General features: G+C 64.2%; 62 protein-coding genes (1 of these 62 running past the window's edge). 30 read left to right on the top strand and 32 right to left on the bottom strand.

The window, feature by feature from the left end; genetic code table 11:
- Positions 1–31 precede the first annotated feature (31 nt).
- Positions 32–1,030: a P1 family peptidase gene (locus YUU_RS0127805; protein ID WP_027525338.1), complete on the top strand. Its 999-nt coding sequence runs from the start codon at positions 32–34 to the stop codon at positions 1,028–1,030.
- A gap of 222 nt (positions 1,031–1,252) precedes the next feature.
- Here YUU_RS0127805 and YUU_RS0127810 read toward each other — a convergent pair whose 3' ends face one another.
- The gene (locus tag YUU_RS0127810) at positions 1,253–2,095 is read right to left on the bottom strand and encodes an EF-hand domain-containing protein (protein WP_027525339.1); all 843 of its coding nucleotides are present in this window, start codon (positions 2,093–2,095) and stop codon (positions 1,253–1,255) included.
- 257 nt (positions 2,096–2,352) lie between these two features.
- On the opposite strand from YUU_RS0127810, the gene rpe reads away from it, so the two are divergent.
- From rpe to YUU_RS0127830, 4 genes are all read left to right on the top strand, one after another.
- The gene (gene rpe, locus YUU_RS0127815) at positions 2,353–3,054 is read left to right on the top strand and encodes a ribulose-phosphate 3-epimerase (RefSeq protein ID WP_027525340.1); all 702 of its coding nucleotides are present in this window, start codon (positions 2,353–2,355) and stop codon (positions 3,052–3,054) included.
- A gap of 149 nt (positions 3,055–3,203) precedes the next feature.
- Positions 3,204–3,350 (top strand): hypothetical protein, encoded by a 147-nt coding sequence (locus YUU_RS60370; RefSeq protein ID WP_198031833.1) that lies wholly within the window; start codon positions 3,204–3,206, stop codon positions 3,348–3,350.
- Positions 3,351–3,356: 6 nt separating this feature from the next.
- Positions 3,357–3,533 carry a hypothetical protein gene (locus YUU_RS60375; RefSeq protein ID WP_198031834.1) on the top strand — a complete coding sequence of 59 codons (177 nt, stop codon included), beginning with the start codon at positions 3,357–3,359 and terminating at the stop codon, positions 3,531–3,533.
- Between the two features lie 22 nt (positions 3,534–3,555).
- Entirely contained in the window at positions 3,556–3,747 is a 192-nt protein-coding gene (locus tag YUU_RS0127830) for a hypothetical protein (RefSeq protein ID WP_027525341.1), read from the top strand.
- A gap of 8 nt (positions 3,748–3,755) precedes the next feature.
- Here the strand turns inward: YUU_RS0127830 and YUU_RS0127835 are convergent, their stop codons facing one another.
- The 5 genes from YUU_RS0127835 to YUU_RS0127855 form a co-directional block, all read right to left on the bottom strand.
- A complete protein-coding gene (locus tag YUU_RS0127835) occupies positions 3,756–5,195 on the bottom strand; it encodes a bifunctional serine/threonine-protein kinase/universal stress protein (RefSeq protein ID WP_027525342.1) in 1,440 nt (479 codons plus the stop codon).
- 3 nt (positions 5,196–5,198) lie between these two features.
- Positions 5,199–5,939, bottom strand: coding sequence for a metallophosphoesterase (locus tag YUU_RS0127840; protein WP_027525343.1), 741 nt, complete (start codon positions 5,937–5,939; stop codon positions 5,199–5,201).
- A 117-nt stretch (positions 5,940–6,056) separates the two neighbouring features.
- The gene (locus YUU_RS0127845) at positions 6,057–6,662 is read right to left on the bottom strand and encodes a hypothetical protein (protein WP_027525344.1); all 606 of its coding nucleotides are present in this window, start codon (positions 6,660–6,662) and stop codon (positions 6,057–6,059) included.
- On the bottom strand, positions 6,655–7,326 hold the full coding sequence (locus YUU_RS0127850) for a hypothetical protein (protein WP_027525345.1): 672 nt from the start codon (positions 7,324–7,326) through the stop codon (positions 6,655–6,657). The genes YUU_RS0127845 and YUU_RS0127850 overlap by 8 nt, the downstream gene beginning before the upstream one ends.
- Positions 7,323–8,093, bottom strand: a complete 771-nt coding sequence (locus tag YUU_RS0127855) for a MotA/TolQ/ExbB proton channel family protein (RefSeq protein WP_027525346.1) — start codon at positions 8,091–8,093, stop codon at positions 7,323–7,325. Before YUU_RS0127855 ends, YUU_RS0127850 begins: the two co-directional genes overlap by 4 nt.
- A 189-nt stretch (positions 8,094–8,282) precedes the next feature.
- Here YUU_RS0127855 and YUU_RS0127860 point away from each other — a divergent pair, with 189 nt between their 5' ends.
- From YUU_RS0127860 to YUU_RS0127875, 5 genes are all read left to right on the top strand, one after another.
- Positions 8,283–9,653 carry a sensor histidine kinase gene (locus tag YUU_RS0127860; RefSeq protein WP_027525347.1) on the top strand — a complete coding sequence of 457 codons (1,371 nt, stop codon included), beginning with the start codon at positions 8,283–8,285 and terminating at the stop codon, positions 9,651–9,653.
- 7 nt (positions 9,654–9,660) lie between these two features.
- Positions 9,661–10,314, top strand: a complete 654-nt coding sequence (locus YUU_RS0127865; protein WP_027525348.1) for a response regulator transcription factor — start codon at positions 9,661–9,663, stop codon at positions 10,312–10,314.
- Positions 10,315–10,655: 341 nt separating this feature from the next.
- On the top strand, positions 10,656–11,282 hold the full coding sequence (locus tag YUU_RS61385; protein ID WP_245288106.1) for an MBL fold metallo-hydrolase: 627 nt from the start codon (positions 10,656–10,658) through the stop codon (positions 11,280–11,282).
- Positions 11,255–11,695 carry a hypothetical protein gene (locus tag YUU_RS61390; RefSeq protein WP_245288107.1) on the top strand — a complete coding sequence of 147 codons (441 nt, stop codon included), beginning with the start codon at positions 11,255–11,257 and terminating at the stop codon, positions 11,693–11,695. Before YUU_RS61385 ends, YUU_RS61390 begins: the two co-directional genes overlap by 28 nt.
- Positions 11,696–11,862: 167 nt before the next feature.
- Positions 11,863–12,165, top strand: a complete 303-nt coding sequence (locus YUU_RS0127875) for a hypothetical protein (protein WP_027525349.1) — start codon at positions 11,863–11,865, stop codon at positions 12,163–12,165.
- 58 nt (positions 12,166–12,223) lie between these two features.
- On the opposite strand, the gene YUU_RS0127880 is transcribed toward YUU_RS0127875, so the two are convergent.
- Positions 12,224–12,808: a TetR family transcriptional regulator gene (locus YUU_RS0127880; RefSeq protein ID WP_027525350.1), complete on the bottom strand. Its 585-nt coding sequence runs from the start codon at positions 12,806–12,808 to the stop codon at positions 12,224–12,226.
- A 516-nt stretch (positions 12,809–13,324) separates the two neighbouring features.
- On the opposite strand from YUU_RS0127880, the gene purB reads away from it, so the two are divergent.
- On the top strand, positions 13,325–14,632 hold the full coding sequence (gene purB, locus YUU_RS0127890; RefSeq protein WP_027525351.1) for an adenylosuccinate lyase: 1,308 nt from the start codon (positions 13,325–13,327) through the stop codon (positions 14,630–14,632).
- A gap of 139 nt (positions 14,633–14,771) precedes the next feature.
- Complete coding sequence (locus YUU_RS0127895; RefSeq protein WP_027525352.1) at positions 14,772–15,944, top strand: M20 aminoacylase family protein; 1,173 nt, start codon at positions 14,772–14,774, stop codon at positions 15,942–15,944.
- A gap of 13 nt (positions 15,945–15,957) precedes the next feature.
- Here YUU_RS0127895 and YUU_RS0127900 read toward each other — a convergent pair whose 3' ends face one another.
- Together YUU_RS0127900 and YUU_RS0127905 are read right to left on the bottom strand one after the other, a co-directional pair.
- A complete protein-coding gene (locus tag YUU_RS0127900; RefSeq protein WP_027525353.1) occupies positions 15,958–16,458 on the bottom strand; it encodes a YcxB family protein in 501 nt (166 codons plus the stop codon).
- 176 nt (positions 16,459–16,634) lie between these two features.
- Positions 16,635–18,542 (bottom strand): acyl-CoA synthetase, encoded by a 1,908-nt coding sequence (locus tag YUU_RS0127905; RefSeq protein ID WP_027525354.1) that lies wholly within the window; start codon positions 18,540–18,542, stop codon positions 16,635–16,637.
- Positions 18,543–18,979: 437 nt separating this feature from the next.
- Between YUU_RS0127905 and YUU_RS0127910 the strand changes: the two genes are divergently transcribed.
- On the top strand, positions 18,980–20,098 hold the full coding sequence (locus tag YUU_RS0127910) for a preprotein translocase subunit SecD (RefSeq protein WP_051389914.1): 1,119 nt from the start codon (positions 18,980–18,982) through the stop codon (positions 20,096–20,098).
- Between the two features lie 16 nt (positions 20,099–20,114).
- Here YUU_RS0127910 and YUU_RS0127915 read toward each other — a convergent pair whose 3' ends face one another.
- The 6 genes from YUU_RS0127915 to YUU_RS51880 all read right to left on the bottom strand — a co-directional run bounded on the left by YUU_RS0127915 (position 20,115) and on the right by YUU_RS51880 (position 23,022).
- Entirely contained in the window at positions 20,115–20,414 is a 300-nt protein-coding gene (locus YUU_RS0127915; RefSeq protein WP_027525356.1) for a hypothetical protein, read from the bottom strand.
- A gap of 17 nt (positions 20,415–20,431) precedes the next feature.
- Positions 20,432–20,881 (bottom strand): minor curlin subunit, encoded by a 450-nt coding sequence (locus YUU_RS0127920; RefSeq protein WP_027525357.1) that lies wholly within the window; start codon positions 20,879–20,881, stop codon positions 20,432–20,434.
- A 40-nt stretch (positions 20,882–20,921) separates the two neighbouring features.
- On the bottom strand, positions 20,922–21,266 hold the full coding sequence (locus YUU_RS0127925) for a curlin repeat-containing protein (protein WP_027525358.1): 345 nt from the start codon (positions 21,264–21,266) through the stop codon (positions 20,922–20,924).
- A 44-nt stretch (positions 21,267–21,310) separates the two neighbouring features.
- Positions 21,311–21,703: a curlin gene (locus tag YUU_RS0127930; RefSeq protein WP_027525359.1), complete on the bottom strand. Its 393-nt coding sequence runs from the start codon at positions 21,701–21,703 to the stop codon at positions 21,311–21,313.
- 125 nt (positions 21,704–21,828) lie between these two features.
- On the bottom strand, positions 21,829–22,215 hold the full coding sequence (locus YUU_RS0127935) for a hypothetical protein (RefSeq protein WP_027525360.1): 387 nt from the start codon (positions 22,213–22,215) through the stop codon (positions 21,829–21,831).
- Positions 22,216–22,344: 129 nt separating this feature from the next.
- Positions 22,345–23,022: a response regulator transcription factor gene (locus tag YUU_RS51880; RefSeq protein WP_051389915.1), complete on the bottom strand. Its 678-nt coding sequence runs from the start codon at positions 23,020–23,022 to the stop codon at positions 22,345–22,347.
- A 687-nt stretch (positions 23,023–23,709) separates the two neighbouring features.
- Here YUU_RS51880 and YUU_RS0127950 point away from each other — a divergent pair.
- From YUU_RS0127950 to YUU_RS51885, 4 genes are read left to right on the top strand one after another with little or no spacing between them, the layout of a single operon-like run.
- Positions 23,710–25,140 carry an efflux RND transporter periplasmic adaptor subunit gene (locus YUU_RS0127950; RefSeq protein ID WP_027525361.1) on the top strand — a complete coding sequence of 477 codons (1,431 nt, stop codon included), beginning with the start codon at positions 23,710–23,712 and terminating at the stop codon, positions 25,138–25,140.
- The gene (locus YUU_RS0127955) at positions 25,137–25,859 is read left to right on the top strand and encodes an ABC transporter ATP-binding protein (protein WP_027525362.1); all 723 of its coding nucleotides are present in this window, start codon (positions 25,137–25,139) and stop codon (positions 25,857–25,859) included. Before YUU_RS0127950 ends, YUU_RS0127955 begins: the two co-directional genes overlap by 4 nt.
- Positions 25,856–27,079, top strand: a complete 1,224-nt coding sequence (locus YUU_RS0127960; RefSeq protein ID WP_027525363.1) for an ABC transporter permease — start codon at positions 25,856–25,858, stop codon at positions 27,077–27,079. Before YUU_RS0127955 ends, YUU_RS0127960 begins: the two co-directional genes overlap by 4 nt.
- Positions 27,080–27,130: 51 nt before the next feature.
- On the top strand, positions 27,131–27,436 hold the full coding sequence (locus YUU_RS51885) for a response regulator transcription factor (RefSeq protein WP_051389916.1): 306 nt from the start codon (positions 27,131–27,133) through the stop codon (positions 27,434–27,436).
- A 68-nt stretch (positions 27,437–27,504) separates the two neighbouring features.
- Here YUU_RS51885 and YUU_RS0127970 read toward each other — a convergent pair whose 3' ends face one another.
- Together YUU_RS0127970 and YUU_RS0127975 are read right to left on the bottom strand one after the other, a co-directional pair.
- On the bottom strand, positions 27,505–28,626 hold the full coding sequence (locus YUU_RS0127970; RefSeq protein ID WP_027525364.1) for a ring-opening amidohydrolase: 1,122 nt from the start codon (positions 28,624–28,626) through the stop codon (positions 27,505–27,507).
- A gap of 355 nt (positions 28,627–28,981) precedes the next feature.
- The gene (locus YUU_RS0127975) at positions 28,982–29,197 is read right to left on the bottom strand and encodes a hypothetical protein (RefSeq protein ID WP_027525365.1); all 216 of its coding nucleotides are present in this window, start codon (positions 29,195–29,197) and stop codon (positions 28,982–28,984) included.
- A 224-nt stretch (positions 29,198–29,421) separates the two neighbouring features.
- Here YUU_RS0127975 and YUU_RS0127980 point away from each other — a divergent pair, with 224 nt between their 5' ends.
- Entirely contained in the window at positions 29,422–30,228 is an 807-nt protein-coding gene (locus tag YUU_RS0127980; RefSeq protein ID WP_027525366.1) for a cyclic nucleotide-binding domain-containing protein, read from the top strand.
- Positions 30,229–30,398: 170 nt separating this feature from the next.
- Positions 30,399–32,225: a peptidoglycan-binding protein gene (locus YUU_RS51890; protein ID WP_198031835.1), complete on the top strand. Its 1,827-nt coding sequence runs from the start codon at positions 30,399–30,401 to the stop codon at positions 32,223–32,225.
- 212 nt (positions 32,226–32,437) lie between these two features.
- On the opposite strand, the gene YUU_RS0127995 is transcribed toward YUU_RS51890, so the two are convergent.
- Positions 32,438–32,995 carry a cytochrome b gene (locus YUU_RS0127995; RefSeq protein WP_027525367.1) on the bottom strand — a complete coding sequence of 186 codons (558 nt, stop codon included), beginning with the start codon at positions 32,993–32,995 and terminating at the stop codon, positions 32,438–32,440.
- A 185-nt stretch (positions 32,996–33,180) separates the two neighbouring features.
- Between YUU_RS0127995 and murI the strand changes: the two genes are divergently transcribed.
- The 5 genes from murI (at position 33,181) to YUU_RS0128020 (ending at position 37,784) form a co-directional block, all read left to right on the top strand.
- On the top strand, positions 33,181–33,978 hold the full coding sequence (gene murI, locus YUU_RS0128000; RefSeq protein ID WP_027525368.1) for a glutamate racemase: 798 nt from the start codon (positions 33,181–33,183) through the stop codon (positions 33,976–33,978).
- 60 nt (positions 33,979–34,038) lie between these two features.
- Complete coding sequence (locus YUU_RS0128005) at positions 34,039–34,812, top strand: HpcH/HpaI aldolase/citrate lyase family protein (RefSeq protein ID WP_027525369.1); 774 nt, start codon at positions 34,039–34,041, stop codon at positions 34,810–34,812.
- A gap of 229 nt (positions 34,813–35,041) precedes the next feature.
- Entirely contained in the window at positions 35,042–35,821 is a 780-nt protein-coding gene (locus YUU_RS0128010; protein ID WP_027525370.1) for a hypothetical protein, read from the top strand.
- Between the two features lie 191 nt (positions 35,822–36,012).
- Positions 36,013–36,630: a 30S ribosomal protein S4 gene (gene rpsD, locus YUU_RS0128015; RefSeq protein ID WP_018647416.1), complete on the top strand. Its 618-nt coding sequence runs from the start codon at positions 36,013–36,015 to the stop codon at positions 36,628–36,630.
- A gap of 86 nt (positions 36,631–36,716) precedes the next feature.
- Complete coding sequence (locus YUU_RS0128020; RefSeq protein ID WP_027525371.1) at positions 36,717–37,784, top strand: low specificity L-threonine aldolase; 1,068 nt, start codon at positions 36,717–36,719, stop codon at positions 37,782–37,784.
- On the opposite strand, the gene YUU_RS0128025 is transcribed toward YUU_RS0128020, so the two are convergent.
- From YUU_RS0128025 to grxD, 3 genes are read right to left on the bottom strand one after another with little or no spacing between them, the layout of a single operon-like run.
- Entirely contained in the window at positions 37,785–39,065 is a 1,281-nt protein-coding gene (locus tag YUU_RS0128025) for a serine hydrolase (RefSeq protein WP_027525372.1), read from the bottom strand. It lies immediately after the preceding gene.
- 2 nt (positions 39,066–39,067) lie between these two features.
- On the bottom strand, positions 39,068–39,616 hold the full coding sequence (locus YUU_RS0128030) for an O-acetyl-ADP-ribose deacetylase (RefSeq protein ID WP_027525373.1): 549 nt from the start codon (positions 39,614–39,616) through the stop codon (positions 39,068–39,070).
- 3 nt (positions 39,617–39,619) lie between these two features.
- The gene (gene grxD / locus YUU_RS0128035) at positions 39,620–39,952 is read right to left on the bottom strand and encodes a Grx4 family monothiol glutaredoxin (protein WP_027525374.1); all 333 of its coding nucleotides are present in this window, start codon (positions 39,950–39,952) and stop codon (positions 39,620–39,622) included.
- Between the two features lie 296 nt (positions 39,953–40,248).
- Between grxD and egtB the strand changes: the two genes are divergently transcribed.
- Both egtB and egtD read left to right on the top strand, forming a co-directional pair.
- Entirely contained in the window at positions 40,249–41,490 is a 1,242-nt protein-coding gene (egtB, locus tag YUU_RS0128040) for an ergothioneine biosynthesis protein EgtB (RefSeq protein WP_027525375.1), read from the top strand.
- Between the two features lie 51 nt (positions 41,491–41,541).
- On the top strand, positions 41,542–42,513 hold the full coding sequence (gene egtD / locus YUU_RS0128045) for an L-histidine N(alpha)-methyltransferase (RefSeq protein ID WP_027525376.1): 972 nt from the start codon (positions 41,542–41,544) through the stop codon (positions 42,511–42,513).
- An 11-nt stretch (positions 42,514–42,524) separates the two neighbouring features.
- Here egtD and YUU_RS0128050 read toward each other — a convergent pair whose 3' ends face one another.
- Genes YUU_RS0128050 through YUU_RS0128070 form a run of 5 tightly spaced genes read right to left on the bottom strand, consistent with a single transcriptional unit; the run spans position 42,525 to position 45,853 of the window.
- The gene (locus YUU_RS0128050) at positions 42,525–43,193 is read right to left on the bottom strand and encodes a hypothetical protein (RefSeq protein ID WP_027525377.1); all 669 of its coding nucleotides are present in this window, start codon (positions 43,191–43,193) and stop codon (positions 42,525–42,527) included.
- Between the two features lie 19 nt (positions 43,194–43,212).
- A complete protein-coding gene (locus YUU_RS0128055) occupies positions 43,213–43,779 on the bottom strand; it encodes a CbrC family protein (protein ID WP_027525378.1) in 567 nt (188 codons plus the stop codon).
- Positions 43,780–43,813: 34 nt separating this feature from the next.
- Positions 43,814–44,335: a hypothetical protein gene (locus tag YUU_RS0128060; protein WP_027525379.1), complete on the bottom strand. Its 522-nt coding sequence runs from the start codon at positions 44,333–44,335 to the stop codon at positions 43,814–43,816.
- Positions 44,336–44,394: 59 nt separating this feature from the next.
- Positions 44,395–45,582 carry a low temperature requirement protein A gene (locus tag YUU_RS0128065; protein WP_027525380.1) on the bottom strand — a complete coding sequence of 396 codons (1,188 nt, stop codon included), beginning with the start codon at positions 45,580–45,582 and terminating at the stop codon, positions 44,395–44,397.
- Between the two features lie 34 nt (positions 45,583–45,616).
- On the bottom strand, positions 45,617–45,853 hold the full coding sequence (locus YUU_RS0128070) for a BolA family protein (RefSeq protein WP_027525381.1): 237 nt from the start codon (positions 45,851–45,853) through the stop codon (positions 45,617–45,619).
- Positions 45,854–46,043: 190 nt separating this feature from the next.
- On the opposite strand from YUU_RS0128070, the gene YUU_RS0128075 reads away from it, so the two are divergent.
- Positions 46,044–46,403 carry a DUF427 domain-containing protein gene (locus YUU_RS0128075; RefSeq protein WP_027525382.1) on the top strand — a complete coding sequence of 120 codons (360 nt, stop codon included), beginning with the start codon at positions 46,044–46,046 and terminating at the stop codon, positions 46,401–46,403.
- Between the two features lie 70 nt (positions 46,404–46,473).
- On the opposite strand, the gene YUU_RS56705 is transcribed toward YUU_RS0128075, so the two are convergent.
- Positions 46,474–46,647 (bottom strand): DUF1328 domain-containing protein, encoded by a 174-nt coding sequence (locus YUU_RS56705; protein ID WP_027525383.1) that lies wholly within the window; start codon positions 46,645–46,647, stop codon positions 46,474–46,476.
- Positions 46,648–46,845: 198 nt separating this feature from the next.
- Between YUU_RS56705 and YUU_RS0128085 the strand changes: the two genes are divergently transcribed.
- The gene (locus tag YUU_RS0128085) at positions 46,846–48,033 is read left to right on the top strand and encodes an acyltransferase (RefSeq protein WP_027525384.1); all 1,188 of its coding nucleotides are present in this window, start codon (positions 46,846–46,848) and stop codon (positions 48,031–48,033) included.
- A 114-nt stretch (positions 48,034–48,147) separates the two neighbouring features.
- Here the strand turns inward: YUU_RS0128085 and purL are convergent, their stop codons facing one another.
- The gene (gene purL / locus YUU_RS0128090; protein ID WP_027525385.1) at positions 48,148–50,361 is read right to left on the bottom strand and encodes a phosphoribosylformylglycinamidine synthase subunit PurL; all 2,214 of its coding nucleotides are present in this window, start codon (positions 50,359–50,361) and stop codon (positions 48,148–48,150) included.
- Positions 50,362–50,544: 183 nt separating this feature from the next.
- Between purL and YUU_RS0128095 the strand changes: the two genes are divergently transcribed.
- Positions 50,545–51,024: a PaaI family thioesterase gene (locus YUU_RS0128095; protein WP_027525386.1), complete on the top strand. Its 480-nt coding sequence runs from the start codon at positions 50,545–50,547 to the stop codon at positions 51,022–51,024.
- Here YUU_RS0128095 and YUU_RS0128100 read toward each other — a convergent pair.
- Together YUU_RS0128100 and purQ are read right to left on the bottom strand one after the other, a co-directional pair.
- Complete coding sequence (locus tag YUU_RS0128100; protein WP_027525387.1) at positions 51,021–51,758, bottom strand: tetratricopeptide repeat protein; 738 nt, start codon at positions 51,756–51,758, stop codon at positions 51,021–51,023. The genes YUU_RS0128095 and YUU_RS0128100 overlap by 4 nt on opposite strands.
- 144 nt (positions 51,759–51,902) lie before the next feature.
- On the bottom strand, positions 51,903–52,604 hold the full coding sequence (gene purQ, locus YUU_RS0128105; protein WP_027525388.1) for a phosphoribosylformylglycinamidine synthase subunit PurQ: 702 nt from the start codon (positions 52,602–52,604) through the stop codon (positions 51,903–51,905).
- A 167-nt stretch (positions 52,605–52,771) separates the two neighbouring features.
- On the opposite strand from purQ, the gene YUU_RS0128110 reads away from it, so the two are divergent.
- Positions 52,772–53,788 carry a magnesium and cobalt transport protein CorA gene (locus YUU_RS0128110; RefSeq protein ID WP_027525389.1) on the top strand — a complete coding sequence of 339 codons (1,017 nt, stop codon included), beginning with the start codon at positions 52,772–52,774 and terminating at the stop codon, positions 53,786–53,788.
- A gap of 173 nt (positions 53,789–53,961) precedes the next feature.
- Here the strand turns inward: YUU_RS0128110 and purS are convergent, their stop codons facing one another.
- A complete protein-coding gene (gene purS, locus YUU_RS0128115; protein WP_027525390.1) occupies positions 53,962–54,201 on the bottom strand; it encodes a phosphoribosylformylglycinamidine synthase subunit PurS in 240 nt (79 codons plus the stop codon).
- A gap of 14 nt (positions 54,202–54,215) precedes the next feature.
- Positions 54,216–54,233: the final stretch of a phosphoribosylaminoimidazolesuccinocarboxamide synthase gene (gene purC / locus YUU_RS0128120; protein ID WP_008974302.1), read on the bottom strand. 750 nt of this gene lie beyond the right edge of the window; only the last 18 of its 768 coding nucleotides appear in the window; its start codon lies off the right edge, out of view — the gene reads right to left on this strand; the stop codon is at positions 54,216–54,218.

Here is a 54,233-nt window from a genome sequence, read left to right on the forward strand (position 1 = left end):
CACGACCGCTTGCAGCGCCGGGAGTGCCGCCGTGAAAAACCTCCTCACCGACATCGCCGGTGTCCGCGTCGGGCACGCCCACGACGAAAAGCTCGCCTCGGGTGCGACGGCGATCGTCTTCGACCAGCCGGCCGTGGCGGCGATCGACGTGCGCGGCGGCGGGCCCGGGACGCGCGAGGACGCGCTGCTCGATCTTGCCAACACGGTCGAGCGCGTCGATGCGATCGCGCTGTCGGGCGGCTCCGCCTTCGGGCTCGAAACCGGCGGCGGCGTGCAGGCCTGGCTCGCCGAGCAAGGGCGTGGATTCCGGGTCCGCGAGGCGCTGATCCCGATCGTGCCGGGCGCGATCCTGTTCGATCTCCTCAATGGCGGCGACAAGGCCTGGGGCCGCTTCCCGCCCTATCGCGACCTCGGCTATGCCGCGGCAGCATCAGCCGGCGTGGACTTCGCGCTCGGCAGCGTCGGCGCTGGCCTCGGCGCCACGACGGCGAATTTCAAGGGCGGGCTCGGCTCGGCTTCCGCCGTGACCAGCAACGGCATCAAGGTCGCGGCGATCGCCGCCGTCAACGCGGTCGGCAGCGTCACCGTGGGCGACGGCCCCTGGTTCTGGGCCGCGCCGTTCGAGGTGGGCGGCGAGTTCGGCGGACGCGGACTGCCGGACATCTTCACGGATGACATGCTCAAGATGCGGATCAAGGGCGGGCCGGCCGCGAGTTCGCGCGAGAACACGACGATCGGCCTCGTCGTCACCGACGCGACGCTGACCAAGGCGCAAGCCAAGCGCCTCGCCATGATCGGGCAGACCGGCTTTGCCCGCGCGATCTATCCCGTGCATGCGCCGACCGACGGCGACGTGCTGTTTGCCGCTGCGACCTGCGAGAAGGCGATCGATCCGATCGTCGACCTCACCGAGGTCGGCATGGTCGCAGCCAATGTCGTGGCGCGCGCGATTGCGCGCGGCGTGTACGGCGCCACGGCGTTGCCGTTCGCCGGCGCGCTTGCATCGTGGAAGCATCGGTTCGGCTCTTAGTTGGACCGCCGCTCCCTCCACCCGGTCACCGCCCGGCTTGCCGCCTTCGCTGAAGCTCCGGCGAGCCGAGTTCGCAAGCCTCGTCGAAGCCTTGGCGGAGACGGGACCGGGCGGTCCAGTATTCCAGAGACGGTGACGAATACGGAGATGCCGCGGCGTACTGGATGCCCCGGTCAAGCCGGGGCATGACACCGGAGATTGGGCGAGAGCAGCGCGCCCCGCTTACACGCTCACCGACAGCGATGAGGCCGCAGTGGCCGACAATTGCTGCGCCTCGCGCTGGATCATCCGTTCGATCCAGTTGTAGGACGATGTCGCCGAGTTCGAGCCGCTGGAGTTGGAGCCCGAGCTCGATGAGCTCGACGCAGCCGGCGTCGTCATCGAAACCTTCGAGCCGTCGGCATAGGTGACGGTGGTCGTGGTCGAGCCGTCGCTGTTGGTCACGGACGTCGAGGTCGCCCCGGTCAACGGATCGGAGCTGCCGTCCGAGCCGCTGCCGCTGGCGTCCCCGGAACCGCTGGAGCTGGCGGCGCTTTCCGCGTGATGGTGACCGTGATGCCCACCCTGCAGCGCCTTCGACATCTCGTCGAGGCTGACGCTGCCGTCGCCATTGGTGTCGAGCTTGGAGAAGACGTCGTCGGCCTGCGCCACATTGGTGCCGCCCGCGCCCAGCGCGTTTTCGAATTCCGATTTGGTGATCTTGCCGTCGCCATCGGCATCGATCTGCGAGAACAGATCCTTCAGGGCATCCTGCGGGCTCATCGACGTCGACGATGAGCTCGTTGAGGAGCTCGACGAGGTCGCGCTGGAAGAGCTGCTCGTGCTTGCCGACGACTGGCTTTGCGCCGCAATCAGCGCGCTCATCGTCTCAGGCGATATCTGCGGACAGTTGCCGGAGTTGACCGACGAGCTCGCGCCGCTTGTCGTGCTGCTGCCGCTGTCGATCGAGAACGGGTTCGTCGCCCCTTGCGTGAAACCTGTCTGCTGCGTCGAGGACGTCTTGGAGGACGTCAGCGACTGCAACGCGTCGAGCGCACCCGATATGGCACCAAGGGCGAACAACATTCGACAACTCCAGACGATGCGGCAAGCCGCGGCCAATGCTCCAATCCGGTCAGCAAGCGTCGTGCCAGCGCAAAAACCTCAATCAAATCCGACTTTCCCGCGCCTTGCGCCGTCGGGGAACACCGGCAATTCGTGCCGGTTGCGGCAGAATTTTCCGCCCACAGGAAGCGCCTGCCCCTGCATTGCTCCCCCGCACCGCCCATGTTAGGCGAGGCCCATCGTCACACGGCCAACGGCTTTTTCGGGAAACTGTGCCAATGACCCAAGCCCTCGCACTCCGCCCCCTGGTGATCGCGCCGTCGATCCTGGCGTCGGATTTTTCCAGGCTCGGCGAAGAGGTGCGCGCCGTCGACGCCGCGGGCGCCGACTGGATGCATCTCGACGTCATGGACGGGCATTTTGTTCCGAACATCTCCTACGGCCCCGACGTCATCAAGGCGATGCGTCCGCACACCAAGAAGATCTTCGACGCGCATCTGATGATCTCGCCTTGCGATCCCTATCTGGAGGCGTTCGCCAAGGCCGGCTGCGACCACATCACCGTGCATGCGGAGGCAGGTCCCCACCTGCACCGCTCGCTCCAGGCGATCCGCGCGCTCGGCAAGAAGGCCGGCGTCTCGCTCAACCCCGGCACGCCGATCAGCGCGATCGAATACGTCGTCGACCTGATCGATCTCGTGCTGGTGATGTCGGTCAATCCCGGCTTCGGCGGACAGACCTTCATTCCCTCTGCGCTCGGCAAGATCCGCGACATCCGCGCGATGACCGCAGGCAGGCCGATCGACATCGAGGTCGATGGCGGCGTCGGGCCCGATGTCGCCGGCGCGCTTGCAGCAGCCGGCGCGAACGCCTTCGTCGCCGGCACTGCGGTATTCCGCGGCGGCACGCAAGAGGCCTACAAGACCAACATCGATGCGATCCGCAACGCAGCCGCCAACGCGCGCGGCGAAGCGATCTGAGCCGGCGCGCACGAAATATATTGCGGGTTTCTACGGGTGTTGCAGCGCGACAAACTTAAAGATTGTGTCGCACCCCGTAATCATCCCAGCTTTCCCGGTTCGCACAAATCGATGCACAAGAGCGCTCCCCTTTTTGACGGGAGCACATCATGACGACGACCCTGGTCTGGACTGGCGTGGCGTTGTGGCTTGGCTTGAATGCAGCGCTTGCGGCGCGCTGCATCTATGTCGCACGACCGGTGAAGGTCGCATCTCGTTCCGCCCGCATCATCCATCTTGATCGCCACCGGGGCTGAACGCCCGTGCAGGTCGCGATCGTGAAACGTCAGCCGAAGCGCAGGTGCCGCATCCCGCGGCGCCCGCATCCGGACCTCGATTATTTCTTCGATCGTTTTGAGCGTATCGCGTGCGAGACCAGCGACGACACCGGGCCCGAGATTGTGGACCTGGACAAGTTCCAGTCACCGCGTCCGCACTGAAATCCTTTTTTGGAATAGCCTGATGAAACCGCTTTGCCCCAACTGCCTGAATGAGATGTCGAGGGCAGCCACCTCCGGCAATCTGTTCCATTGTGAGCCCTGCCCTGAGATCATCCAGTTCTTCGGCGTCGGTCCTGACCGGAGCGACGCCGAGCCCGATTTCTGGTTGCCCGTCCGCCGCAAGCGCGACGGTCACGGCCTCCACGCAGCCTGATCCGCACGCTAGCCTGCGGCTTCGTCTGCCCTCACCTCCTCCGAATCCGCAGCCATCCTTGGCGGCCGCACCACGGTGACGGTGCAGGTTGCTTCCGACGCAACCTTCGATGAAACGCTGCCCAGCAGCGTGCGCCTGAACGAGCTCTGCCGTGCGCCGATGATGACGTGGTCGACCTGGTTCATCTCGGCAAATTCCAGGATCGCGGCGGCCGGATCAATCGCCTCCAGCACATGAACCGTGAGCCGGCTCTCGTCGAGCTTGAGCGGCGTCGCCCAATGCCTGAGCGCCACCATCCGGTCGATATGCTTGTTGGATCCATCTTCGTCGAGCGTCCGGTCGATCACGAGACGGTTCAGTTTCAGTACGTTGACGCAGGCGAGCCGCGCCGAAGGCAGCGTAGCCAGGATCCGCTCGGTGGTGACGCGTAGCGCCTCGTTCAATTCAGCCGCACCCTCGGCGGTGTCGAGCGCGACCGCAAGGATCGGGCTCGAAGCGATCTGCGCGGCAACATCCGATTTCGGTCGCGGCTGCGTCGCCTCGTGATTGAAGCGCCGCCGCCACGCGATCGAGAGCGGATCGCGCTTGAGCCGCTCCGAGCGCGCGGTGAGCCTGACCTTGTCGGGATGGGTGAGATCGAAGGCAAGCTGCGAGGCGGTCGGATAGCGCCGGACCGGCTCGATCTCCAGGCACCGAAGCACGATCTCCTGAAGCCAGGGCGGATAGTCGGGACGCAATTTGCACGGCGGATGCGGATCGCGCCACAGCCGGCGTCGCATCGCGCGCAGTGTCTCGCCCTCGCCGAACGGACGCTCGCCCGTGGTGAAGAAATAGAGCAGTACGCCCAGCGAAAACAGGTCGCTGCGTGGATCGTCGCGCACGCCCAACAGCCGCTCCGGCGCCATATAGGGCGCAGTGCCGTAGGGCAGCCGGAACTCCTCCTGCAACAAATCCGGCAGATGGTCGTGGTGCGACAGCCCAAAGTCGATCAGCACCGCCTCGCCGCTTGCCCGGAACATGATGCTGCTCGGCTTGATATCGTGGTGGATCACGTTCTGCCGGTGCAGATCGGCAAGGGCTGTCGCGATCTTCGCGACCAGCACGCGCGCCTCCTCGTAAGGAAGCGGCAGGTCTGGCAGCCGCGGATAGAGCGTGGTGCCGGGAAGCTGCTCGATCACGACATAGGCCTGGCGCGCGAAATCGCCGGTGCCGAAGCAGTGCGGCACGTGCGGGCCGGCGAGCCGCGGCAAGATCATCTGCTCCATCTCGAAGGAGACGATGGCGGCGGGGTCCTCGCCCTCGGACACCCGCGGGACCTTCATCAGAAGCGGCGCGTCGATGCCGGGATGAGTGACCGTCCACAGCGTCGCCATGCCGCCGGCATGGACGCATTCACCGACGATGAAGCCGTCGATCTCAGCTCCGACCTGGACCAGGGATTTCGGCATCGCTCAGCGCCCCTGCGACAGCCGGTCGGCCAGCCAATGCGGCAGGCCGTTCTCCCGGATCCGGCTCGCCGCCGCCTCGATGTCATAGGGTACACGGCAATAGATGATCTGACAGCTCTCGGTCTCGAACAGAGTAAAGCAGGCGGAGGGATCGCCGTCGCGCGGCTGGCCGACCGAGCCCATCACAGCGAGCCATTGCCGGCCGCGCAGGAGCTGCACGGGAACGTCGGTCTTGGGTACGAAGCTCGTCATCTTCGCGGTCACTGACATCGAATAAAGCGCCGGACGATGGATGTGGCCGCAGAATGTGACGTGGCACGGCGTCGCGATCAGGCTTTTTGCGGCGTCCGTCGTCGAGCGGACATAAGTCCAGCGCGTCGGGTGCGAAGCTTCCGAATGCACGTAGAGGCGGCCGTCATCCTCGATGGACATCGGCAGCTCCGCGAGGAAGCGCCGCTGCGCTGCATCGAGCCGGCCGCGGGTCCATTCGATCGCGATCTGTGCCTCGGCGTTCATGGTCTCGGCCGACGATTGGACCGCCTGGTCGTGATTGCCGCGTACAGCGACGGCGCCGTGAGCCACCAGTTCCATTGCGGTATCGACCACCCATTCCGGATCGGCGCCATAGCCGACGAAATCGCCGAGCAGGATGAAGCGCTCGGCGCCGCGCTCGCGCGCCGCCTTCAGGCACGCGTCAAAGGCCTGCCGGTTGCCATGGATATCCGAAAAGACGGCCAGTCGCACGCGTCCTCCACCCTAAAATCCTATTCGTACGCCGATAAAGCCAATTTGAGCGACGTCAACAAGATGCGACAGCGCACGGCTGTTGACCAGCCGGCGCCGCTCAGGTGGTGGCAGGATCTATTGCTCGTCCTTGGGGGGCATTCTGGGCGGCGGCAGCGGCGTGAACACGGCGCCTTGCGCGCCGGCCGGTGGGGCATTGAACTCACCGGTCGATGAATCGCCGCCGGCCGTCTCGATCACGGCCTTGGGCGTCACATATTCACGGACCATGTCGATGATGGTGCCGTCACCGCCGCCAAAATCTGCGGCGCGCCCGCCCTGCGGGTGTCCCGCCGCGATCTCGTTCTCCGCAGCATGGGTCTTTTCCGCCAGCGCGTCATTATAGGGAACGCGGAACGCCCTCGGGATGCCGCTCGGCCGGTGGTCATCGTCGAGCTCCTCGACCCACAGATAGATCGAGCCGGGGTCACCCTCCAGCGAATGCGGCTCGACGATGCGCGCCGCCAACAGCTTGAATGACACGGGCAGCCGGTCGTTGCTGGCCCAGCCGAGCAGCCCGCGCATCGCGCCGAAGCTGACGAGATAGAAGACGCTGGTCACAATGACCGCCATGGCCTTCAGCGACCAGTGCAGGCGGCCATAGACCAGGACGACCAGGAGCAGCGCGCCGATCACGGCGTAAGCGACCGAAATCGTGACTATGACCAGTTGCAGGCTACTCACGGCGCATCCTCACGCCGGTCTTCGGATCGATATCCGCGCCGTTGCGCCAACTGCTGCGGAACGTCTCCAGCAGCGATTTCGGCCGCTGGTCGACGTTGACAACCTTGCCCTCTGCATCGAGCCGAAATCGAACTGCAGTCTTCTCGTCGCCGGTATGGTTGAGCGTCAGCTTGTTGTCGAAGATCACCTGCGCGATCGGATTGAGCTTCTGCACCTTGATGTTTGCCGAGACGGGCTCGCCGGTGGTGGCCTGGAAATGCGAGACGTTGACCGTGTATTCGCCGGCGACGATGCCGCGCACGGTGACGATCTCCTCGCGGATCGGGGATGCGATCTTCTTGCCGTTGACCACGATGAAGTCGTTGGCCCCGCCGCGGTCGTCGCGGTCGAGGGTGAGGAAACCGGCCTCGCGGTGTCGGTACCAGGCGATGTTGCCGGCGGGATCCTGCACGAAGAGGTCGAGATCATCAGGATGATTGTCCGGCCAGTCCAGCGTGATCATGAACTCGGCCTTGGAGTCGATCTTGCCGTCCTTGGAATCCGGGGAGACCGCGAGAAGCGCGAGGAAGAACAGGAAGGCCACCACCTGGAGCGCCTTGAACAGCATCACGCCGAGCGGATCGAACGCCTCCTCGCGCGGATAGAGCCCGAATTCATCCATCATGGCGGCGTTCCCGGCCGCTTGCGTTCCAGAGCCGGCGTGACGTAGGTCTCGGTCAGCACGACGGCGTCGGAGAACACCCGCTGGGTCGCGGCATCGAGCATGTAATACTGGATGCGGACCAGGATCGAGCCGACCAGGCCCGCAAGCGTCGTGTACATCGCGACCGCCATGCCGTCGCTCATCAACCCCATCGAAGACCGCATCGCGACCTTGTCGGCCGCGTCCAGTCCCGCGATCGGCGCCAGCATGATGATGAAGCCGATGATGGTGCCGAGCAGGCCGAGCTTCATCAGCGTATCGGAGACGAAGGCGCCGAAGCCGTTGGAGCCGCGCAGGCGGTCGGCGAGATTTCGCAGCAGGAGCGTCTGGTCGACGGGCCTATAGTCCTGCGCCGCGGCTTTCGTCACCAGGCTCTCGATGTGATTCCTGACGAGGCCATGCGGCAGCGATGTGCCGGCAGCATCGAGCGCCTTGCTGCCGTCCTTGGCCGACAGCACCGCACGGCAGCGGCGCGCCGCCGTCCCTTCCCGCGCGATCGCGCGGGTCCGCCAGAAGCAATGGCCGCAGGTGACGACATAGAGCACTGCGATCAGGCTGGAAATGTAGGTGCGGTCGGAGACCACCATCAGATGGATCAGGCCGAAGCGCCACAGCAGCACGACGGCGAAGACCGACAGACCCGTGAAGATCATCCAGAGCAGGAGCGCGCTCCGCTCCGACGGGTCGGCCGCAGGCGGCGCGCTCTTGCCGATGGTGATCGAACTCATGCTGCCTCGCTCCCCGGTCCAAAAACGACCCGTCGCCGATTAGATCAAAGCCGTCGCGCGCAGTCCAAAGAGCCATGCCCAAATCGGCTTGGGAAATTTTCCCGAGCAGCATGGCCCATCAGTCTGCCGCGATTGGCAAGATGCGGCGGCGTTGTTATCGTGACCTTACCAAACGTTGGGGGTGATCGCATGCGCCTCGTGCTTCAACTCGTCGCCCGTTTGCTCGTGATCGTCGCGCTGTGCCTGACCGCCGCGACGGTCTGGGCGACTTTTGATGCCTATCGCAGCGTCGATCGCGCCACTGCCGCCTCCGCCCAGCGCGTCGCGCATGCGCTGGAGGCGCTGTACTGGCGCGAGCTCTTGCTGCGCAGCAACAGGATGCGCGAGCACCTCGTACCTGTTCCGGACTGGCGCACGACCGATACGATGAAGCTGATTGCGCCGGGAGTCTGCGTGCAGTTCCAGCCGGCGGCCGCATTCGAGAAGCCGCTATGCGGCCAGAGCCAGGGGATCGGCCAGACCCCGCCGCGCTGGTTTGCGTCCCTGATCCCGGCCTTTCTCGGCAGCCATGCCGAGGTGGTGCGGCCGGTGAGCCCGCGCGCGGCCGCGGCCGGCACGGTCGTGGCGACGCCCGATCAGGCTGCGGCGATCTCGCTCGCCTGGGAGTACATTCTCAACGTGATCGACGTCGCGCTCTTGATGTCGGCAGCGATTGCGCTGCTGGCCTCGCTCGCGATCGCGCATACGCTCGCGCCTGCCCGCTCGATCGTGACCGCCCTGCAGCGGATGGCGCGCGGGCAATACCGCACGCCGCTGCCGCGCTTCCGCTCCATGGAGCTTGCGATGATCGGCAAGGCCGTCGGCGATCTCAGCGGGCGGCTCGAGGAAGCGACCGAGCAGCGCGCGGCGCTGACGAGGCGCCTGCTCGAGATCCGCGACGACGAGCGGCGCGCGCTCGCCCGCGAGCTGCATGACGAGTTCGGGCAGAATCTGTCCGCCATCCTTGCCTTCGCCAGCACCATCGAAACGGCGGGCGCGAAGCAGGCGAATGCAAGCGGGATCGCACAGGATGCACGTATGATCTCGCAGGCTACGCATCGCATCATGGCGTCGCTCCGCGACACGCTGAAGCGGCTGCGCAATCCCTTGCCGGAGGAGCTGGGGCTCGAGGCGAGCCTCGTCAATCTCGTCGACAGCTGGCGCTCGCAGAGCGCGACCCAGCCGACGATCCAGCTCGACCTCAAGGGCAACCTCGCGGACATCGGCGGCCAGGCTGCCACCACCGCCTACCGCGTCGCCCAGGAATGCCTGACCAATGCGCTGCGCCACAGCGCGGCACGCGAGATCAACTTGCGGATCGAGCGGCGCGCCGGCGAGGACGATGCCCTCCTGATCCGCGTCGAGGACGACGGCGGCGGCGATGCAGAGCGGGTGTCACAGTCGGCCGGCTTCGGGCTCACCGGCATCCGCGAGCGCGTCGCGGCCGCCGGCGGATCGCTGTCGATCGCGCGCGCCAATCGTGGGCTGAGCGTGGCGGCAACCATTCCGCTGGCCGCATGAGGCTGACATGACGGAAGTGGCGGCAAAGGGCATCACGGTGCTGCTGGTCGACGATCATCCGATCGTCCGGCAAGGCTACCGGCGCGTCCTGGAAAGCCAGGGCGATCTGCATGTCGTCGCCGAAGCCGACAATGCCGCGGACGCCTACGGCGCCTTCAAGACGCACGATCCTGATGTCATCGTGCTCGACATCTCGATGCCCGGCGCGAGCGGCCTCGAAGCCATCCGCAACATCCGCGCCCGCGATCCCCGTGCGCGCATTCTCGTCTTCACCATGCACAACGAGGCCGTGCTGGTGAAAGCTGCCTTTGGCGCCGGCGCCAGCGGTTTCGTCACCAAGAGCAGCGAGCCCTCGGCGGTGGTCGCAGCCGTCCGCGCGGTTGCGCGCGGCGAGCGTGCCATGAGCGACGACATCGCCCATGCTTTGGCCGAGGAGAGCCTGTCACCGGCAGGCTCGGTGCTCGATCGGCTGGGCGAGCGCGAGATCGAAATTTTGCGGCAGTTCGTCAGCGGCGCCACCACCGAGCAGATCGCCTCGCATCTCAATCTCAGTGTGAAGACCGTGCAGAACTACCACTATCTGATCAAGACGAAGACCGGCGCGCGCACGGACGCGCAGCTCGTGCGGCTTGCGGCGAGCTGCGGACTGACGAAGCTTTAGAGCTCGGCGGCTTGTCCATCTTGGATAATGTCCCCAAAGCACCTCATCATTTCTCGACCCGGCCATATGCTACCGTTCTTTTAGGGCACCGAGGTCTGAGAACCGCCAGAACGGTTCAAGCCATCCCGCCGAACTACCTGGCTTGCTGACCGGCCAGGCCAACGAAGGCCATCCAGCCTCTCTCAGATCGTGCTAAGTTGGTTCGCAGGCACGACATCTGGCGGAAGGCCAGCGACCGTCTGTCAGGCTCCAATTTTACAACGCGAACCACTTTTGAACGGCTCTTCAGAAGCCGCCCTCGTTCGCGTCGCAAGTCTTGCACGACAACAGGAGACGCTTTCATGAACATCAGGGAAAGTCTTTTTGCAGCACTGATCGCCTCGGGCATTTTCACGATGGTCGCAACAGCCGAAAGTGCAGCGACCGAGGCAAAAAATCAGATCACCATCCTTTATGACGCCTTCGGCACAGACGCGACGATGACGAAAGACTGGGGCTTTTCAGCTCTCGTCGAAATCGCGGGAAAGCGCATCTTGTTCGATACGGGTGACAACCCCGATATCTTCGCGGCGAACGTGAAGGCCAAGGGTGTCAATCTCTCCGACCTCGACTTTGTCGTTCTTTCGCACCGCCACTCGGATCACATGGCGGGTCTGTCCTACGTCCTAAGCGTCAACCCGACAGTCAAGATCTATGCACCGAAGGAGGGATTTGGCATCTACGGCTCGTCGCTGCCTTCCAGCTTCTATCGGAAGGACGAGGCCTTGCCACCGGAGATGCGGTACTACGGAGGCAGGCCCCCCGAGGTGATGAAGTTCGGCTCGGCATGGGCCAGCGCAAATTTCGAACTGATCGATCAGACGACCGAGATTGCCCCTGGTATCACACTTATCTCGCTGATCTCCGATGCCCCCGGGACAAAGAACTCAAGGAGCTATCTTTGGCCGTCAACACCGCAGACGGAATAGTCCTTCTGGTCGGTTGTTCGCATCCCGGGATCGAGCGCATCGTCGAGGCGGCGAGCGCTATCAATCCCAGGATTCACCTCGTCGCAGGCGGATTTCATCTTGTCGTCGCTCCTGACGAGGCAATCGCGAAGGTCGTCACCGCGCTGAAGGACAGGTTCAAGATCGACAGCATTGCACCGGGACATTGCACCGGTGAGCCGACCTTTGCCGCGCTCAAGAAGGCATTCGGCGACAATTATCTCTATGCCGGCCTCGGCACGTCGATCCCGGTCGGAACGACTGCAGGCGCGAATGTCAGACGCGGGGAAGGTCCGACGCTCGACGACCTTGCCACCTATCGCAGACTGGCCGCGCACGAGGACCCGTTTGGCATATTGCGGTTGCGCAGCATTCGGTTGGGATCGGCTCTTTAACGCACGCACCGGCGCGCAGCTCGCCCTCCAGTGGGCCACCCAGGGGAGGATGGTCACAGAGACCGTCACTCCAAAGCGGGGTGCCTTTGAGTACTCTTGTTCCACCCTATCGCCGTGGAACTGAGACCGTCGAACTCTGGTTAGTCCCAGAGTGGAGGAGTAACGCCATGAGTAAGGCTAATCATAAGACAGCCCATCCCCCGATCATCACCGTAGGTGAACTCATCGATGAACTCTGCCGCCTGCCGGATACGGCTGCCGTCGGCTTCCGCTGCCCCATGCTCGAACAGGAGCTAACCTTCTACCGCCTTCGAAGGCGGTCAAGGGACGTCGTCGAAATCGAGATCAATCCATATCCGGAAAGCCCGCCGGTCGTGCCGTCGGCCGACGCCACCATCCACGCGCGGAGAAAACCCCCTCGTCCGCTTTCGCTTCGCGACGGTCCCCTCGCCCACAAGGCCAGAGGGTGAGAGGCCACCGGCAGATCTGATCTCCGGGGCGGCAGAACGAGATGATGGAGCCTCGGCCTTACGCCTTCAATCCGCGCAGCAGCAGCGCGAGCGTCGCATCGACGCGGGCGGGCAGATCGGCGTCCTTCCACTCGTCGGCGTGGGCCGGATGGTGGTAGCGGCTGGTCGCATCGAAGATTGCGCGCGCGGTAGCCTTGGTGTCGGCGACGTCGAACACGCGCTGCTTCACGCCGTCGGACAGGATCGCCGACATCTGCTCGACGAGGCCGTCCTTGTGGCATTTCACCGCCGCGCAGGCTTCGCGCGCGAGCGTCAGATAGGTCTGAAACATCTCGGGATCGTCGCAAACGCGCTCGCGCTTGGCGGCGAACAGCGTCCGCAGCCAGGCCTCGAGCCGCGCCGGTGCGGGCCCCGTATCCTGGGCGATCTTGCGCAGCGGCGCATCCATGCGCTCGAGCCAGCGCTTGGCCACGGCCTCGCGCAGCGAGGCCTTGCTCGGAAAATGGCGATAGACGCTGCCATGGCTCACATCGAGCGCACGGGCAACGTCGACCACGGTGGCCTTGGCAAGTCCATAACGCCTGAGCACGTCCTCCGTGACTTCGAGGATGCGCTCCGGCGTCAAGACAACGGTTTCGTTCATGCCAGCACCATGTTCCCGTGAGAGGGGTCATTCACCCGGCGATCAGACCGCGTTCCGAAGCGGCCGTGCCGGTCGTTCGGAAAGCTCTTGCCTTAATGCGGCAGTTTTGCAGCCTGCGCCGCGATCTGGCGCGCCACCAGCACATTGAGCCAGTGCCCAATCTGCCCGGCGATGTTGATGATTTCGGTCGTCATTGTCGTAAGTCTCCACTTCGTCCACGACCCACCCTGACCCGGGGGTCCCTTTTGTTTCGGACCTGAGGCCTCCGGGATGGAGCCGCGGGACGCCCAATCGGAGCGTCGGAAGATGGATATACACGTAGCGATAACAGATTTCAATATCTGTCAGTCAGCTTTTCGTGATTGACAGTCCACCTCGAAAACCCCCTCACTATCCCCCGTTTGCCGGACCGAGCCGTTTGTTTCGCCCTCCCCGCTCTGCTAAATCGCGGCGTAAAAAGCATTTTGGCCGGTGTCCGCGCCCTCAGGCGCGCCCGCCCCACTTGGAGCGTCCGCGATGATCCCCCGTTATACCCGCCCGGAAATGGCCTCGATCTGGGAGCCGCAGACGCGGTTCAAGATCTGGTTCGAGATCGAGGCGCATGCGGCGGACGCCCTCGCCGAGCTCGGGACGATCCCGAAACAGGCCGCCAAGACGGTCTGGGACAAGGCGAAGAACGCCACCTTCGACGTCGCCCGCATCGACGAGATCGAGCGGGAGACCAAGCACGACGTCATCGCCTTCCTGACCCACCTCGCCGAGATCGTCGGCCCCGAAGCGCGCTTCGTGCACCAGGGCATGACCTCCTCCGACGTGCTCGACACCTGCCTCAACGTCCAGCTTACCCGCGCCGCTGACCTTCTGCTCGCCGATCTCGACAAGGTGCTGGCAGCGCTGAAGAAGCGCGCCTTCGAGCACAAGACGACGCCGACCATCGGCCGGTCCCACGGCATCCACGCCGAGCCGGTGACGTTCGGCCTCAAGCTCGCCTTTGCCTATGCCGAATTCTCGCGCGCCAAGGAGCGCCTGATCGCGGCGCGGAAGGAAGTCGCGACCTGCGCCATCTCGGGTGCCGTCGGCACCTTCGCGCAGATCGATCCGCGCGTCGAAGAGCATGTTGCGAAAGCGATGGGGCTGACGCCGGAGCCGATCTCCACGCAAGTGATTCCGCGCGACCGCCACGCGATGTATTTTGCAACCCTCGGCGTGATCGCCTCCTCCGTGGAGCGCCTCGCTGTGGAAATCCGCCACCTCCAGCGCACCGAAGTGCTGGAAGCCGAAGAGTTCTTCTCCGAGGGACAGAAGGGCTCCTCCGCGATGCCGCACAAGCGCAACCCGGTGCTGTCGGAAAACCTCACCGGCCTGTCGCGCATGGTGCGTGCCTATGTGACGCCGGCGCTGGAAAACGTCGTGCTCTGGCACGAGCGCGACATCTCGCACTCCTCGGCCGAGCGCATGATGGGCCCTGATGCGACGGTCACGCTCGACTTCGCGCTGGTGCGCCTGGCCGGCCTGATCGACAAGCTGCTTGTCTATCCCGCCAACATGCAGAAGAACCTCGACCGCCTCGGCGGCCTCGTGCATTCGCAGCGCGTGCTGCTGGCGCTGACGCAGAAGGGCGCGAGCCGCGAGGACGCCTACAAGCTCGTGCAGCGCAACGCCATGCCGGTCTGGCGCGGTGAAGGCGACTTCCTGCAGCTCCTGAAGAAGGACGCCGAGGTGAAGAAGTATCTGTCGGACGCCGAGATCGAGGAGCAGTTCGACCTCGGCTATCACCTCAAGCATGTCGACACGATCTTCAAGCGCGTGTTCGGGGAGAGCTGATTTCCCCGTCATTCCCGGGCACGCGCATCGCGCGTGAACCGGAATCTCGCGCCGCAACTTCTAGATTCCGAGTTCGATGCTTCGCATCGCCTCGGAATGACGCTATTCTCGGCAATCCAACAAGAAACGGAAATCCCCCATGCCCGTCATCAATCGCGTTGCCGCCCTGTCCGATGAAATGGCCGCCTGGCGCCATGACTTCCACGAGAACCCCGAGTTGCTCTACGAAGTGCACCGCACCGCCGGCATCGTCGCCGACAAGCTGCGCGCGTTCGGCTGCGACGAGGTGGTGACGGGCATCGGCCGCACCGGCGTGGTCGGCGTGATCCGCGGCCGCAAGGCTACGTCCGGCCGGACGATCGGCCTGCGCGCCGACATGGACGCGCTGCCGATCATGGAGACGTCAGGCGTGCCCTATGCCTCGAAAGTCCCCGGCAAGATGCACGCCTGCGGCCATGACGGCCACACCGCGATGCTGTTGGGCGCCGCAAAGTATCTCGCCGAGACGCGCAATTTCGACGGCACAGCCGTCTTGATCTTCCAGCCCGCGGAAGAAGGCGGCGGCGGCGGCAAGGCGATGGTCGACGACGGCCTGATGACCCGCTGGGGCATTCAGGAGGTCTACGGCATGCACAACATGCCGGGCCTGCCCGAAGGCCATTTCGCAACGACGCCCGGCGCGATGCTCGCCTCATCAGACAACGTGAAGATCACCGTCACCGGCAAGGGCGGACACGCCGGCGCGGGCCCGCACAAGGCAGTCGACAGCGTGTTGATCGGCGCGCAGATCGTCAACGCGCTGCAGTCGATCGTCGCGCGCAACGTCGATCCGCTGAAATCGGCCGTCGTCTCGATCACCATGTTCAATGCCGGCACGGCCTTCAACATCATCCCCGAGACCGCCGAGCTCTGCGGCACCGTGCGCACGCTCGACCCCGAAGTGCGCGATCTCGTCGAGCGCCGCATCGGCGAGGTCGCCGACAGCGTGGCGCGCGCCTATGGCGGATCGGCCGAGACGAAATACAGCCGCATGTATCCCGTGACGATGAACCACGCGCGCGAGGCCGGCGTTGCCGCCGAGGTCGCCCGCGATATTGCCGGCGCCGATCGCGTCAACGAAAAATTCATTCCGATGATGGGCGCCGAGGACTTCTCCTTCATGCTGGAAGCGCGTCCCGGCGCGATGATCCTGGTCGGCATGGGCGACGGCAACGAGTGCCACCACCCCGCTTACGTCTTCAACGACAACATCCTCGGTCACGGCGCCTCCTATTGGGTGCGCCTGATCGAGAAGACGATGCCGGCGGGCTAGGCAATTCTACCCGTTACGCGGCGGCACCGGCGCGCTTGCCGGCAAACTCGACGAAGCTGCGCTCGTCGTCGTCGGAGTGGAAGGCGATACGGGGGATGAAGACCCCCGCGGCGCGGTCCATCCAGAGAACGATGATGTTCCTGGCCACGCTCACCCCTTCGATGGCAGGCCAGTCGACGCTGAGCACGGTGCCGTTGCCGGCGTCGACGAAGCCCTGCTCCGTCACTGTGATCTCGCGACTGCCGAGAACCCAGCCGGCGTCCTTGACGTGGCGGCGAAGTCCCAACCGCGACAGCACGCCGATGACCACGAGCGTGCTCAGGATGCCGAACAGCACGGAGGTCGTGTCGACCGATCCCGGCCACAACCCCGAGGCGATGATGCCGAGCAGCATCGGCAAGGCACCGGCCGCCAGGAGCGCGAGCCGCATCCAATTTCCATAAACGCGCGCCTGCGCAAGGCGCACGAACTCGGTCCAGTGCGTCAGATCGCGGTGGTATTTCAGCGGCGACATCCGTTCATCCTCGAGGCCAAACCGCTGCGCGCAGGCAGAAGGTGCCGGGCCACTATCGCCCGACAGGGTTTCGTCGCTCGATCTCTCCCTGAGGTTCGGATAATCGCGTCGATTCCGGAGCTCGCAAGCCCCCGGAATCTCAGCTCATCCTTGCAGTTGTCTTGCCGCGAAGAAGACTACGCGTACACCACCTCATGCCGCATCACGAACGGATCGAGCAGCTTGTGCACCTCGCTTGCCGCCGCCTCCCGCTTGCCTTCCGGCACATTCGCGATCGTCACAGTCGCGATCGAGCCGTGGCTGCCATGGGCGCCGACCTTTACCCTGCAGTCGAGGCCCTTCTCGGTGAGCGGGGTGAGCACCTTGGCAAATACGCGCTGGGCTGCGTCCCAGCGCAGTTGCGGCTTGAATACCTTGCCGACGCCGGTGACGGGCATCGGATCGATCGGAATGATCTGCACGGGCACGGCGGCGCGTTCGGGCGTGCGCTCGCGCACCCAGCTCTCCAGCTCGCCCGGCTCGACCTTCGCGCCCGGCTTGAGCTGCACGTAACCGACGGGGAGCTCGCCGGCATAGGCGTCGGGCTGGCCGACCACGGCGGCAAAGCCGACGGCCGGATGCTGGAACATGATCTCCTCGATCGGTGCCGGATCGATGTTGTGACCGCCGCGGATCACGAGGTCCTTGGCGCGGCCGGTGATCCAGAGATGGCCGTCCGCATCGAGCCGGCCGAGATCGCCGGAATTGACCCAGACCTCGTCGACGAACGCGCCCGTGTTGTGGGCATCGTTGAGATAGCCGCCGAACACGCCGGGCCCGGCCATGATCACGACGCCGATCTCGTCCACGGCGCAGTCGCGCTCGAGTCGTCCCCCGGCGTCGAGCCTGACGATGCGCACGCGCGAGTAAGGCATCGGCAGGCCCACCGAGCCGAGGCGGATGGGGCGGTCCGGATAGGCCATGGTGTGCACGCTCGAGGTCTCGGTCATGCCGTAGACCTCGACCACCGGGAGCTTCAGCTTGTCCTGGATCGCGGAGCCGACCGCGACCGGAATCGCCGAGCCGCCACCCGCGGCAAATTTCAGGCTCGAAATGTCGGCGCCAGCCGGCGGTACGGCAAGCGTTGCCGCAAGCACGGTCGGCACGCTCGACAGCGCCTCCGGCTTGAAGCGTTCGACGAGCTGCCAGATGTTCTTCACCGCATTGGGATTGCGCCAGCCAGGCGGTGACAGCACCACGAGGCACCCGCTACCCGCGAGCGTCGTCAGCACCTGCGTCAGCGAGCCTCCGACGTGAAACAGCGGCATGCCGAACAGCAGGTTGCCGCCCGGCTTCGACTTCAGCAGCAGGTTGAGCCCCCACGCCTGATAGACTTGGTTGGCATGGGTGTGGCGTACGAGCTTTGGCGTGCCGGTGGTGCCGCCGGTGTGGAAATAGGCCGCGATGTCGCCGCCCAGAATCTTGCGGCCACCGACGAGCTGGTCCGCCGGCTGCTGCTTGATGAGATCGTTGAAGGCGAAGATGCCGTTCGCGGGATCGCCGCCGCCACCCACCTGCACGATCGCCTTGAGGCGCTTCAAGGACGGGCGGATCTGCTCGACCTTCTGCCAGATGTCGGTACCGGGCACGGGGCCGAGCGCCACCAGGATCGTGGTGTTGGCAGCCTCCAGGATCTCCGCGATCTGATGTGGCTCCAGCAGCGGATTGACGGGATTGGCGATGCCGGTGGCCTCCGCCGCGAACAGCGTCACGAAAGCGTCCGGCAGCAGCGGCAGCATGAAGCTGATGACGTCGTCTTTGCCCGCACCCAGCGCGTGAAACATGTTGGCGGCCTGCGTGACGCGCTCGACGAAATCCCCGTGCGAGATGATCAGCGGCGCATCGGCGGGATCGGCATTGGGCAGGAACTGGATCGCCGGCGCATCGGGATTCCGGGCCGCCCCGAGCCTGATCGCATCATAGGTGCTTTCGGCCGCGATGCGCTCCGCGTAAGGCACCCGCTCCAGGGCACGGACCTGCTCGTCCGTGGCCAATTCCGGATAGTCCTCGCCGATGATCCGATCGAGCGCGTGAATGCCCGCCATTCCGTCCGTCCTCCCTCATGTCCAGTGCCCGCCTGGCTTGTTTGAGTTTGCTTTCAGGCGGGGCCCGATCCGCCCGCGCGGATCAGGAGCTGACAGAATGATCGATGATTTGGCCGCCGTCCATGCCCCGATCGCTCGCTGGCGACGAGACAGAGGCTCTCAGCCACCGGAAGTCGCTCCGCTGTGGTAGTCCGGACGCGTGCGACGGCCAGTCGCAGTTCGCCTTGGGAAAGAAATCGCCGCGGCCTTCCGGCGTCATGTCCACCAGCGACAGCCGGGTTCCGGACGTGCCTGTACCCACTCGTCGAAACGTGGCGGCCTTCACCGGGCGAGGGGTGATTTGGCGATTGAACCTCCTTTGCCGGCAGGGGGACCAAGGGACTGAGGTTACGACTGAAGTTTCGTGGCAGACGCCGTCTGCCGGAAGAGAGAACGCCATGACCATCGACGTGAGTGCTTTTGGACGCAGGACGAGCGCCGGGTCGACCGGGCTGATCGCGGCTCTCGTCGTCGCCGCCGCAGTTGCCGCCCCCCTGCGCGCGGCGCTCGCCGAGGATGCACCACCGGTCGACAAGATGCGCGCCAAGATCGGAGCCTTCGCCGAAAAGGCGATCGCGCAACAGGGCGGCTCGCGCATGGTGTTCAAGGTCGACGCCGGCGCCTTGCGCGAGCGGACGGTGAACGATCTGCGCGACGACGTCTATCGCATCGTGCACGACGGCCGGGTCCCCTTCTCCGGCCTTGCGATCCGCGACGGCGGCGTCGAGGTCAAGATCGCCGAGCCGAAGGACCGCGACCGCGTGCTCGCCAAGCTGACCGCCGCCAAGGACTACCCGCCGATCCCCGGCAGCCCGGTGACCGTTGCCGACGCCGGCAACGGACAGATCAGGCTCACGCCGACGGACGCCGCCTTCGCTGCCTATCTGCGCGACCTGGTCGACCGGTCCATGACCATGATCGATCAGCGCCTGTACGACATCGACATCAAGCCGGCCGGCGTGCTGCCTGATGGGACCGACCGCATTCGCCTGGTGCTGCCGGGCGTCGCCGATCCCGATCGCGTCGCTGCGCTGTTCGCAAAGAAGGTGCGGGTCAGCTTCCGCATGGTGGATATTTCGACGTCTTCCCAGGACGCCCTGAAGGATTCCCTGCCCGCAGGCTCCGAAGTCCTCTACGGCTTCAAGGACAACACGCCTTGGCTCGTGCTGAAGGAGAGCCTGCTCGAAGGCGACGACCTCAGCGATGCCGCGCCCGGCTACGACTCCAGGACCCACGCCCCGATCGTGAACTTCCGCTTCAACGCCCGCGGCCAGCGGCGCTTCGCCCATGCCACCGAGGACAATGTCGGGAAGCCGTTTGCCATCGTGCTCGACGACAAGGTGCTCTCGGCCCCCATCATCCGTGAGCCGATCACCGGTGGACAGGGGCAGATTTCAGGAAACTTCACCGTTCAAGAGGCCAGCAGCGTCGCCAGCAAGCTGGTCGCCGCGGCACTTCCCGGACGTCTGACGCTGGTCGAGCAGCGGGTCGTGGAGCCAAGCGGCGCGAGCCGCTAAAGCGGCGTCTCGGTCTTCATTGCCCGGAGTGGCTCCGCAACCATTCGCGCAAGGCGGGCGGGAGGTCCGCCGGATTCGTACTCTGGGTCACGACCGCGGTGTTTCCGCCGCTCTTGCGGTAGACGGTCGTGCGCCCAGGCTCTTTCTCGATCCGCACTTCTGCTTGCGCGGGATCGCCGCTTTGGGTGATCACCATCTGGCCGTTGGCATCCTGCACGATCGTCGTATGGCCGTCTCCATCGCTGCCCGCCGACGCCGGCCCCGTTCCGCTCGACACCATCATCACCACTCCTGCTGCAAACAGAACGAGCTTCATGCGCGTGCCTCTTGCGATCACCGCCCGAACTGGAAGATGGCGGCCCAGTTGAAGCGACCGAACTGACTGACGGCGCCGGTATTCATGTCGCCAACCTGCACAAGCAGTGTGTTCGTGGCATTACCCATCTGCATGACGTTCGCCGTGTTGTTCACGCCCAGCTGACCGATCGCCGCACTCGTCGTTCCACCGGTCTGCATGACGTTAGCATAATTGGTTGCTCCGGTCTGGATGATAGTGGCATCGACCGGACCCGTGCCGCCGAGTTGGATGACCCGCGCGAAATTGAACTGCCTGTTTTCCTCGACCAGGGCCGGCTGCTGATCATTGCCGAACCCGAAGACCGTCTCGACGCTGATCTTGCCGGCGGACAAGCCGGTCTTGATTGTGCCGGCGGATGCTGCGGTACTCGCCGCGACTGCGGCGGCGATCGCGGTCGCCGCCCAAATGTGACTGCGCAATCTCATGAGATCTTTCTCCCGGCAGTTCCGAACGGGGGTTCGGATCTCACGGACTGGTCTGGGTGACGTGCGACGTGTTGTTCAGGCCGACTTGGCCAACGAACCCGGAATTCAAGCTCCCGAATTGGGAGAGCGACGCGCTATTCGTCCCGCCAAATTGCAGGATGCCGGTGGCGTTGTTGCTGCCGGTCTGGGTGACGGTCGCGCTGGTCGTGCCGCCGACCATGAATATGCCGGCCATGTTGGTCGAACTGCTCTGGTTCAGGACGACCGGCGGCCCGTTGACCGAGACGATCGTCTTGATGTCGGCGCTTTGCGCCCGTGCCGGGCCGCTCGCCATGCAACAGGAGACGAGAGCTGCCATCGCAGCGACCACAAGATGCTTGTTCATCACATGCCTCCACATTAGTGCCGAGATCTCGGCGCGACCTCAGCTCACGGAGCTGCCTGAAGGATGGTGGAGCCGTTCACAATCCCGATCTGGCCCACGGCGGCCGCGTTGTTCAAGCCGATCTGACCGATCAGGCTCGTGTTGGAGCCGCCGACCTGACCGACCGCGGCATTGTTGGTCGCGGTGGGCGTCGTGCCACCCTGTCCGATCGTCGCCGAGTTGACCGAGGACAGCGATCCCAACTGCACGCTCGTCGCCTGGTTGGTCGCACCGAATTGCAGCGTCGTTGCAGTGTTGTTCACCGGGCCGCTCTGCGTCGTAGACGAGGTATTCGTGGTACCGAACTGCAACACTTGGACCGTGTTGTCAGCTTTGGCCTCGATAGAGGTCAACGCGACGACCATGACGGCCGTTGCGACTAGATAATTGATCCGCATGTGACTTCCTCCGTCAATAGTAGCTGGCCGATCCGCTCGTTGCATCAACGAGCCTGATCGCAATAATTTGGAATATGGCCCGGGCGCGCCGCGCTGTGACGCGCCCAGGTAGGTCCGGGGCTGGCTTAGTGCTGCGTAATGGTGCTGGAGTTCACGCCGAGGCCGATCTGCCCAACGGCAGCGAAGTTGTTCGGAAGGCCACCGATCGAGGACTGGCTGATTCCGCTGGTGTTGTTGCCGGTCGCAACCTGTCCGGTGACAGCGGCGTTCGCGGCGCCGACCTGGGTCACCGAGCTGGTGTTGTTGAGCGAAGGCGTGGTCGTGCCCTGCAGGGTAAGCGCGCCGTTCACGATGCCGACCTGAGTGGTCGTCGAGCTGTCGTTCACGTGGCCCTGCTGGTTCACGGAGGAGCCGTTCACGGCGCCAAACTGGAAGGTGGTCGCCGTATTGTCGGCGCGGGCGCCGGCGGTGAGAGCGAAGAGCGCGACGGAAGCGAGAATCAACTTACGCATGGAGTATCCCTTTCGTGCCAAGGTTAGCGGTGAGCGATGTCGTATGCAAAACTCTGCGACATCATGCGGGATACTCTGAACCGTCGAGGCGGCGCCTGATAGACTGAGGTTCATGCTAGTCCGGACGGACTAGATGCCGCGTGCGAATTCGGCTCCATTCAATGCGACGGCGCCGTGACGTGTCGTCGCAACGTTCGGCCTGATGCTGTCGACGAGCCTCACCACCTCGATGGGTGAACGCAGCTGCAGCTTCCGCATCATGCGGGCGCGGTGCACCTTCACCGTCACCTCGCTGACATTCAGCCTGGCCGCGATCTGCTTGGCGACGAGTCCCTCCGCCATCAGCAGCAATATGTCGCGCTCGCGCCCCGTCAGCTCCTCGAAGCGCTGCCGGGCATGGCGCACGACGAGCTCGCGCTCGAGCCGCCTGCGGTCACGCTCCACGCCGAGCCGCACCGCATCGAGAATCTCCTGCTCGCGAAATGGCTTGGGCAAAAATTCCACCGCACCACGCTTCATCGCTTCCACCGAGATGCGGATGTCCGAATGGCCGCTGATGAACACGATCGGAACCGAGACCCCCGAATCGGCCAGCATCCGCTGCAAATCGAGCCCGGTTGGCGAGGTGCCGGGAAAGCGAACGTCGAGCACCAGGCACGACGGGCCATCGGAGAGTTGCTCCACCAAGAATTCGTCAGTCGAGCCGAACAGCTTCACCTCGAGCCCGGCGTCATGGCAGAGATCTGCAAGGGCACTCCTTATTTGCTCGTCATCGTCAATCACGTAAATCGTTGCCGGGCTACCCATGACTCAAAGTCTCCTTGTCCTATAACTTTTTGTCGTGAGAACCGATCGCCGCTGGGTTCCCTCACACGCAATCAACCAACCATCCTAGTGCAGCGGCGTGACATTGCTGTGGGCCAGTTCACACTTCCTGCGCTGTGGGCCAGTTCACACTTCTGCGCTCCTTCCCCTCGATGCGACAGATCGATGACAACGCGCCGCATGTGCAGGCGTCGAAACACTGCGTCGCATTCGACGATGATCATTAAGCTTGGTCTTGCGTGAGATCACGGCATCGCCGACGACATGACGCAGCGTTGCGGATGCGGAAGGCCGCGCTTTCGTGCAACGAATGTGCTGAAGCCGCCGCCGTGTCGCACATGTACTCATGGTGCGCTCTCATACACGAGCAGAAATCAGTACGCTCCCACCAGCGCATATCCCCTCTCCACCATAGCACATCTTACAATTAGTGATTGAAAAAGATCGATTCTGAAGCTGCGTCGTATCCCGAAGTATATCCAACATCCCAAAAGTGGCGGATCGGCGGCTCACAACTTGACGTTTGTTTCATGGAGCGCACACGTCCAGGGGCCTAGAACCGACGACATATTGCTGGACCGTCAAGCGAGAGCGCAGAAATTGCTACCTGTGCGTGAGGGTGCGAATTGTGCCTGACGGTCTTCTTTTTGATAAGGCCGGGGTTTCAATATGCGTTTTGTGCCAATCCTCGTTGCGTTGGGTGGCGTGTCCGCACTTGCGGCGGCTTTTGCCATCGACCCCGCCGGTGTGCGCTCTTCGACGACCTGGATCGCAAACGAAGCCGGACACGCCTATCGCGCAACCACACAGGCCATCCTGCCCGCCCTACACGAAACGCCGACCTTCGGCTCCGACCCGCTGATGTTCCGCTACGCCTCGATCCAGCGCGGCAGCATCGAGCAGACGATCACGGTGACCGGCGCGCTTCAGCCGGTGAAGACGATCGAGGTGGGCTCGCAACTGTCGGGGCAGATCTCGAAGGTCTACGTCGACTTCAACGACAATGTGCGGAAGGACCAGCCGCTGGCGCAGATCGACCCGCGGAGCTTTGCGGCCAAGGTCGACGAAGCCAAGGCGGCGATCGAGATGGCGCGCGCCAATGTCGAGCTGGAACAGGCCAAGCTCGACCGCGGCAAGATCGACCTGGAGAATGCGAAGGGTACAAGGGCGGTGCTGTCGGCCAAGCTCGACAGTGCCCAGGCCGTGAAGGCGTCGGCGCAGCGGACCCTCCAGCGGAAATTGGCGTTGCAGTCGCAGAACGTGGTGGCAACCACGACGGTCGAGGATGCGCAGACCGATTTCACCGCGCGTCTCGCACAGGAGCGCGAGGCGGAGGTCCTCGTGACGCTGAACGCCTACGCCGTCGAAGGCGCCACCGCCGATGTGCGCCGGATCGAGGCCGAACTCCAGCAGGCGAGGACGGCGGTGCCGGAGAAGGAGGCCATCCTCCGCGCCGCCGAGGCCGATCTCGACCGCACCATCATCCGCTCGCCGATCGACGGTGTGGTCGTCGGCCGGTTCATCAACGAGGGCCAGACGCTCGCGGTCGGCCTCGAGGCGAGAACCGCCTTCCTCGTGGCGCACCGGCTCGAGGACATGGAAATCCACGCCCAGGTCGATGAGGCGGATATCGGACGCATCGCCGCCGGCCAGCGGGCACACTTCACGGTCGATTCCTATCCCGACCGCCGCTTCGAAGCGATCGTGCGACAGGTCCGCAAGGCGCCGCAGACCCAGCAGCACGTGGTCACCTATACCGTCGTGCTGTCGACCTCCAATCTCGACGGCGCACTGCTTCCCGGCATGACCGCCCTCGTCAAGATCGTGGTCGACCGCCAGGACGACGTTCTGAAGGTACCGGTCGCAGCGCTGCGCTTCCAGCCGAGCGGCACGCAGCCATCGACGCCCCAAAGCCGTGACGGCGTATGGCTGCGCATGCCCTCGGGTTCGCTCAAGCGCATCGCGGTCACAGTCGGCACCGACGGTGCCGAGCAGGTCGCGCTCAAGAGCGGCGACTTGACGGAAGGCAGCCAGGTCGCGGTCGGACAGGCGATCCGGCCTGCGGGCATGGAGCTCCTCGGAATAAGGTTCGGATCATGACCGCCCTGCCCGCACTCGTCAGCGTCAGATCAGTCTGTCGCACCTACCGGACCGAGGGCGTCGCGGTGACCGCGGTGCGCGACGTCAGCTTCGACATCCGGCGCGGTGAAAGTCTTGCCATCATGGGCCCGTCGGGGTCCGGCAAATCGACCCTGATGAACATGATCGGATTGCTTGATCGGCCGAGCGAGGGCGCGATCCTCCTGGAAGGTGGCGACGTCGCCGATCTGGCTGATGACCGCAGGTCCGAACTGCGCGCGCACGCCATCGGCTTCGTGTTCCAATCCTACAATCTTCTCGCGCGGCACAATGCGGTCGAGAACGTGGCGCTGCCGCTCGTCTATGGTGGCATCCGTCACAAGCAGCGGATGCTGCGTGCCGAACAGTGCCTCGAGGCGGTCGGCATGCTGCACCGGGCGCGGCATTTTCCGAGGCAACTGTCCGGCGGCGAGCAGCAACGCGTTGCGATCGCGCGCGCCCTCGTCGCCTCGCCGGCGATCGTGCTCGCGGACGAGCCGACCGGCGCACTGGACAGCCGGACCGGCGCCGAGATTCTGGCTCTGTTCGACGCACTCCATGACGGCGGCCAGACCATCGTGATGATCACCCACGATTCCAGCGTGGCCGCGCGCTGCGAACGAACCATTCGCCTGCATGACGGCGAGGTCGTCGCAGATGAGATGCGTGACCCATTGCCAAACAAGGTCTGGGCATCATGACGGCATATCAGGCCCTTCAGACCGCCCTTCACGCGCTGCGCCTCAATCCACTGCGCAGCATCCTGACCATCCTGGGTATCGTGATCGGCGTGGCCTCGATCGTCACCGTTTTCGCCATCGGCAAGGGCGCGCAGCTTCGTGTCGAGGAGCAGATCCGCTCGATCGGCTCCAACGTGCTGATGATCGAGCCTGGCGCGGTTCAACAGGGTGCCGTTCGCATGAAGGCCGGCACCAAGCTGACGATGACCGAGGGCGACGTGCAGGCGATCCTCGATCAGATTCCCGAGATCCAGACCGCGGCGGGTTCGGTTGCGGGCACCGCGCAAGTCATCCGGGAAGCCAAGAACTGGAACACCACGATCAACGGCACGACCACTTCGCACTTCATGGTGCGCGACTGGCAATTGTCATCCGGCCGATACTTCTCCGCGGCCGACGAAGCGAGCGCCGCGAAGGTCGTCATTCTGGGCAGTGCCGCCGCCAAAGAGCTGTTCGCGCCGGGCGACGATCCGATCGGCGCGCAAGTCAGGATCATGCAGGTCCCGCTCGAAGTCATCGGCGTGCTCGATCGCAAAGGTCCGGCGCAGGACGATGTCGCCTTCGTTCCATTGACCACCGCCAAGCTGCGCTTTCTCGGCAGCGCGAGCGGTATCAACCGCGACGCCATCGCCTATATCCTCGTCAAGGTCGCCTCCGATACCCAGATGGCAGGTGCGACCAGCGAGATCGAAGGCCTGCTGCGGCAACGACACAGGATTCCCGCCGGTCAGGCCGACGATTTCAAGGTGCTGGATCCCGCGGCTGCCATGGAGGCGCAACAGGGTGCCATCCGCACCGTGGCGCTGCTGCTGTTCGCGATCGCCTCGGTCTCGCTCCTCGTCGGCGGCATCAGCATCATGAATGTCATGATCGTTTCCGTCACCGAGCGCACCCGCGAGATCGGAATTCGCCGCGCGCTTGGCGGCCGGATGCGCGATATTCGTTTGCAATTCCTTTGTGAAGCTCTCGTCCTTTGTCTTCTTGGCGGCGCCATCGGCGTCGTCGGCGGCGTCACGATGTCGATGACGGTGGCGCGAGTAGCTGGCTGGGTCACCGCGATCGATATGCAGTCGATCGGCCTCGCCGTTGGATTTTCAGCCGTGACCGGTGTGATCTTCGGGTTCTATCCCGCCCACATGGCTTCCAAGCTCAGTCCGATCGAAGCGCTTAAGGTGGAGTGAGAAAAATGCTGGGATGGTCACATCAACCTTCATGCCAGGGAGGAATTGGTCATGAATACAAGCGTACCAATCACACCGACGCCGCGTGAGCGCGAGCTCATGATGCTGATTGCCCGTGGCATGCAGAACAAGAACATCGCCTACGAGCTCAAGATCTCCGAAAATACGGTTCGCGCGCATATCGGCAACATCATGCGCAAATACCGCCTTCAGAACCGGACCCAAATAGCCATCATCTTCGCACTTCAAGCCGCTTCGCCATCGCTGCGCAGTGACCTCGTGAGCGCCTCCGGTCCGACGCTCAATTCGGCCGCCGTGTCGATCCATCATCGCAGCGTGAACAGCGCCGCGAAGTAAACGCGTTACATTGGCCGACGTCAGCCGGCCGAACGCCGATGAGCACGGGGATACTCCCTCCACCGCGCTCAACCGGAATCATCGGCGACCCGCACGATGGCGGCAACAGGGCCGCCGCCCGGAGGCCCCTGGTGCTCGGCCCCGCCGGAGACGTAGACGGCGCCGGTTCCTGCAAGACCGCCGATCAGGCCGCCAACTGCGGCGCGGGCATGCCGTGTCGCGCTGATGTCGGTATCCTCCAGCATCGTGTGGCGAAAGCCGCGTACGCTGCCGTTCGGCGAGGCCTCCGCCTTGGCGAAGATATTGACGAGCTCGCGGCCCGTATCCGCCGTCGATCCGGCCTTTAACCCCACGCTTGCGAGCGCCTCGATCACGGCAGTGGCATCAATAGCGTCATGCATGACGGCATGGCCGATCTCGAACGTGCTCGCCGAAGACGCCGAGTTGCCGAGTACGATGACGACGTTGTGCATCAATTCGATCCCCGCCGATGTCGAGGCCACCGACGAAAACAGCTCGAACCGCCGCAGCACGTCCTCGTCGCGGATCCCGCCATCGATCTCGCCGAGCGCTACCGCAACCCCGAGCGCAGAGGCGCCGCGCGAATAGGCCATCGAGGTGTAGGCACTTGTCGTCACGGTTGTGTTGCCGCGCGCGGAGGCCGCCTCGACACGGTCGCTGGTCAGAAGCGGGCATTTGATCTGGACGAAATGCACGTCTTTCGGCTCGGTGATGCCGGCATCCGCCATGGCTGATGCCACCGCTTTCGCCGTTTCCCCGATCTGCGCGCTGCGGCCGAGCTCCTCGGGGAGGAAATCCCGGGTCTGTGCCATGCCGATGCTGAGCCGCTTTCCGGCAAGGCCGGCGGACGGTTGCGCGATGATTTGGCGCGTGAACACGGTGATGTGCGGGCTCAGCACGCCTTCGGTGCCGCCTGACATCACGAAGGCGATGCGCTGCTCGACCTGATGAGGCTCGAGCCCGATATGCGGCGCGAGCGCCGCGCAGAGCGCCGCCACGGCATACTCGCGCGTAAAATCGTTGACGCCGCCATTGCCCTCGGTCTTGCCCAGGACCGCGAGGATCGCGTTCGGATCGATCTCGCCCTGCTCGATCAACCCCAAAAGGCCTGCCACGTCGCCCGGCCCTTTGGTGGCAATTCGAACGACGCCGACCGATGTTGTGCGCATACCATCTCCCTCGCGGCGCGGCGATGCAGCAAGCCGACCGCACCAACGAGCATAGTGGTCGGGACAGGGATTTCCAGACTGCAAAATTTGCTGTCGCTTTCGTCAAGCTGTCATCGAACCGCTGCACAGAATTGTAGCAGACGGCGCTGACGACCATTCCACGTCGTCAAAGCCCGCTCAGCCAGCAGGTTGGTGGGCGTAGGCTCGGTCATTGCCTGCGGACCGTCGTTCGGCGTCGGTGAGCGCGTGCTCAGCTCGGTGCCGGCCCTTCGGCCGCTCGGCTTCTTCCCAGAGCTGTGGGTACGTGCGCGAATCTGCTCGTCAGTCGGGTAAGGCATCACAAGTCTCCCAACGATCAACCGGTCCCCGTGATCTGCCGCTCCAGGCGCCGCGCCGCGCGAAATTCATCCAGATGATGGATATTGGGCGCGAACGCCGCCTCCCTGGACAAGAGATGATAGACGCGCGCGACGGTTCGCTGCTTGCGCTTTGCCGGTCCCGCCGGCAAGGCACGCGCCTTGCGGGTGGCCACGATCGCGTGCTCACGAAAATAGTCGCAAGAATCGGACATGACTGCTCACCGGACATTGCTTTCAGTGCTAATGGCCTCGAACGGAGCCCGTTCCGCCCTCCCGGTCGGACCGGTTTTTCGGGCCCGACGAGTGGACAATTGCCGAAACCGCCGCGCGGGCTAGAATTGGCCGCTTGCATCGAATCCGCCGGTCATCTTACTCAAACGATCGATTTCGATTATCTGTATCCGAAAAGCACCGACGGCTTGAGGCGTGGGGAAATATGATGACGTCCAACGCAGATATCTCGTCGATTTTGAACCGCATTCTCGATACGGCTGCGGACAATCTCAGGGTCGCGAAGATCCTGATGCAGATGGGCCTCGATCCCAACAACATCACCTACGACGCCCTGTTCAACCGCCTGCTGGAAATCTTCCTGGCCAATATCACGCTGGCCAATCTGTTCGCCGTCGTCGGCGCGACGTTCCTTGTCGCAACGCTTCTGATGCAGACCATGGTGCCGCTGCGGGTCGCCAACATGATCGGTTGCGCGTTCTTCGCTGCCTATGGCTTGCTCTCCGGAAACGCCTCGACTTTCCTGCTGTATCTTTTGCTCGTCCCCATCAACGGCATTCGCCTCCGCCAAATGCTCAAGCTCGTGAAGAAGGCGCGCCACGCGACGCAGGGCGACATGTCAATGGAATGGCTGAAGCCCTTCATGACCGAGCGCAAATACCGCCGTGGTGACACCCTCTTCAAGCTACACGACCCCGCCAACGAGATGTTCCTGACGGTGACCGGCAAGTTTCTGGTCAAGGAGCTCAACATCGAGATCCCGCCTGGCCGCCTGATGGGCGAGCTCGGCTTCCTGACGCCGAACAACCAGCGCACCGGAACGGTGGAGTGCATCGAGGACGGCCAGGTGCTGACCATCACCTATGAACGGCTGCTCGAGATCTACTTCCAGGATCCGCAGTTCGGCTACTACTTCCTGGTCCTCGCCAGCCAGCGCCTGCTCGAGAACATCTCGCGCTTGCAGGAGCAGCTCAAGGCCGAACGGGCGACGACCACGAACAGGATCGCGTAAAAGCGCGCTGCGGGCCGATGATGCTGCCGCACAGTCCCCCGGAACCAGAAGGCCTGGGCGACAGGCCGTAGGCCGAAATGTCGCAAGCCAGGCTCGACAGGAACAGCGGCCCGGCGGGGCTGTTGGGCGTTGTCAGAGCGGTGCGAAGTCTCGGGAACTTCCTTGCTCTGATGCGCCAGGAACGCGCCGGTGCGCTACGCGCAGGTGTGGTGTTTCCTGAATGCGATCGCGATCAGCGGCTCAAGCAAGCTGAACAGCGCACCGTCCGACAACGGATCGAACGCACTGAGCCAGATCGCAAGAAGAAAATAGCAAAAGAGACAATCGCCAGGAGAAATCGAAGGCGAATGAAATCGGAGGAGATGATGGAACGTAGAATCGCAAAGAACAAATTTCTGCTGACCACGGCTATGCTCTTGGCAAGCGTCAGTCTGGCGTCAGCACAAGGCATGCGGGAAGGCGGCAGCATGGGTGGCGGGACGGTTGGCGCCGGAGAACACGGAATGTCTGCCGGCTCATCCGCAAGCCAGTCGGGCGGTGAAATGCATCGAGGCTCTGCCGGCCCATCGCGCGGCGAAGGGTTGGCGCAGGGCCGTGGACGGGCGGACGGTCCGAGCGAGCGGCACATCGGCCAGGGTCCGGCTCAGCGTGGCGAGCAAATGCAGCACCAGACCACAGGGCAATCCTCGAGAGAAGGCGGTCGCGCGGCAGAGAGGAGCGAGCGGCAACTCGGACGAGAGCAAACCCAGCGCGGGCAGACTCAGGGAAGTCAGGCCATCGGTCAGGGAAAACGCGACAAGGAGCAGATTCGTCGATCCGAAACAGGCCAGCGTGCAACCGGAGCTGAAACGCGCCAGAGCCAGCAGCAGCAAAACCGGACCGGTGTGACACAGGGACAGAGCACAACGACAACAGGCCAGAGCAAAGCAACATCAGGCCAGAGCAAAGCGGGCCAGAACACGACCGGCGCGGCACCACTGCGGCAGACGGGCACGACACCCCAAGGCCAGACTGACACTGCCAATCAGGGCCAGACCCGGGGCCAAGCCACCGCTCCCGCCCAGACTCAGGGCCAGGCCAACGTTGCTGCGCAAGGCACTGAGAGTCTCGCGGGTCGCCCAGTCACGGCGCAACAGCAAACCACGGTGCAGCAGTCGGTACTGTCCGCCAGCAACGCTCCGCGCGTGAACGCGAACGCGGTCGACTTCGCGGTCAATCGGGGCGTGGTGGTGCCCGCGAGCTTCACGGTCGCCTCAGTCGCGGCGTTCCCTGCCCTCATCGATGTGTTCCCGTACTATCGCGATGACAGCTTCTTCGTCGTCGAGGATGAAGTCGTGTTCCTCGATCGGGAGCGCCGGGTGGTCGACGTCGTCCCGGTCGGGCCGCGGGTCCGTTACAGCCACGCAAGCAGCAGCGGCAGCGTCGCAGCGCTCAATCTGAGTTCAGCGGAGATCCGCGAGGTGCAACACGTCCTGATCGATAGGGGCTTGCTCGTCGGAGAGGCAGATGGCGTGCTTGGGTCTCGGACACGTGAGGCCCTGATCACGTTCCAGCGGCAGCAGGGCATCGAGACGAGCGGCAGCATCGACACGCGAACGGTCGCAGCGCTTGGCCTGTCGAACAGGATCCAGGGTGCAAGCCAGTCCTCGACAGTCGGTCAGGGCCAAACACAAGGCCAAACCCAAGGTGAAGCCGGCACCCAGCAGCCTTCCCCGCAGCAGGGCACGCCTGGACAGACGACCGGCCAGGCGAACGCACCGGCGCCGAAGAACCAATCGACGACGACCGGTCAGGCTGGAACGCAACAGCCATCTGCACAACAGAGCACGACCGGACAGGCTGCCCCTTCGCAGAACCTGTCCACCGTGGACCAAGGCGGCGATCAGCCGAACGCCAATCCGAACAGCGGGTCGTCATCATCGACGACGGGCCAAGGTCAAGGCGCGCAGGCGCCGGCTCGGAGCCCCAACCAGTCTCCGGGCAATGAAAAAGAATAGAATAACAAAACCGAGCCCCGCTCACGAGCGGGGCTCTCGCACCTTGCTTCGTCATTGCGAGCGAAGCGAAGCAATCCAGAGTCTTTCCGCTGAGGTATTCTGGATTGCTTCGCTGCGCTCGCAATGACAGTGGGGATAGACGAGAAAGCAACGCTCCGATCGTCATGCCCCGCGTGACATTGAGGCGAGCAGCACGCAACAGAGCTGCCTCCCTACCCCGCCTTCGCTTCCTCCGTCAGCATCCGCACCGCGACGCGGTCGCGGCGGATGTAGTGATGCCAGGCGGTGGCGGCGACGTGAACCACGATCAGTGCCAAGAGCACATAGGCAAAGAGGATGTGGCGGTCTTCGTAGGCGCGCGCTGCCTCGCGGTCGGGCGAGGTGAATTGCGGCACGTGAAACAGGCCGAAGAAGCTGGAGTAGTCGGGCGCATGCGCGCCGGAATGTGCCCAGCCGAGCATCGCGACCAGGATGACGATGAGATAGAGCGCGGCGTGGCTGATGCGCGCGGCGAACTTCTGCCAGGGACGGCTGTCGCCCGGCAGCGACGGCGTCGGGTTGCCGATGCGCCAAGCCAGGCGAATGACGGTGAGCAGCAGAACCATGTAGCCGATATCAGCGTGGATCGAGCGGTAGAAGAAGCGATCGGGCCTCTCCGGCACGTGGTTGACCCACCAGCCGAAGCCGATCATGCCGATGATCGCGATCGCCAAGATCCAGTGAAACCAGCGGGAGATACTGCCCCAGCCGGCATTGGTGTTTCTGATCATGTCGGCCCCCGAATTCTGCGGATGTCCCCAACTGCGGCGCAGCATGGCGCGATCTGATAGCGGGCGAGCGCCGTCGAGGCGATTTGAATCGTTCAAAATTGGGCTGCACCCGCGTTCGCCGCAAAAGCGCCCCAAAAGCCGACCCAAAAACCGAATGGTAACCATGGCACGGCTAGGGTAACCGCGTGACAGACTCCCCGACCATATTGGTGTTCGATTCCGGCCTTGGCGGGCTCACCGTGCTGCGCGAGGTCGTCGCGGCGCGCCCCGACGCGCATTACGTCTACGTCGCCGACGACGCCTTCTTCCCCTACGGCCATCACAGCGAGGACGAGATCATCGCCCGCGTGGTGCCTCTGGTCGGCGATCTGATCGCAGCACACAAGCCTGACCTGATGGTGATCGCCTGCAACACTATGTCCGTTTCGGTCATGAGCCACTTGCGTGCTGCCTATCGCGTGCCATTCGTGGGCACGGTGCCGGCGATCAAGCCTGCCTGTGCGCAGTCGCAGACACGGCGCGTCTCGGTGCTCGGCACCAAGGCCACCGTCAAACGCGAGTACACCCAGGCGCTGATCCGGGATCACGGCCAGGGCTGCGAGGTGACGCTGGTCGGCTCGCCCGAGCTCGCTTCTCTTGCGGAGGCAGCGCTCAGCGGAAACGCGATCAGCGACGGCGATATCTTCGCCGAACTGAAGCCTTGTTTCGTCGGAAACCCCAAGGATGCGACTGCGCGCACCGACACGATCGTGCTCGCCTGCACGCATTATCCGCTGCTGCTTGACCGGTTGATCAAGCTCGCACCTTGGCCCGTGAATTGGATCGATCCGGCCCCGGCGATCGCCCGCCGCGTTTCGGACCTGCTCGGCCCGTGCGTCACCGATCTCGTCCAGTCCGGCGCCGAAATCGTTTTCACGTCCAAGCGCACCCATACCTTGGGGCCCGCGTTGACACCATTCTTCGGCGGGCGCGTCCCGGCCTGACTTTTCGCGTCGCTGGCACGCTGCTAGGTTGCGCCGCCTCTATCCCGCAGGTTCTGCGCCATGTCAGCCACATCAACACCACTCAACCGTCTCCGCCAGCTCTGGCGTGAAGGCCGTCCCGCCTTCGGAGCAATCGCGACCATTCCGAGCGTGCAAACCGTGCAGATCATGGCGCGCTCGCTCGATTGGATCATCGTCGATCTCGAGCACGGGCCGATCGGGCTGACCGAGGCGCATGCGATGATCGCCGCCACGACCGGCACGCCATGCACGCCGCTGGTGCGCATCGCCGCCAACGAGCCCTGGCTTGCCAAGGCCCCGATGGACATCGGCGCCTTCGGCATCAATTTCCCGATGATCACCAGCCGCGAGGAAGCCGAGAAGGCGGTGCGCAGCGTGCGCTATCCGCCGCGTGGCGATCGTCTCTGGGGTCCCTTCCATGCGCCGTTCCGCTGGGGCCAGTCGATGCCCGACTACATGGCCTCAGCCGACGACGAGATGCTCTGCATGATCACCATCGAGCATGTCGACGCCGTCAACCGCATCGACGAGATCATGGCGACGCCCGGCATCGACATCGCGGTGATCGGTCCCGGCGATCTCGCGACCTCAATCAACAAGCGCGGCCAGATGGACGACCCCGAGCTGTTGGAACTGATCGCCCGGGCCGAGGCCGGCATCCTCAAAAGCGGTGTGCCGATCGGCGGGGCAGCACGCACCGCCGAGCAGGCCAATCGCCTGATCGACCGCGGCTACCGCGCCATCGCGCTCGGCTTCGACTGGTCGCTGTTCCAGCGCGGCATCATGGCGGCGTTCGAGGGAATCAGGCGGTAGGCCGGTCTTCGAGCGCTTCTCAAAGCCGGTTGCAGACTACATCAAATTAGCCATTTAAGGCATTGAATTGACATGATTTTACCGAAATTTGCGAACCTTCTTCTGAGCCTGAGAAGGCGATGATTCACGAACCCGCTGGCTCCAACCCGGCTGGTTCATGCTAGATCAGGGCAGCGGGCCGAAGACCCGACTCGCCACACCTGTTTGAGCCCGCGGAAACCCGAGGACGATGCGCGGTACACCCAAGAAAATCTCGCTGCTGCGGCGCATGGTCTTCGACCTCATGCACGCCTCGATGGGCGTGCCCTTCGTCTCGCTGTCGCGGCCGCTCCAGATCCGCCCCCTGCTCGAGGCGCGCGCCAGTGCAAAGGTGCCGGCTGGCTGGGCCGCGATCTTCGTCAAGGCCTTCGCGCTCGTCGCCAGGGACGAGCCGATCCTGCGCACCCTCTACGCCAAATGGCCGTGGCCGACCTTCTATGAGCTGCCCAAGAGCGTAGCGATGGTGGCCGTCGCTCGCGTCGTGGACGGCGAGGAATGCGTGGTGGCGCAGCGGATCGCCGGCCCGGACGCCTTGGCGCTGACCGAGATCGACGTCCTGATCCGGCATGCCAAGGAGGCCCCGCTCCGGGACGTGCCGATGGTTCGCAAGATGATGCTGGCGATGCACCTGCCGCTGCCGCTGCGCCGGCTGGCCTGGCTGATCGGGCTCAATTTCGGCCGCCAGCGCGCCAGCTTTTTCGGCAGCTATTCGGTTACCTCGGTCGCGGCCTATGGCGGGGGCGAACTCCACGCCATCACGCCAGGGCCGTTCATCCTGAGCTATGGGGTGGCCGAGTCGGACCAGACCATCAATGTCGTCCTGCGCTGGGATCACCGGATTACCGATGCCGCCCCGATTGCCCGGGTCCTGACCCGGCTGGAACAGGTCCTGAACACTGAAATCGCTGCCGAATTGCGCGGCAGCCGGCAGGCTGCGGAGCCCAAGCCGATCCGAGCTGTGGCGACGTAAAGGATTGACAGGACGGCCCGATTTCACCTAAAAGCCGCCTGCTCGCGGGCCGGTTTCGGCCCGCGAAGCGTTTCGCGACCCGTGGCCTTGTCCCTTGAAGCTTTGGGGATGGGGCCTGTCGGTGCCGGGTTTCCCGGTCACACAGGAGGGCGCGTTTCCTCAAACCAACTTAACTCTATCAAGAGGACGCGATGACTAAGCGCAGTGAGGCGAAGTACAAGATCGATCGCCGTATGGGCCAGAACATCTGGGGCCGCCCGAAGAGCCCCGTGAACCGCCGTGAGTACGGCCCCGGCCAGCACGGCCAGCGCCGCAAGGGCAAGCTCTCCGACTTCGGCGTGCAGCTCCGCGCCAAGCAGAAGCTCAAGGGCTACTACGCCAACATCAGCGAGCGCCAGTTCCACGGCATCTATGTCGAGGCGAGCCGCCTGAAGGGCGACACCGGCGAGAACCTGATCGGCCTGCTGGAGCGCCGTCTCGACGCGGTCGTCTATCGCGCCAAGTTCGTGTCGACGATCTTCGCCGCGCGCCAGTTCATCAACCACGGCCACATCAAGGTGAACGGCCGCAAGGTCAACATCTCGAGCTACCAGCTCAAGGTCGGCGACGTGATCGAGGTCAAGGAAGCCTCCAAGCAGCTCGCCCACGTTCTCGAAGCGAGCCAGCTCCCCGAGCGCGACGTCCCCGACTATCTCGAAGTCGACCACGGCAAGATGACCGCGAAATACGCGCGCATCCCCGGCCTCTCCGACGTGCCGTTCCCGGTGCAGATGGAGCCGCACCTGGTCGTCGAATTCTATTCGCGCTGATAACGAAGTTCGAAAGGCCCCGGCAAAACCGGGGCCTTTTTGTTTAAGAGACCCGGCAAGGGCCGTCCCAATCCAAGAGGCGTCGCATGCTCTACACCCCTCCCCCCGTCGATCCCAAAGCACCGCCGGTGCGCATCAACCTGCTTTCGGACACGCAGACGCGGCCGACGCCTGCGATGCGCGAGTCGATGGCGCGCGCGGAAGTCGGCGACGAGCAGGTCGGCGACGACCCGACCACGAATGCGCTCTGCGATCGCGTTGCGGATCTGCTCGGCAAGGAAGCTGCGGTGTTCATGCCCTCGGGCACGATGTGCAACGTCACCGCGACGCTGGTGCACTGCCGTCCCGGCGACGAGATCCTCGCGCACGAAACCGCGCACATCATCGCGCGCGAAGGCGGCGCGCATGCAGCGCTCGGCGGTTTCCAGATCACGCAGCTCCAGGGCCCCGACGGACAGTTCACACCTGAGACGTTCCGTAAGGCGCTTCATCCGCGCACGCGCTACCAGCCGACACAGAGGGTGGTCAGCGTCGAGCAGACCGCCAATATCGGCGGCGGCACGATCTGGAAGAAGGCGGCGCTTGACGAGATCGTCGCGATCGCGAAGCAGAATGGACTTGCCACCCACATGGACGGCGCGCGCCTGCTCAACGCCACTGTCGCCACCGGCATCGCCGCGCGCGACATGACGGCAGGCTGGGATTCGGCCTGGATCGACTTCTCGAAAGGCCTGGGCGCACCGATCGGCGGCGTGCTCGCCGGCTCCCGCGACTTCATCGACGCGGTCTGGCAGTGGAAGCAGCGTCTCGGCGGCTCGATGCGGCAGTCCGGCGTCTGCGCAGCCGCCTGCATCTATGCGCTCGACCACCACGTCGGTCGCCTTGCGGATGACCACGCCAATGCGCGCGCGCTGGCGCGCGGGCTGTCGCAGATCGCAGGGATCGAGGTGCAGGAGCCCGAGACCAACCTCGTGTTCTTCAAGCCCGACGGCGCCGGCGTTCCCGGCGACAAGATGGTCGGCGCCTTGCGCCAGCGCGGCGTGATGCTTGCCATGATGGACGGACGCATCCGCGCCTGCACCCATCTGGACGTGACGGCTGCGATGATCGAGGAAACGATCGGCCAGGTGCGCGAGATCGTGCGCGGGGCGTGATCAGCGCCCCATCGCCTCGTAGACCAGCCGCCTCAATTCGGTCTGGATCGGCCCACGCTGCGACGGCGACTGCATCATGCAGATGACGAACATGTCGTCCGCGGGATCGATGAAGAAGAAGGTGCCGCCGACGCCGTCCCAGCGATATTCGCCGGCCGGCAGCGCCGCGTTCGCTTCCGTCCGCACCGCAAAGCCGAGGCCGAAGCCGCTGTCCGGGCCAGGAAAATAGAATTCGGGATCCTTCCCGATCCCGGTCCCCTCGCCGATCTGGTCCGAGGTCATCAGCGCGACCGTCTCGCGCCCGAGATAGCGCCTTCCGTCGAGCTCGCCGCCATTGAGCAGCATCTGCGCAAAGCGCGCATAGTCGCTGATGGCGCCGACCATGCCGGCTCCGCCTGATTCCCAGCGCCGCGGCGCGGTCGCCTCCTTGACGCCAGCGACCGGTCGGTCGAACCAGTCGTTCGGCAAGGGCTCTGCGATCATTGATCGCTTCGCATCGTCGGCGACGAAAAAAGCGGTATCGCGCATCCCCAGCGGATCGAGCAGCCGCTCCTTCTCGAACTGATAGAGCGATTGCCCCGAAACAATTTCGATCACCCGCCCCAGCACATCGGTTGAATGGCCGTAGTCCCATAGCGTCGCCGGCTGCTCGGCCAGCGGCAATCGCGCCAGACGCTCGACGAACTCGGCATTGTCGGGATCCCCGTCAAACAGGCCGGCCTGCGCATAGAGCCTGCGCACCGGGCTGTCGCCATAGAAGCCGTAGGTGACGCCAGAGGTGTGACGCAGGAGGTCGCGGATGGTGATCGGCCGCGCCGGCGGCACGAGCTGCAAGCTGCCGTCCGGCTGCGCGACGCCAACCTTCACATCGGCGAAGGCCTGAATGTGTTTCGAAAGAGCGTCGTCGAGACCAAGCCTGCCGTCGTCGACCAGCATCATCGCTGCGACCGAGGTCACCGGCTTCGACATCGAATAGAGACGGAAGATGGTGTCGTCCGTCATAGGCTCTGCCGTCTTGACGTTGCGCAGGCCGAATTTCTCGTAGACGACGGGCCTGCCGTGCTGCTGGATCAGCAGGATCGCGCCGGGAATCTTGCCGGCCGCGACCTCGCCACGAAGATATTCACTTACGCGTGCGAGCTGTGGCGCATCGAGCTCACGTCCGGCAAGCAGGTCTTCCGCCGCTGCAGCCGCGGCGAATGCCAATAGGCCGGCGCAGACAAGCAGCCAACGCAGGAGGGCCAGACGTCCTTCAGCGGAACGACGGCCCGGCAGCCTCATCGTCAATCGCCGGTGCCGTGCGCCAACAGCGCCTCACGATGCAAGACGGCGCTTGGCTCGGAGAAACAGCAGAAGATGACCTGCGTGACGGAAGGGGTCGTGGCCAGAGCTTCGACCGTGGTCGCGACTGCAATCTGCGCGGCGCGGTCCGCCGGGAAACGGTAGATGCCGGTCGAAATCGCCGGGAATGCCACGGACGTGAGCTCGTGCTTGCGGCAGAGCTCCATCGAACGGCGATAGCAGGAGGCGAGCAGATCGTCTTCGCCGAGAGTGCCACCATTCCACACCGGTCCGACGGTGTGGATCACATGAGCGGCCTTCAGCCGGTAGCCCCGCGTGATTTTGGCATCACCCGTCTTGCAGCCGTGGAGCATGCGGCACTCGGCGACAAGGTCCGGACCGGCGGCCCGGTGAATCGCGCCATCGACGCCGCCCCCACCGAGGAGCGACGTGTTGGCGGCGTTGACGATGGCGTCAACGCTCAAGGTCGTGATGTTGGCAACAATGACTTCTAACTGCGCGCCACCGATCCGGCGCGTCAGCATCGCCACGGATCAGGCCGCTGCGTTGACCGCAACGCCCTTGTCGGCGAAGAGCTGCTGCAATTCGCCGGCCTGGAACATCTCGCGCACGATGTCACAGCCGCCGACGAACTCGCCCTTCACATAAAGTTGCGGGATGGTCGGCCAATTCGAATAGACCTTGATGCCATTGCGCAGCTCGGCGGATTCGAGAACGTTCAGGCCCTTATAGCCGACCCCAAGATGGTCGAGGATCTGCACGACCTGGCCGGAGAAACCGCACTGCGGAAATTGCGGCGTGCCCTTCATGAACAGAACCACGTCGTTCGACTTCACTTCGCTGTCGATGAATTCCTCGATGCTCATATCCATGTCCTTCCGGGGCGGAGCCCTCATCGCTTCGGGCCGGCTCAGCCATCTAACCCGATACCTGCCCCAATATGTAGCGCAAACTATTGGACATCCAAAGTAAAATGGCGGCGACGAAGCCCTGCCATGCGGCCAAATCTGCCAGTTCGGGGGCGGCGGGACTATAGCCTGATGGCTCTAATATCATCACCGAGGAGGACTTTTATCCCGTAACGGAGGCCCTATCTAGGACGAACCTGTCTCTTGGAACCGAGCTACGCCTGCAACGTTCTCTTGTCCACCTGGAGAAAACCGTGACGAAACAAGCCTCCGTAACGGCCAGCTCGCTCCCTGCGTCACCTTTCTCCGGCAGCTCGGCCGAAGCGCTGGTGGATGCCTTTATGGCGGTTCGCAACGAGACCGAGCGCCGCGCCGCGCCGCTTAGCGCGGAAGACCAGCAGATCCAGTCCATGCCGGATGCGAGTCCTGCGAAATGGCACCGCGCGCATACGACCTGGTTCTTCGAGCAGTTTCTGCTCGGCGAGCACTGTCCGGGCTATAAGCCCTTTCATCCCGACTTCGCATTCCTGTTCAATTCCTATTATGTCAGTGCCGGTCCACGCCATGCCCGGCATCGCCGCGGCGACATCACACGGCCGAGCACCGATCAGGTCACCGCCTATCGGAGACACGTCGATGCCGCCGTCGTAAGATTCTTCCGCGAGGCGGATGAGGCCAAGCTTCGCGCCATCAGGCCGCTGGTCGACGTCGGCCTCAATCATGAGCAGCAGCACCAGGAGCTGATGTTCACGGATATCCTGCACGCCTTTGCGCAGAATCCGGTCCTGCCCGCTTACGACCCCGAGTGGCGCTTCCCGGCCTCGAACAAGACGGGCCCGGAATGGCTATCCCTGAACGAAGGCATCCACAGCATCGGACACGCCGACGACAGCTTTCATTTCGACAATGAGAAGCCGGCGCATCGCGCGCTCGTCGGTCCGGTCAGGATCGCACGCAATCTCGTCACCAATGCCGAGTGGCTCGCCTTCATGCGGGACGGCGGTTACCGAACCGCGCCGCTATGGCTGATGGACGGCTTTGCCGCGGTCAGCAACGAGGGCTGGCAGGCGCCGGGCCACTGGCGCGAGATCAATGGTGGCTGGCACATGATGACGCTCGCCGGCCTCAAGCCGGTCGATCCGAACGCGCCCGTGTGCCACGTCAGCTATTACGAGGCCGATGCGTTCGCGCGCTGGGCCGGAAAACACCTGCCGACCGAGATGGAATGGGAGGTCGCGGCCCGCGCCGGCCAGCTCAACGATGCCTTCGGCATCGTCTGGCAATGGACCCGCAGCTCATATTCGCCCTACCCGGGTTACCGGGCCGTGGAAGGTGCGCTCGGCGAGTACAACGGCAAGTTCATGGTCAATCAGCTGGTGCTGCGCGGGTCCTCGCTTGCAACTCCAGGCGGGCACAGCCGTATCACCTATCGCAACTTCTTCTACCCGCACCACCGTTGGCAATTCACGGGATTACGCCTCGCCGACTACGACTGAGTTCTCATCCGACGACAACCGCGCGCCGGACAGCGCGTTCAGGAGAGTATCATGAATGTGCACGCCAGCGCTTTGGCCGAAGCCCATCTTCCTGACGAACAGACCACCGCCTTTGCCCGCGACGCCATCGGAGATCTGTCGCAGCAGCCGAAAAAGCTGTCTCCGAAGTATTTCTACGACGCGACGGGATCAGAGCTGTTCGAAGCGATCACGCGCCTGCCGGAATATTATCCGACGCGCACCGAGCTCTCGATCCTGCGCGAGCGCGGCAGTGAGATCGCGAAGATCATCCCGGAGCATGCGGCACTGGTCGAGTTCGGCGCCGGCGCGACCACCAAGGTCCGCCTGCTCCTGAAGCATTGCAGGTTCGCCGCCTACGTGCCCGTCGACATCTCAGGCGATTTCCTTCACGGGCAGGCGAACGGCCTGCGGCATGATTTTCCCTCGCTCGGCATCCATCCGGTGGCCGCAGACTTCACCACGCCGTTTGAGCTGCCGCCAGCAGTCGCCTCGCTGTCGAAGGTCGGCTTCTTCCCGGGCTCGACCATCGGTAATTTCGAGCCGCATGAAGCCAAGGCATTCCTGAAGAGCGCGCGGAAGATTCTGGGCCAGGGCGCGTTGATGATTATCGGTGCCGACCTGGAGAAGGACGAGCGGGTGCTCCACGAGGCCTATAACGACGCAGCCGGTGTCACCGCCCGCTTCAATCTCAACGTGCTCGTCCGCATCAACCGCGAGCTCGGCGGCAATTTCGACCTCTCCGCCTTCACCCATCGCGCGATCTACAATCGCGAGCAGCACCGCATCGAGATGCACCTGATCAGCAGGAAGAGCCAGACCGTGCGCATGCTGGGCACGAGCTTCTCGTTCCGGCCCGGCGAGAGCATCCATACCGAAAACAGCTACAAATACAGCCTGGAGCGGTTTGCAGCGCTGGCGCGCGGTGCCGGCTGGCGCGTGCGGGAGACTTGGACCGACGCGGCACGAATGTTCTCCGTGCATGCGCTGGTCACGTCGGAGTAGAGCAGACCAGCCTATTGCACCAGAACGGGCTTCGGCCGGCGCATCAAGCCGAGCTTCAGGTGCCATTTGCGCGTGCCGGTCAGGACATCCTTGACCGGCGTCAGCATGGAGTCCCACATCCTGTATCCGGCGCTGTCGAGCTTCCAACCCTCGATCATGCCGTCGAAATTCGGGCCGGCGGCGTTGGAGCCGACGAGCCGGGTGAATCGGCCGTCCGGCCCCGCTTCATAGACCTTGTCGAGATCCAACGTGCTGCAATCCCCGTCCGGCATCCGATCGATATCGGCGGTGTAGAGAAACTGATGAACGGCATCCCCGCCGTCCCGCCTCGGAACTATGAATTCGAGCTCGGCCGCAAGAAAAAGATGGTCGGCACGAAACGGCATGCTGAATGGTGTGAAGCCGATATTGCTGAAATTCCAGCGTCGGTCGATGACGGCCTGCGCCGTAAATCGCGCGGTGCCATCGTCCGCCGAGAGGACACGCGTGCCGGCATTGGGCGCCTGCCAATCCCCGGTGCCGAATACCAGGCGAACCGGCACGCCGGCGAGCGGCTTGTAGTCCCGATCCGTCAGCTTGAGCTCGACCTCCAGCAGGACCGTCTCGTCGGCCAAGCCGGAGGTCGACGAGAACGTCATGATCGCAAGGCAGGTCAAGCAGCTCCAGAAGGCGTGGCTCATGTCGGCTCCGCGTGCCCGGCTAAAGACAGTCGATGTAAGCGAGCTTGCTGTCGCAGTGGCGACAGCGGAAGACGTAGGCTGTCGGCCCGCGGTCGCGGTTGAGCGAGGTGAGGAATCGCGTCGCGGCGTCGCCGGACACGCCGCGATCGTGCACGATCTGCATCATCAACGTGCCCTCGAGCTGCGGATGGCGTGCGCGGATCTCGGCATGGCCTGCAGGCTCGATGAAGGCGGCCGCGTCACCGCAACAGGCCATCCACTGCTCCTGCTGCCAGCCGGAGAAGCCCGGGGTGCGCAAGGCGATCTCCTCGACGACCTCGCGGGGAATCTCGTCCGGGAAGAGCGCTTCGTCGACGAAGCTCGCGTCGAATGTCTCATGCGCCGAGCCGTCGGCGATGCACCACGGACAGAGCGCCTCGTCGAGCTCCGCCTCGCAATAGCTTGGTCCCATATAGATGAAGCCACGCCGCTGATCGCAGCAAACGCATTGCGCCTCGGAAGCAACGATGCTGCCGCTTGCAATCGGATCGGGATGATATCGGAAGACGGGAAGGTCCATGTCTGTCGGAGCCTTGACGAGGGACATCACAAATTCGGTTACGAGCGATGCGCTGGCCCGCTCACTGCTTCTTCAGCCATTGCGTCAGCATCTCCCGGATCGACCATTTCGTGGTGTGGAAGCTGTCGATGCGCCAGTGGCCCTCCTCCTGGACGAAATCATAGGTTACGACCGCCGGCGGGCCGGGCCGGTAATAGGGCTTGCGGTAGTTCAGCTTCACCGCGAGCACCGCCGCATTGGCGGTCGCGTTCTGGCGCGTGATCGTGAAACTCTCGAGCTCGAGTCCATTGGTGTCGGTGGTCGGATCGAAATCGATCGGACCTGTGTCGTCATCGGGCGCCTTCCTGGCGTCGCACCTGGCCCAGAGCGCCAGCAGCGACTTCGAGAGGAATTTGGTCCGCTGCTGCGGCTTCAGCCAATCGGGGTACTCGCCTTTGACGGCCTCGCGATAGATGCCCGTCAACATGTCGGTCGGTGTCGCCTCGCCTGCATGCGCGAGGGACGGGGCCGCCGGAAGCAGCGTCGCGGCAATGCAGGCGCAAAACGCCCCGGCAAGGTCGGCACGGCGCGAGACGTCGGGCATAAATGATATCCCCTGGCGAAGAACGGCTCGTGGTTAGACGTCCGATCGGCACCCGCGGTTCAATCAGCCTCTTCGGCCTTCGCGCGCAACGACACCGACTCCCACACCGCCACCACGATCAGGATCGCCGTCGTCGCAATCGAGAGCCAGAGCGGCGACAGCTCGCCGCCGAACCAGCCGAGACCAAGCAGCGCGAGGATGCCGACGCCATGCGAGAGCTGGAGGAAGCCGCGGATGGTGTGCTTGAACAGGATGGTGCCGACCAAAAACACCAGGGGACCGCCGACCGTGCTCAAGACCGTTCTGAGATCGGAATGTCCGGTTGGGTGCTTCAGCACGAGCTCATCCGACACGGCGGTCAGGATGATGCCGGCGATGATCGGCATGTGCAGGTAGGTGTAGGCGAGCCGCGCCAGCCGGCCGGACTCGGCTGATTTCGAGATCAGCTCCGAGCCCGCTTCCGCACCTTTGTGGAAATAGATCCACCACATCGCGATGCTGCCGAGGAGAGCTGCAAGAAAGGCGGAGATATTTTCACCGGTCCAGCTCAGTTCGCCAAAGGTCGCGCCGTTGACGACGATCGCCTCGCCGAGCGCGATGATGATGAAGCCGGCGCAGCGCTCGGCCATGTGGCCGCCCTCGACGCTCCAGGCCTCCATCGAGGAAAATCCCAGCTTCGGGACCCAGAAGCGCGCGGCCGGCGAGATGTATTCGAAGGCGACGGCCGCGAGCCAGAACCACAGCCGCGCCTCTCCCTCCGCTAACCCGCCTGCGATCCACAGCACGGCAGAGACGGAAAGCCAGGCCAGGATGCGGATCGCATTATGCCGCACCAAAATCCGGTGCGGCGGCGTTGCGAACAGCCAGAAGGCTGTCCGCCCGACCTGCATGGAGGCATACGCGATCGCAAACCACAGCCCACGCCCCTCGAATGCCGTCGGGATCGAGATCGACAGCACGAGGCCGCCCAGCATCATCAGGAAGAGCAGGACGCGGACCGGCGTCAGCTCGGGGTTCAGCCAGTTGGTGACCCACGCGGTGTAGACCCAGACCCACCACACCGCGAGGAACAGCAGCGTGACCTGGACCGCGCCGAGCGGCGTGAAACGGCCGAGCAGTGTGTGCGAAATCTGCGTGACGGCGTAGACGAAGACGAGATCGAAGAACAGCTCGACATAAGTCACGCGGCTCGGCTGGTCCGGCACGATGACACGAAACATCGCGCCGCGTGGATTGTCCGCAGCCATCGCCTACCCCGCCGGCAAAAAGATCAATTCGACATCAGCTTCCCGGCACGCCGGTCTGCAGCGCCAGCGCGTGAAGCACGCCGCCCATCTGGCCGCGCAGCGACTGATAGACGATCTGGTGCTGCTGGACGCGGGACTTGCCACGGAAAGATTCCGAGATCACGGTCGCGGCATAATGGTCGCCGTCACCGGCGAGGTCCCGGATCGTCACCTCGGCATCGGGGATCGCTGCCTTGATCATCGCCTCGATATCGTGGGCGTCCATTGGCATTCTGCTCTCGCTCCTGTCTTCGCAATTCAGGCCTTCGAATCACTTGCCGGGGTCCCCGGGACCGGCAGGCCCAAACTTAGCGTGAACGGCCTTCTGGGTCACGCTTCCAGCCACTATATTTCCCCCTCAAGCGGGATAAAGGCACGACAAAGTGCCGCGCGCGGCCAATCGACCAAAAAGGCGTGAACTCATGAAGCTTCCGGGCCCCGACCACCCCATCACCATCACTCACAACCCTAGGCGCGTCCGCGTGACGGCGGGCGACGTCGTGATCGCCGACACCGCGAAGGCGCTGACCCTGAAGGAGGGTCGGTATCCGGCCGTCCAATACGTGCCGCGGGAGGATACCAACATGGCCTTGCTCGAGCGGACCGACCGCGTCACCCATTGTCCCTACAAGGGGGACGCCAGCTATTTCAGCGTCAAGGCCAACGGCAAGACGCTGGACAACGCGATCTGGACCTACGAGACGCCGTTCCCCGCCATGACGGAGATCTCCGGCCATCTCGCCTTCTATCCGGACAAGGTGAAAATCGAGGAAGTCGGGTAGTCTCGTCATTCCGGGGCGATACGAAGCATCGAGCTGGTGCTAACGCACCATTCCGAAATGACGAACTCAGCTACGCCCTGAATATCGTGAGCCCCAACACCAGGAGCACCAGGAAGATCACGACGAAGACGTAGAACAGGAAGCGCGCGACGTCGGCGGACGCGGCCGAAATGCCGGTAAAGCCGAGCACGCCGGCCACGATCGAGATCAGGAGGAAGATCAGAGCCCACTTCAAAATCGTCATCGTCCGCTCCGCGAAACCTCCGCGCCGCCGGGAAGGCGGCGGTTGAAAACGTTGCGAGGTCTAAACTTATAGGAGAACGGCCGGTTCCTCCGTGATTGGTGCGGTGCGCTGGCCGAGACCGCGCTGCCAAACAGGCCTTGCTGAATCAGGTTCCCGGCGGCAACATCCGGTTCTGGGAAAGACGCGACCGGGGCGACCATGACAACGATCTCACCTACGGCGACGGCTGGTGCGGACGTCAGCGCAGCTCCCAAGAGCAAGACGCGAAACCTGTCGCTGGATCGGGCGCGTACGTTCCTGACCCTGGTGGTGCTGTTGCACCACGCCGTCATCCCCTACACCTATTTTGGTCACACCGATCCGACCGAGTGGATCGGGTTCGATTTGATCGTGCTCGCCAATGACTCGTTCTTCATGGCGATGTTCTTCTTCCTGTCGGGGCTGTTCGTATGGCCCGGCCTCGGCCACAAGGCGCCGCTGGCCTTCATCCGCGACCGCCTGCTGCGGCTCGGCCTGCCGTTTGCGATCTGTGCGCTGACGCTGATCCCGCTCGCCTATTACGCGCTGGCATTGCAGGGCGGCTCCGATCTCACCTTCCCGGCGTTCTGGTGGAAGACGGTGACGGTCGGCCCGTGGCCAAGCGGTCCGATCTGGTTCGTCTGGGTGCTGCTCGCCTTCGACGTCACCGCGTGCCTGCTCTACCGGGTCTCGTCGACGCTGGTGTTTCCGATCAACCGGGTCTCGCAATCGGGCTTCAAGGAGCCGTGGCAGTTCTGGCTGCTGCTCTGGATCGTCACCGAGATCGCCTACATCCCGATGCTGATCTATTACGGCGTCAATCACTGGTTCGAGTTTGGGCCGTTCTCGGTGCAGGCGAGCCGCGTCCTGCTCTATGCGTCCTACTTCTTCATCGGCGCCGGTGTCGGCTGCGCCGGCATGGCCACCGGCGTGCTGGGTCCGGACGGCCAGTTACCGAAAAGCCGATGGAGCTGGCTGTTCGTCACCCTGCTCCCCTACGCGGGCATGTGGTGCATGATCTTCGTCAAGCGCGAGATCCTGGGCAATCCGCCTCATCTGCCGTGGTGGTACCATTCGATCTACGGCACGTTCTTCGTGCTGTTCTCGGCATCGATCCTGCTGACGATCCTCGCCTTCTTCCTGCATTCGAAAGCACCGGGACCGACCTTGCTCGACCGCATGCAGGGCGAAGCCTACGGCATGTTCCTGGTGCACTACCCGATCGTGCTTTGGATCCAGTATTATCTGTTCGACGTCAGCGTGCCGGCGATCGTCAAGGCGGCGATCGCGTTCGTGCTCACGGTAATCCTGAGCTGGGCCGCCACGGCAGCGCTGCGGAAAATTCCCGGCGCGACAAGGGTCCTATAGAGCAAACTATCGCTCGTCATTGCGAGGAGCGAAGCGACGAAGCAATCCAGACTATCTCCGCGGAGGGATTCTGGATTGCTTCGCTGCGCTCGCAATGACGGAGAAAGTGGCGACTTACGCCACCTTCGCGCCCATGTATTCCGGCAGCCAGCGCTCGAACGCGGTGCGCAGCGTCTCGATCTTGACCGGCGCCTCGCCGACAATCGCGATTGCGTCGCCGCCGGTGGTGCCGATGCGCACGCAGGGCACCTCACAGCCGCGCATCTTTGCAAGCACGAGGCCGGCCTGCGTCTCGGGCACCGTCACGATGTAGCGCGCCTGGTCCTCGCCGAACCAATAGGCGTGCGGCACGAGCGCTGTCGGCGCAGCTAGCAGGCGCGCGCCGATGCCGCTCGCCATCGCCATCTCGGCCAGCGCCACCAGAAGACCGCCATCAGAGAGGTCATGAGCCGCGGTCGCGGTGCCCGCATGGATCATGCCGCGCACGACGTCGCCATTGCGCTTTTCGGCGGCAAGATCGACCGGCGGCGGCGCGCCCTCCTCGCGACCGCAGATGTCGCGTAAGTAGACCGACTGGCCGAGCCAGCCATGGGTCTCGCCGATCAGGAGGATCGCCTCACCCTCGGCCTTGAAGGCGAGCGAAGCGGACTTGGTGAAATCATCGAGCACGCCGACGCCGCCGATCGAGGGCGTCGGCAGGATCGCGCGGCCATTGGTCTCGTTGTAGAGCGAGACGTTGCCGGACACGACCGGGAAATCCAGCGCGCGGCAGGCTTCCGAAATGCCCTTCAGGCAGCCGACGAACTGGCCCATGATCTCGGGCCGCTCCGGATTGCCGAAATTGAGATTGTCGGTGATCGCGAGCGGCTTGCCGCCGACCGCGGTAATGTTGCGCCAGGCTTCGGCCACCGCCTGCTTACCACCCTCGAATGGATCAGCCTCGCAATAGCGCGGCGTCACATCCACCGTCATCGCGAGCCCCTTCGGCCCGTCCTGTACGCGCACGACGGCAGCATCACCGCCGGGGCGCTGCAACGTGTTGCCGAGGATGACGTGGTCGTACTGCTCCCAGACCCAGCGCTTGCTGCACAGCTCGGGCGTGCCGATCAGCTTTTCGAGCGCAGCACCAATGCCCATCGGCGCCGCGACCTCGCGGGCATGCACGACCGGCAGCGCGACGGAGGGGACATGCGGCCGGTCATAGACCGGCGCCTCGTCGCCGAGCTCCTTGATCGGCAGGTCGGCCATGACGTCGCCGCCATGCTTGACCACGAAGCGCTTGGTGGGCGTGGTGTAGCCGACCACGGCGAAATCCAGCCCCCACTTCTTGAAGATCGCCTCGGCCTCTTTCTCCTTCTCGGGCTTGAGCACCATGAGCATGCGCTCCTGACTCTCCGAGAGCATCATCTCGTAGGCGCTCATGCCGGTCTCGCGCGTCGGCACCGCGTCGAGATCGAGATCGACGCCGAGGTCGCCCTTGGCGCCCATCTCGACTGCCGAGCATGTGAGCCCCGCCGCGCCCATGTCCTGGATCGCGATGACGCAGCCCTTTTCCATGATCTCGAGACAGGCCTCGAGCAGCAGCTTCTCGGCAAAGGGATCGCCGACCTGCACGGTGGGACGCTTCTCCTCTGACTTGTCGTCGAACTCGGCCGACGCCATCGAGGCGCCGTGAATGCCGTCGCGCCCCGTCTTGGAGCCCAAATAGACGATCGGCATGTTCACGCCGGAGGCGGCCGCATAGAAGATCTTGTCGGCATCGGCGAGGCCGACAGCCATGGCGTTGACGAGGATGTTGCCGTCATAGCGGGTGTGGAAGCGCACCTGCCCGCCGACCGTCGGCACGCCGAAGGAATTGCCGTAGCCGCCGACGCCGGCGACGACGCCGGAGACGAGGTGCCGCGTCTTGGGATGCTCGGGTGCGCCGAAGCTCAGCGCGTTCAGGCAGGCGATGGGGCGCGCGCCCATGGTGAAGACGTCGCGCAAGATGCCGCCGACGCCGGTGGTCGCACCCTGATAGGGCTCGATGTAGCTCGGGTGGTTGTGGCTCTCCATCTTGAAGACGACAGCCTGCCCGTCGCCGATGTCGATCACGCCGGCATTCTCGCCGGGGCCCTGGATCACCCAGGGCGCCTTCGTCGGCAGGCCGCGCAGATGGATGCGCGAGGACTTGTACGAGCAGTGCTCGTTCCACATCGCCGAGAAGATGCCGAGCTCGGTGAAGGTCGGCTCCCGCCCGATCAGCTTCAGGATGCGCTCATACTCGTCGGGCTTGAGCCCGTGGGCGGCAACGAGTTCGGGGGTGATCTTCGGTTCGTTCTTGAGCATGGATTCGGCGCTTTCGGCGGGGTCTGGCCGTTCTTAGGAACATCCACGGCCTGGGAAAAGCCCTTTAAGGCGCATTTTCCCACTGTCCATAGTTTTGCAGAAGGGGCCCGCGGGAACAGGAATTGCACAGCGCGGACGGATCGGATTTAAGGGCAAAAACCCCTCATTTGAAGGCCCCATTCCTTGCACGAGCCGACCAAAACGACCTCTCCCCACCGCCCCGACCTGCATGTCGCGACCGAGGGGGAATTCAAGGGCTGGCAGACCTGGATTCGCGACAGTTTTGAGAACCATATCGGCCCCTTCTGGCACCGTTTCGAGGAGGACGGCCGTGTCCGCTGCGCCTTTCGGGTCGAGAAAAAGCACCTCAACGGGTCCCAGAACGTTCATGGCGGCTGCTTCATGGCGTTCGCCGATTACTGCCTGTTCGCGATCGGCCGCCATGCGCTGCAGGGGCGGGGCGTGACCGTCAATTTTGGCTGCGAATTCCTCGATGCGGGGCACGAGGGCGAGCTGATCGAATGCACCGGCGAGGTCACCCGGGCCGGCGGCTCCCTGATCTTCCTGCGCGGGGAGATGATGGCCGGCGAGCGCAGGCTGTTCACCTTCTCCGGCACGATCAAGCGGGTGAAGCGGAAGGCGCCACCGCCGACCGGCGCTTAGGTCGAGAGCTGCTTCTCGGCGATCGAGAGCCACTCGGCCTGCGCATTGCGCAGATATTTTGGTGCGCGGCGCATCTGGATCAGGAGCTCGTTGAAGATCACCCGCGCTTCCGCGGTGCGGCCGACCATTTGCAGCAGCATGCCGTAGCGCACCCGCGCCTCGGCACCGGGGAAGTAGGACGACACGGCGTGATATTCCTCGAGCGCCTCGTCAAGGCGTCCGACCTCGGCGAGCGCGCGAGCGTACAGCAGATGCGCTTCGGCCGAGTCGTACTCCGGCCACTGCTTCTGGAGATCGTCGAGGGTGGCCAGCGCATCGGCCGGACGATTGCCTGAAAATTCCGCCTGCGCCTTGCCGAGCGCATAGACAGGGTCGTTGCCCATCGGCAGCTTCAGGATGTGATCGTAGTGCCGTTCGGCCTCGCCGAACCGCGCGATCTTCACGCATTCCTCGGCAAGCGCGGCGCGATTGGCGATGGTGTCGGTCGCGGCGAGACGGTCCTGCAATTCGCGATAGCGCTTTTCCGGATCGAGCCGGTTGGCGAAGCTTTGGCGGGCCTGTCGCGCCTGCGGGCTCGAGAACCATTCGGGAATGAGCTCGACGATGATGTAGGCCAGCGAGCCGACCAGCGGCACCATCAGGATGATGAACGCCCAAGGCCGCAACCGCCCGGTGCGCGCCGCGTGCCAGATGAGCGTGATCTCGAGCAACAGGACGATCAGGGCAACGGGCATGCGAAATCCGACGTGCGTATCAATGGCGCTGACACCCTTGATAGCATGCCAACGCGATGAGACAATCCAAAGTTGTTCGGATCGCGCGGGTCTTCGCGCGCGTTCGAACAATCCTCCGTCAGTCGCGATGTCGCGTGATGAGGTTCACGCCGCGCGGTCGAGATGCGCGACGAGGCCGGCGAACAGGCCGCGCCCGTCGGTGCAGCCCATGATGTCTTCGACGTGGTTTTCCGGATGCGGCATCATGCCGAGCACGTTGCCCTTGTCGTTGACGATGCCGGCGATGGAATGCGCCGCGCCGTTGATGTTGTGGGCCTCGTCGACGACACCTTCGGCCGAGCAGTAGCGATAGAGCACCCGCCCCTCGCCTTCGAGCCGCTTGATGGTTTCCTCATCCGCCTCGTAATTGCCCTCGCCATGGGCGACCGGCACGCGGATCACCTGGCCGGCATTGTAGCCGCGGGTGAACGGCGTATCGGAGCGTTCGACGCGCAGATGCACGTCGTGACAGATGAACTTGAGCCGCGCATTGCGCATCAGCACGCCCGGCAAGAGGCCGGACTCGCAGAGGATCTGGAAACCGTTGCAGACGCCGAGCACGAGGCCACCCTTGGCCGCATAGTTGCGCACCGCATCCATCACCGGCGCGCGCGCCGCGATGGCGCCACAGCGCAGGTAATCACCATAGGAGAAGCCGCCGGGCACCACGACCAGATCAGTTCCTGCCGGAAGCGACGTCTCGGCGTGCCAGACCATCGCCGGCTCGTGTCCCGAGATCAGCTTCAGCGCACGCGCCATGTCGCGCTCGCGATTGATTCCGGGAAAGACGAGGATGGCGGCTTTCATGGCTTTGAGTTCCGAAGCGAGGAATGGAATCGGGCTGGCCAATGGCCAAATCGTGAGGAGACATAACCATTTGACGCGGATTTTACCAGTGCTAGCCTCACTTGGCCGCTTTGTGCACAGGCCATAGCCCGCCCTTTGGCCGAACGATTTTGCCCGGGATTGAAGCCATGAACGTCCCGTCGTCGCCCACCTCCCCAGCCGAACCGGTCTCCACCGAGGGCGTCGTTGCGGCCGGCGCCTATGTCGACGGCCGGCGCGTCGCCAACATCGCGATCAGCGAAGCCTCGAGCTGGCGGGCAAAGCCAGACCACGTCGTCTGGATCGGGCTGCATGAGCCGGGCATCGCGCTGCTCAGCGCGGTACAGAAGCAATTCGACCTGCACGAGCTCGCGATCGAGGATGCCAACCACGCCCATCAGCGGCCGAAGATCGAGCAATATGGCGAGGCCCTGTTCATCGTGGCGCGGACGGCGCAACTCTTCGAGGGCCGGATCGTGTTCGGCGAGACGCACATCTTCGTCGGCGACGGCTATCTCGTGACCGTCCGTCACGGCGCTTCGACCTCCTATACGGCGGTGCGCGAACGTTGCGAGAGCTGCCCACGGGCGCTGGCGCGCGGCGAGGACTACATCCTCTATGCCATCCTCGATTTCATCGTCGACAACTACTCCCCCGTGCTCGAAAGCATTCACGATGAGGTCGAGGGGATCGAGGACGACGTGCTCTCGAAGCCGATCAGCAAGCCGCAGATCGAGCGGCTCTACATGCTGCGCCGCGACCTGCTGCGGCTGCGCAATGCTATCGGCCCTCTGGTGGAAGTCTGCCGCCGGCTGGAGCACGACGAGTTGTCGATGGTCCGCCCGACCATGCAGCCGCTGTTCCGCGACGTCACCGACCACGTCAGGAATATCCAGGAGCGCATCGATTCCATGCGCGAGGTGCTCGCCTTCGCGTTTGAAGCAAGCCTCTTGGTCGGCCAGGCGCAGGAGACGGCGGTTTCCAAGAAGCTCGCCTCGTGGCTCGCGATCCTCGCCATCCCCACCGCGCTTGCCGGCATCTACGGCATGAACTTCAAGAACATGCCGGAGCTGCAATGGGAGTACGGCTATTACGCCCTGCTCAGCGTGATGCTGATTTCATGCAGCGCGCTCTACTGGCGCTTCCGCCGCGCCGGGTGGCTCTAGGCGAAAGCTCTCAGCCCACAAAGTGCGACCCCTCGCGCGCCCTTCGCGCGCGTCTCGAAGGATGAAGGCCGAGGCGTGAGAGCCGGGCCTGCATGGTTCTCGCGGCGATGCGGAGCATCGTCCGCTAGACGGCGCGTGCGCGCCTCCTCACCATGAGGGTCTACAGGGCAGACTCACACAATCTCGACGCGATAATTCTCGATCACGGTGTTCGCCAGAAGCTTGTCGGCAGCTTCCTTCAGCGTGGCTTCGGCCTTGGCCTTGTCCGCGCCGGCGAGCTCGATGTCGAACACCTTGCCCTGACGGACGCTGGCAACGCCGTCGACGCCGAGCGATTTCAGCGCGCCTTCGATGGCCTTGCCCTGCGGATCCAGAATGCCCGTCTTCAGGGTAACGGTGACACGTGCCTTCACGTCGATAATCCCTCTCAGCTCTTCACCAGCAC

The organism is Bradyrhizobium sp. Ec3.3 (assembly GCF_000472925.1).
Lineage (GTDB): Bacteria > Pseudomonadota > Alphaproteobacteria > Rhizobiales > Xanthobacteraceae > Bradyrhizobium.

Excerpts from the sequence above, each read along its gene's own strand:
- YUU_RS0127810 (WP_027525339.1), bottom strand. The coding sequence starts at position 2,095 with ATGTTGTTCGCCCTTGGTGCCATATCGGGTGCGCTCGACGCGTTGCAG.
- rpe (WP_027525340.1), top strand. The coding sequence starts at position 2,353 with ATGACCCAAGCCCTCGCACTCCGCCCCCTGGTGATCGCGCCGTCGATC.
- YUU_RS60370 (WP_198031833.1), top strand. The coding sequence starts at position 3,204 with ATGACGACGACCCTGGTCTGGACTGGCGTGGCGTTGTGGCTTGGCTTG.
- YUU_RS0127830 (WP_027525341.1), top strand. The coding sequence starts at position 3,556 with ATGAAACCGCTTTGCCCCAACTGCCTGAATGAGATGTCGAGGGCAGCC.
- YUU_RS0127835 (WP_027525342.1), bottom strand. The coding sequence starts at position 5,195 with ATGCCGAAATCCCTGGTCCAGGTCGGAGCTGAGATCGACGGCTTCATC.
- YUU_RS0127850 (WP_027525345.1), bottom strand. The coding sequence starts at position 7,326 with ATGATGGATGAATTCGGGCTCTATCCGCGCGAGGAGGCGTTCGATCCG.
- YUU_RS0127855 (WP_027525346.1), bottom strand. The coding sequence starts at position 8,093 with ATGAGTTCGATCACCATCGGCAAGAGCGCGCCGCCTGCGGCCGACCCG.
- YUU_RS0127860 (WP_027525347.1), top strand. The coding sequence starts at position 8,283 with ATGCGCCTCGTGCTTCAACTCGTCGCCCGTTTGCTCGTGATCGTCGCG.
- YUU_RS0127865 (WP_027525348.1), top strand. The coding sequence starts at position 9,661 with ATGACGGAAGTGGCGGCAAAGGGCATCACGGTGCTGCTGGTCGACGAT.
- YUU_RS61385 (WP_245288106.1), top strand. The coding sequence starts at position 10,656 with ATGAACATCAGGGAAAGTCTTTTTGCAGCACTGATCGCCTCGGGCATT.
- YUU_RS0127875 (WP_027525349.1), top strand. The coding sequence starts at position 11,863 with ATGAGTAAGGCTAATCATAAGACAGCCCATCCCCCGATCATCACCGTA.
- YUU_RS0127880 (WP_027525350.1), bottom strand. The coding sequence starts at position 12,808 with ATGAACGAAACCGTTGTCTTGACGCCGGAGCGCATCCTCGAAGTCACG.
- purB (WP_027525351.1), top strand. The coding sequence starts at position 13,325 with ATGATCCCCCGTTATACCCGCCCGGAAATGGCCTCGATCTGGGAGCCG.
- YUU_RS0127895 (WP_027525352.1), top strand. The coding sequence starts at position 14,772 with ATGCCCGTCATCAATCGCGTTGCCGCCCTGTCCGATGAAATGGCCGCC.
- YUU_RS0127900 (WP_027525353.1), bottom strand. The coding sequence starts at position 16,458 with ATGTCGCCGCTGAAATACCACCGCGATCTGACGCACTGGACCGAGTTC.
- YUU_RS0127905 (WP_027525354.1), bottom strand. The coding sequence starts at position 18,542 with ATGGCGGGCATTCACGCGCTCGATCGGATCATCGGCGAGGACTATCCG.
- YUU_RS0127910 (WP_051389914.1), top strand. The coding sequence starts at position 18,980 with ATGACCATCGACGTGAGTGCTTTTGGACGCAGGACGAGCGCCGGGTCG.
- YUU_RS0127915 (WP_027525356.1), bottom strand. The coding sequence starts at position 20,414 with ATGAAGCTCGTTCTGTTTGCAGCAGGAGTGGTGATGATGGTGTCGAGC.
- YUU_RS0127920 (WP_027525357.1), bottom strand. The coding sequence starts at position 20,881 with ATGAGATTGCGCAGTCACATTTGGGCGGCGACCGCGATCGCCGCCGCA.
- YUU_RS0127925 (WP_027525358.1), bottom strand. The coding sequence starts at position 21,266 with ATGAACAAGCATCTTGTGGTCGCTGCGATGGCAGCTCTCGTCTCCTGT.
- YUU_RS0127930 (WP_027525359.1), bottom strand. The coding sequence starts at position 21,703 with ATGCGGATCAATTATCTAGTCGCAACGGCCGTCATGGTCGTCGCGTTG.
- YUU_RS0127935 (WP_027525360.1), bottom strand. The coding sequence starts at position 22,215 with ATGCGTAAGTTGATTCTCGCTTCCGTCGCGCTCTTCGCTCTCACCGCC.
- YUU_RS51880 (WP_051389915.1), bottom strand. The coding sequence starts at position 23,022 with ATGGGTAGCCCGGCAACGATTTACGTGATTGACGATGACGAGCAAATA.
- YUU_RS0127950 (WP_027525361.1), top strand. The coding sequence starts at position 23,710 with ATGCGTTTTGTGCCAATCCTCGTTGCGTTGGGTGGCGTGTCCGCACTT.
- YUU_RS0127955 (WP_027525362.1), top strand. The coding sequence starts at position 25,137 with ATGACCGCCCTGCCCGCACTCGTCAGCGTCAGATCAGTCTGTCGCACC.
- YUU_RS0127960 (WP_027525363.1), top strand. The coding sequence starts at position 25,856 with ATGACGGCATATCAGGCCCTTCAGACCGCCCTTCACGCGCTGCGCCTC.
- YUU_RS51885 (WP_051389916.1), top strand. The coding sequence starts at position 27,131 with ATGAATACAAGCGTACCAATCACACCGACGCCGCGTGAGCGCGAGCTC.
- YUU_RS0127970 (WP_027525364.1), bottom strand. The coding sequence starts at position 28,626 with ATGCGCACAACATCGGTCGGCGTCGTTCGAATTGCCACCAAAGGGCCG.
- YUU_RS0127975 (WP_027525365.1), bottom strand. The coding sequence starts at position 29,197 with ATGTCCGATTCTTGCGACTATTTTCGTGAGCACGCGATCGTGGCCACC.
- YUU_RS0127980 (WP_027525366.1), top strand. The coding sequence starts at position 29,422 with ATGATGACGTCCAACGCAGATATCTCGTCGATTTTGAACCGCATTCTC.
- YUU_RS51890 (WP_198031835.1), top strand. The coding sequence starts at position 30,399 with ATGCGCCAGGAACGCGCCGGTGCGCTACGCGCAGGTGTGGTGTTTCCT.
- YUU_RS0127995 (WP_027525367.1), bottom strand. The coding sequence starts at position 32,995 with ATGATCAGAAACACCAATGCCGGCTGGGGCAGTATCTCCCGCTGGTTT.
- YUU_RS0128005 (WP_027525369.1), top strand. The coding sequence starts at position 34,039 with ATGTCAGCCACATCAACACCACTCAACCGTCTCCGCCAGCTCTGGCGT.
- YUU_RS0128010 (WP_027525370.1), top strand. The coding sequence starts at position 35,042 with ATGCGCGGTACACCCAAGAAAATCTCGCTGCTGCGGCGCATGGTCTTC.
- rpsD (WP_018647416.1), top strand. The coding sequence starts at position 36,013 with ATGACTAAGCGCAGTGAGGCGAAGTACAAGATCGATCGCCGTATGGGC.
- YUU_RS0128020 (WP_027525371.1), top strand. The coding sequence starts at position 36,717 with ATGCTCTACACCCCTCCCCCCGTCGATCCCAAAGCACCGCCGGTGCGC.
- YUU_RS0128025 (WP_027525372.1), bottom strand. The coding sequence starts at position 39,065 with ATGAGGCTGCCGGGCCGTCGTTCCGCTGAAGGACGTCTGGCCCTCCTG.
- grxD (WP_027525374.1), bottom strand. The coding sequence starts at position 39,952 with ATGAGCATCGAGGAATTCATCGACAGCGAAGTGAAGTCGAACGACGTG.
- egtD (WP_027525376.1), top strand. The coding sequence starts at position 41,542 with ATGAATGTGCACGCCAGCGCTTTGGCCGAAGCCCATCTTCCTGACGAA.
- YUU_RS0128050 (WP_027525377.1), bottom strand. The coding sequence starts at position 43,193 with ATGAGCCACGCCTTCTGGAGCTGCTTGACCTGCCTTGCGATCATGACG.
- YUU_RS0128055 (WP_027525378.1), bottom strand. The coding sequence starts at position 43,779 with ATGTCCCTCGTCAAGGCTCCGACAGACATGGACCTTCCCGTCTTCCGA.
- YUU_RS0128060 (WP_027525379.1), bottom strand. The coding sequence starts at position 44,335 with ATGCCCGACGTCTCGCGCCGTGCCGACCTTGCCGGGGCGTTTTGCGCC.
- YUU_RS0128065 (WP_027525380.1), bottom strand. The coding sequence starts at position 45,582 with ATGGCTGCGGACAATCCACGCGGCGCGATGTTTCGTGTCATCGTGCCG.
- YUU_RS0128070 (WP_027525381.1), bottom strand. The coding sequence starts at position 45,853 with ATGCCAATGGACGCCCACGATATCGAGGCGATGATCAAGGCAGCGATC.
- YUU_RS0128075 (WP_027525382.1), top strand. The coding sequence starts at position 46,044 with ATGAAGCTTCCGGGCCCCGACCACCCCATCACCATCACTCACAACCCT.
- YUU_RS56705 (WP_027525383.1), bottom strand. The coding sequence starts at position 46,647 with ATGACGATTTTGAAGTGGGCTCTGATCTTCCTCCTGATCTCGATCGTG.
- YUU_RS0128085 (WP_027525384.1), top strand. The coding sequence starts at position 46,846 with ATGACAACGATCTCACCTACGGCGACGGCTGGTGCGGACGTCAGCGCA.
- purL (WP_027525385.1), bottom strand. The coding sequence starts at position 50,361 with ATGCTCAAGAACGAACCGAAGATCACCCCCGAACTCGTTGCCGCCCAC.
- YUU_RS0128100 (WP_027525387.1), bottom strand. The coding sequence starts at position 51,758 with ATGCCCGTTGCCCTGATCGTCCTGTTGCTCGAGATCACGCTCATCTGG.
- purQ (WP_027525388.1), bottom strand. The coding sequence starts at position 52,604 with ATGAAAGCCGCCATCCTCGTCTTTCCCGGAATCAATCGCGAGCGCGAC.
- YUU_RS0128110 (WP_027525389.1), top strand. The coding sequence starts at position 52,772 with ATGAACGTCCCGTCGTCGCCCACCTCCCCAGCCGAACCGGTCTCCACC.